Genomic DNA, 57,671 nt, shown 5'->3' on the forward strand with positions numbered 1-57,671 from the left:
TTGGGCCATTCGCGTATGGAAGGGCGTTAGTAACTAAAATATTACGCACGGATATGACTCTCTCATTCGTATTTATGCAATGGGCTGTAATTTTACATGAGATAGCCAGTACTTGCACAAGGGAATAGGTGAAATCTTTGCAAAAGTAAAAAAATCTATATTGCTGACACAATTACAGTGATAATAGGGCATATCTGTGATGCCTTTAGAGTGACAAGCCCATGTACGACGACGATTATGATGACGACCAGCCTGTGACCCGTATTCCGCAAAATCAACAGCGTAATAAACAACTCGGTCAGCACATTGTCAAAGAAGCACAACAATACCTTGAGCAGATTTCGGCAGATGAACATGCATTACTGATTCAGACTTTACGTGATTTGGCTACAACTGAACCTTACTTCGATGTATTGGCCGATGAGCTTGATCAACCTGTAGAAATGAAAGTGGCAAATGACGCCTTAAACTTGTTGTACTTTTGGCAATTGCTGCATCAACATGAAGATCAAAAACAGTTTCATTTACTCGATGCGATTAACACCGAGTTTTTTCAGACAGAAATGTTGAAAGCCTTTGATGCCTTAGAGATTGGTGAAAATAAAGCGCAACGTCGTTTGGTTCTACTTGAAGCTTTTAAACTGTATAAGCTGAATTTCCATGCCGGTTGTATCCCTGTCTTGTATGCACAGTTAGAAGGCATTTTAACTGATGTACTGATTCAAACGGGCTTTTTAAAGCAGAGCGGTACCAAGTTTGTCGATGTATATAAAATTGTACCCGGTCTAAAAGGCAGTGAAATTAAGAGTCTTTGGCATAAAGCAAAAATTGCCAATGAACTGAATCATTATTTTGCCGAATTGGCAGCCTATCAAATGGATAGCAGCTCTACTGTAGCCATGACCCGCCATAATATTTTGCATGGGACCGACGTCGCGCATTTTAATCAGGGACGGAGTTTCATCCTATTTATTTGGCTGTTTTCCGCAGTAAGCTTTATGAGCACGGTCAGCAAATAATCTTTTTATGTAGCGGTAAAGTGCGTCATTAGGGGCTTTACCGTTATTCCTTTTGCTTAATTTAGATTGATGAATATCAATACAATAAAAATAGCCTTTATATTTTTCAATGATTTAATACATTTAAACTCGGATCAATTTTAACTCCTAACCTTATGCCAAAAAGCATAAATGCAACGTCATGTAGCTCAATTGTTTCTAAATGCATATTTTTAAGGTCATCCCGTCAAAGCACGTTATAACTATTGTTAGATAATAACAGAGAAGAGGCGAGAACGATGACAACTGAAAATAAAATTGATCAATTGAAAGATAAAGCGTCAGAATTGGGTGATGATCTAAAGCTCAAAGCCAAAGAAGCTCAGCTTGAAGGTGAAAAAGCCCTCGATGGTGCAAAGCATAAAGCTGAAGAGTTAAAACTCGAAGGCGAAAAAGCCTTAAATGACGCCAAACATGAACATGCAGAACAGCATGCTGAAACCAAAGACCGTCTAGAGCAGTTAAAAGCAGAAGCGAGTCATAAATTTGATGAAGCCAAAGTCAAAGCTTCCGAACTTAAACATGAGGCTGTCGAAAAATTTGATGAACTCAAAGTGCAGGCGACAGAGAAATTTGACGAGTTAAAAAAGAAAGCCACTGACACACTGAATAAGTTTAAAAAAGATGATCAAGCTTAATTGGGGCTGATCAAAAAGGCCGTTCTATCAAGAGCGGCTTTTTTAGGATTCATTGTTTTAATCCATCTAAATTTTCAGTCTTAATATTTTTGACTTGATCATCGACTACGGTAATCACGTAGCGCATATTAGCAATTTCATAGGTGTAATCTACCGCTAGTTTTGCAGGCAGATTTTTCTCTTGCAGCGGATAAGACAGCATTTTCATCGGAGAAGCTTGCATACGCGAGCGCATGAGATCGATGCTATCACCAATCGCTACAGTTTGTCGGTCAGGTGTTTGAATGGCTTCAGTCGCAATTTCTGCATAGGCTGCTGAAGTCAGGAGCATCAAGGCACATAAAGTCGTTTTATAAATATTCTTCTTATAGATAGTCTTCGGATACATCGTCATCCCCATTTTAAAAACTAAAAAGCACAAAATGTGCCTTTAGATTGCACATCCATCGCTATGATTATTCTGTTGAAACGACTGAAATATAAACTGAAATTACGCTGAAAATGTATGGTTGATATGTAATCAATTCAAATTTAAAGGCTTTGGTTTAGCCGCAAAAATCAGTTGCAGGTGCATTTTTAAGCGTCACACGTTAGAAAAATTGTTTGAAAGCTAACTAAATTACTCAACTTTATAAGTTTATAGGGATAAGTCATTCATCTCCCTCTTACTCTGGGGCAGATGAACAGGTAAACTATCGCTATTATCTTTTGATTTTCCTGTTTGGAGACAACATAATGTCGTGGCTTTCTTCTCTAAAATCTGTGTTTTCACCCTCCCAAGAGGTGAAAGAAGAGGAAATCCAACAGGTTTTACAAAACTATGTACTTCCCAATTCAAATAATGCTTTAAAAGACCGTATTACACAGGTAAATGTGCAAGGTCAGATCTTGCAGATCACGATTAATACCTTTCCTTCAGAAGCCGATGACTTACAAAAAATCCATGATGATTTGGCCGATGCATTGGAAAAATGTGGCATCACAGAATTAAATATGCACGTGATTCAGCAAAAGACTGGACATACATCGGGTGGTTGCGGTCATCACCATGCAGAAGGCGAAAGCTGTTCTAGCCAAGAAAAAGCTGAAAGTTCAGCAGCAAAAAGCCAGTTACCTCCAGTTGTGGATGCGTCTGCGAAAACACCCGAAGCACCTGCCGAAGTTGATCCGAATAACCCACCGATTCAAAAAGCCGCTCCACAACAGCGTGATGTACCGAAACACCCACGCATTCAAAATGTCATTTTGGTGTCATCTGGTAAAGGTGGTGTGGGTAAGTCAACCACGACAGTTAACTTAGCTTTGGCATTACAGAAATTGGGGCTAAAAGTTGGCGTTTTAGATGCGGATATCTATGGTCCAAGTATTCCAACGATGCTCGGTAACGCTGGCCGTACGCCGATGATTGAAGCTGAGCAATTTGTTCCTATCGAAGCATATGGTATGGCTGTACTTTCAATTGGTCACTTAACTGGAGATAACAATACGCCAGTGGCTTGGCGTGGGCCGAAAGCGACAGGGGCGTTAATGCAGCTCTTTAACCAAACGTTGTGGCCTGATCTGGATGTATTGGTCATTGATATGCCGCCAGGCACAGGTGATATTCAGTTGACGCTTGCACAGCGTATACCAGTGACAGGTGCTGTGATTGTGACGACACCACAGAACGTTGCATTAATGGATGCGACCAAAGGCATTGAGTTGTATAATCGTGTACACATTCCCGTGATGGGCGTGGTTGAAAATATGTCGACCCATATCTGTTCGAACTGTGGACATGAAGAGCAAATCTTTGGCACAGGTGGTGGCGACCAACTTTCAGCCCAATACGACATTCCACTCTTAGGCCGTTTACCGCTGAACGTACAAATTCGTGAAAATGCCGATGCAGGGAAACCGTCTGTGATTGCTGGTGATGATGCTGCTGAAAGCTATATGGCGATTGCGCAAAAAATTGCAGACGCATTGCCTCAAGCTGAAAAAGATAAAAACCGTATTTTCTAAGGCTTAACTGAAATTTAAGTTGATCGCATTAAATCTGGCCTAGTGCCAGATTTTTTATAACGTGGTATTGGGAGTGTTTGAAAATTATGAGTACTGAACTTTAGACATTCAACGATGTCTATGAATTACACATCTAAAAAACGATTTGCACAATTTCTTATTTTTCCTGCGATTATAAGCCGTCTGCCAAGGATAAAATTCTTGAGGCATATCAAAGGATGTCGCGTTTGTACTTAGTTTTTACAAAATAGCTTTCACGATATTTCTATTATTTTGGCTAGGATCAATTCTTTGAACGGCAGTAACTGTACAAACGCATTGTGTCTTAGATTTTTTGCCAAATGTCCTCTGTTACAAGGGGCTTAGCATTGAAAAAATATAGAGGAACAAATAATTTTAAATATTATTTGAAGTCATTAAAACCCACCCATCAAATGAGGGTACGCCTTAGTCTAAGAAATTAAAAAGCCCGGTAATTACCGAGCTTTTTAATTGGTTTTTTAGGAGGAAAGAGACGGGTTTGCTTTACGTTTAGCAGTGATAATATTCACCGTAATTGCGATGATGACCATGATAATGCCTACAATATCTGTAATGGTTTCTGGAATAATCATACACAGCGCACCCACACCTAAAAAAATACGCCAGAACCAGTTGAGATAAGTCTTGAAATAACCTTCAACTGCGGAGCCTAAAGCGAGAATTCCTATCACTGAAGTGACAGTAATACTCACTATAGTTGTCCATGCAGGAAAGGCAAATTCTCGAGCATTGACTGCAACATTGGTGGTATCAATCATCAGCATGGCAGGGTTATAAACGAATAAAAATGGAACAATAAAACCAGCAAGAGATAGTTTTAAGGCCTGAAACCCAGTGCGCATTGGATCACCGCCTGCAATTCCTGCGCCCGCAAAGGCGGCAAGGGCAACTGGTGGGGTGATGTTTGCAAATAAACCAAAATAGAACACAAACATATGCGCGACTAATACAGGGATATCAAAGTTTGCGAGTGCTGGTGCTGCCATGGTGGCAGTAATGATATAGGCCGGAATAGATGGAAGCCCCATGCCTAAAATCATCGATGCAATCATGGTTAAAAATAAAGTGAGAAAGAGACTACCTGCACCTAAACTCATAATTGAAGAAGTCATTACTGAACCAAAACTTGTCAGATTTACTACGCCGATAATAATACCAACGACAGCACAAGCAGCCATCACAGATAATGATTGTTTGGCTCCATCAACGAGCGCATCTAAAATATCTTTTACACCCATTCGTGTTGATTTTCTTAAAGCTGCTACAAAGATGGTCAGGACGATGGTGTAGACAGCAGCATAGCTCACAGGAATATTTTGAAATAAGAAAAAGACCAGTGCCAAAATTGGAATAAGTAAATGTCCACGCTCTTTTAGAACTTCTTTTACTTTAGGTAAATCAGCTTTAGGTACGCCTTTCAGATCATCTTTACCCGCACGGAAATGAACTTGAGCCATGACGCCAAGGTAATACAATAAGGCAGGTAATAATGCGGCTAGTGCAATCGTGCCATAACTCACGCCAGTTGTTTCGGCCATAATGAAGGCACTCGCACCCATGACTGGCGGCAAAATTTGTCCACCGACGGATGCACTGGCTTCAACGGCACCAGCAAAATTCTTGTGATAACCAATTTTTTTCATCAATGGAATGGTAAATGAGCCTGTGCCAACAACATTGGCAACAGCAGTTCCATTAATACTGCCCATAAATCCACTTGAAATTACAGCAACTTTGGCAGGACCACCTTGTTTATGACCCGCCAATGCCATGGCAAGATCATTGAACAATTTCCCCATACCTGATTTTGCAAGAAAAGCACCAAAAAGGATAAATAAGAAAATAAAAGTGACGGATGCACCAATTGCCGAAGAATATAAGCCTTCGGTTTTTAAATACATATGTCCGAAAATGTCGCTGATGGTATAAGGGCGAGTAATTAATCGATCTGGCAACCAATCAAAGTGACTGATAAATGTATAGGTCAGGAAAATTAAACTTAAAATGGGCAGCATCCACCCCATGACCCGGCGAGTTGCTTCTATGACTAATACCACACTCATAATTGCAAACGCGATATCTAAGGTATTTGGAATACCACCTCGAGTGGTCATAATAGATTGATATTCTTTCCATAAATATAAAAAACTGAAGATGGAAAGCAAAGCCAAGAACCAATCGAGAAGTGAAATATGCTGTCGGGAGCTTGTTTGACGAGCTGGATAGAGTAAAAAAATGAGTGCTAGGCCAATAGCGACATGGGCTGCACGCTGTATTAACTCAGGTAAAGGATTAAACGTAATAAATAAATGAAATAATGAATAAAAGATCGCTACAAATGCAACAAAGTAGGTAACAGATTTGCTCATATTGATTCGAGTAACAGATTCCCGATCAAATTTTTCTAATATGGCTTGTTGTTGTTTCTCATCGAGTTGTTCTAATACAACTTTATCTTCTTTGGAATTCATAGGCATTCTCCAATCCACCAAGACTTCCATTTGGGTTGATATTGAACCGAGATGTTGACCAAACTATAGTCTGGGTAACTTTGAAAAATAGACCAAATTTTTTGGTCAGCGAGGATCGTGCCTTGCATATTTCTAGAAATCACCCAGTTGATTTCATCTATATTTTGATTGACCCGCATTCTAATCACACCATTTTTTTGAAACTCAATGGGATAATTTGAGGGTGTACCTGCACCAAATGAAATCAAATCGGTGTGGTGCAGTAAAAACTTATTCTTTTGACGCTGATATTGTTCAGACCAAGCCGTCTTTTCTACTGAATGCTTCCACTGTAAATCAAATTGATCAGTTGAAATTTTGCATATATCAGTTTCAACTCTAACCTGCGTATACAGTGTTGGATAGCTAGCATAGATTAAGAAGAACAATATAAAAAATGCAGTATAAACTGCATTTTTTTGAAGCTTATTATTTTTTAGCCACTTCATCATAGTAGAGTTTCGCGCCTGGATGTAGAGGCGCTACAAGGCCTTGTTGAGCACCTTCAAGCGTGATTTCTGTTGCTGCTTGGTGTGAAGTTGCCAATTGAGGCAAACTGTCAAAGAAAGTTTTTGTTAGTTTGTAGACATCATCATCCGATATATCTGTGCGAACAACTAATGCATTTTTAATTGCGGCAGTTTGAATGTCCGCAGTATTGCCATATGTGCCTTTTGGAATAATCATCGGTAAGAAATAACTTTGATCTTTAGCTATTTCTTTGACTTTATCTGCATTGATTGAAACTAACTGTAGATCAAAGCTTTGTTGAAGTTCCATGAGTGATGAATTTGGAATGCCACTAGTCAGGAATGCTGCATCAAGCTTGCCACCTTTTAAAGCATCAGCGGCTTCAGCATAGCCTAAATAATCAACTTTAATATCTTTATAGGTGATTCCAAAACCATTCAACAGTGTACGTGCATTTACTTCTACACCTGAATTTTGTGCACCTACAGCGATACGTTTACCTTTCAAATCTTCGATATTTTTGATCCCTGATTTTTTAGAGGTTACGATTTGTACGTAGTTGGGATAAAGCGCTGCGACTTGGCTGACATTCTCAACTTTACCATTTGCGAAACTTCCTGTTCCGTTCAGTGCTTCTGTTAAGCTGTCACTCATAACAAATGCCATTTCAACTTTATTCTGTTTCAGAAGGTTTAAGTTTTCGACGGATGCACCTGTAGTTTGAGTCTTAGAATTTACACCAAAGGTTTTGTTATAAATTTCTGCAAGACTTGTCCCAATCACATTGTAAGGTCCTGATGCCCCACCAGTTGCAATGGTTACGAACTTGGTTTGAAGTTTGTCAGATGTAGCAGTTTCTGCGCTTTTTCCTTCCGTGGTATTTTTTGAAGTAGATTGATCATTTGAGCAAGCAGTAATACATGCCAAAGTAACCGAGAGTAACGTGAGTTTTGTCCATTGGTTCATAGAAACGTCCTTTTACACATAAATTTTGAATATTGATTTGATGAGCTTTAATTTTAATTTCCACTACTCAATTGAACATAACTTAATCAATTATTTTTGAAAAGTATTTTTTTTTTGATTTTTTAGTCTCCAATAAATAATGGTTATGCGTAAGAATGGCATGGAGCTATATCGTTTATTTTAATAATATTTTGTTACGTGTAAAAACTGTAGGGTATACATGGAATCATGTGAAATTTCTATTAATAAATATAAGTTCAAGATATTTCTTTGAATTGTAAGGTGCTCTGAATGACTGTTCAGCTAAGGTTTTGTTTTTCTATTTAAGTTACTGAATTTATAATTAAATAAGGAGTTTTTTATAAGCGTTTCTATTTTTTATTTTGCTAATACGAAACAACTGAATTAATCTTCGCGGATTAAGTTTGAGGTCAAAGTATGATTTCATGGTTTTTTATTGGTCTAGTTATCAGTATTTTGTTAACGCCAGGACCAACCAATACCTTACTCGCATCTTCGGGTATTCAAGTTGGGCTACGTAAATCATTCCGACTCATTCCAGCGGAAGCCTTTGGTTATCTTATTTCGATTAGCCTATGGGGTTTTCTCATTGGTAAAATTTCCGTACATCTGCCTTTACTACCGACCATTTTAAAACTGTTTAGTGCTGGCTATATTCTATTTTTGGCTATGCGATTATGGCGTACAGCAACTGTTGCTGAAAATTTTAATCAAAAGGGCATTCGTGCACGCGAACTCTTTGTTGCGACTTTATTAAACCCCAAAGCATTATTATTTGCATCTGCGATTTTCCCTGCGTTGGCTTGGCAAAATGCGCAGTATTATGTAGCTCACATGCTGATCTTTCTGTTGTTGATTGTTCCTATTGCATTCTTTTGGACCTTTCTTGGTTCCGTTTTGGCATCGAATAAAATTAGTTGGCTCAATCAAGCCAATCTACAACGAACAGCATCGCTAGTCTTGGTCAGTTTTTCGATTCCACTGAGTTATTCTGCGATTTTAAAACTCTAAATTGATTTGAAAATGACTAAATCCGCTTAGTTCGGTAAAGCTTATTTTCATTAAGTCGGATTTCAGTTAAAGTACCACGCAATAATTGATTTAAGTTTTTGGATAGAGATAAATGGCTATTAAGTCTGATCGTTGGATTCGCGAAATGAGCGAAAAACACGGCATGATTGAACCGTATGCAGAAAACCAAGTCCGTTATGATGAAAATGGCGAAAAGCTTATTTCGTATGGCGTGTCTAGCTATGGTTATGACGTGCGTTGTGCTCGTGAATTTAAAGTCTTTACCAATGTTCATTCAGCAATTGTTGACCCTAAAAACTTTGACGATAAAAGCTTTATTGATATCGAATCAGACGTTTGTATCATTCCGCCGAACTCGTTTGCACTAGCACGGACAGTCGAATATTTCCGTATTCCACGTAATGTGTTAACCGTTTGTTTAGGTAAATCAACCTATGCGCGCTGCGGTATTATTGTCAATGTGACGCCTCTTGAACCAGAGTGGGAAGGTCACGTGACTTTAGAATTTTCGAATACAACCAACTTACCTGCACGTATTTACGCGGGTGAAGGTGTCGCACAAATGTTGTTTTTCGAATCAGACGAAGTGTGTGAAACCTCTTATAAAGACCGTGGCGGTAAATACCAAGGTCAAACTGGTGTGACATTACCGAAAGCTTAATCCTTCGGATTTAGTTAAATAAAGCGGGCGAATTAGCCCGCTTTTTTGTTGGGTCATTCATCGGAAAATAGACCATTCGGTGGGGAAGTTTTTGCAATTGAGTAATTATTCAGCATAATAAAAAGTTAAGTGACTGGTCTATCACAAGTCTCCATTTAAGGAATAAATGGACAATAACATCAAAGCCAGTTCTCAGGAATAAATATAAGAGAGATGCAGAGCATCTGATAAAAGGAAGGTCGAGATGACTCAATTCACCCAGGCTAAGTTATTCCGCCAGAGTTGCTTAGCAGCCGCAGTCAGCATTTTTGCTGCACCATCTGTTTATGCGCTTCAAGATTTATCAGATGAAGCACTTTCAGCCACAACGGGTGAAGGTGTTGCACTCACTTTAGAGAATTTCAAAATGGTCTTTCAAGGGCCAAATGACCGTTCTACGGCTTCTAGTTATGCGTCTGGTATGGTTGATCCTGGGAAAAACGATACAGGTTTTATTCGGATTATTCCTACAGGTGAAAACTATGAACAATTAGGGCAGCGTGCTTACGATAAAATCTACAAAGCAGCTTATGTTGATGCTTATCAGCAAGGCCGAGTTACGGGCTATAACGGTGTTTATGACTCAACTTTTATAAGTTCTAAAAGCACTTATGAGACCAATAATGCTACACGAGTAACCAATGAAACCATCGCAACATATTCAATAGAATATCGTGGCCGATTAGTACAGTCTTATCTTGAATCACCAACGATGAAGGCATATTACGATCAGCGTTATGCAGATTATTATAATGGTTCATCGGCTGGCTTACCTTTTGAAAACGATGGCACAACGAAAGAATCAATTACTCCAGGACTAAAAGAAAAGTCACAAACTGCTGCTTTAAAAAATACCTATGAAATGATTGAGTTACTATACGGTAACAATAGTACGGGTAATTTGCCGACCACTTCGACTTTTTATAAAAATTATGTCTCAGGAAAAATTACACGTTCAAATATTATAGATACAACAAAAAATGCTCAGTTGAATGCCAAAGCTGCAGAAACCCTCAATCAGTTGGCAACGGACTATGCCAAGCTTGAAGCTCAAAAGGCAAGCGATGCAGCATTAGCAACCGTGAAGAAAAATGCTGAAATTACAGCAAAACAAATTGCTTCGACTGCGACCGTATCGAGTCTCAGATCGAAAGCAGATGTCTTTATATATGGTTTAGCCTTATCAAACAGTAAAGATAAAAATGGCAAAAGTTCATTAGCAACACGCTATACAGACCAAGGATTTAATTGGGGTACAGCAGAAAATCCATGGCTTTTCCATGCGGGTAATCAAGATGTTGAACAATTTGCGAAAGATAATAAGGGGAATGTTGGTTACTTAGCCATTGAGGCACCATTAAAGAAAATTGCAGCAGATGATGCATCTAACAACATCAAGCTTGGTTTGTGGATGGATGTATTTTCACGGTCTTTAAATTCAAGTAATGTCGTCGATCCGATTACAGGGGCGCCCACCAGTGGCTTAGATAAAGATTATCGATTACGGACTCAAGTTGTTGCGAATGGTTTGAGTTTTAATGGTTCACAAGTTCGAATTTTTCAAACCCTAAAATCAACAAATACCAACTATAACCAAACCTTAGGTTTAGCCAGCCTAATTCGTATTAATACCAACGATCGTGCTGAATCACTCAGTATTAATGATGGTGATTTAGATGCTCGTGGTATACGTATTAGTACAGCTGCACGTTCTGAACTGGATGATGGTACTGCAGCGACACCAGCGATGGATCGATCTGCAGCTCCAATCTTTCATGAAACTGAAGGTCTATATTTATATAGCCCAAACATCAATTTAGTTTTAGGCAATATGTATCAACCCTTTATTGTGGGATCGGAAGGTCGAAATATTATTTTGGAAGTAACACGTATTCCTAACGTGCCTTCTATATACAGTAAAATTTATACCTACTATACAGATATCCCGGGTAATACCACAGGTACATCGGGTTTAACCGCTGCTGACTTTAAAGGTTCAACCTGTAACGTCTATAGTTGTGGTACGGAGTTAAAAGCAAACTCTTCAGATGCGACAGCACTATATCAAGGGCGTAATGCAACACATAGTAGTATTGCAATCGGTACAGTAGAGCGCTTGCCTGGTAATCTGCTGAATGCAAAAAGTACGGATACGGCAACAGGTGTGGTCTTTAAAGGTGTCAATGGACAAAGCACGAATTTAGGATCTGTTGCCATAGATGGCGTCTTGATTCAGCACTTAAAAATAAGAACAACAGGGCTGTAGGAGAAATTACATGTATAAAATTTTATGCGCTGTTGTTTGTGCGGCACTGACACAAACTCATGCAGGCTTAATGTCTATGGATAATAGCGAACTTACCGCTGCAACCGGTCAAGGTGGTGCTGATCTCAGTTGGACACTTTCATTAAACCATCAATATGCCAATGATATGTCAAAAAACAACATATCAATCATGGATGCGAATGGTAAAACGACTCAAGCTTTTTATGGATATCAATGTTCATCCAATGAGTTTTGTCGCTTAGCACTTGCGCCCAATAATCATGTGGATGCAAATGGTAATAAGAAATGGTTGGTGTTTAAACAGTTTCAAGGAACGTTACAGATCGATCAATTTTCACTAGATGGTGTGACGATTATCAATCGTGAAGGCAATCCACAAACGGCTATGCAGTTGACATTTTATGATGATAAGCCATTAAAAATTAGAAATTTAGGTTTTGCTACGTTGGCGGTGGAAACAGGGACCACAGGTAAGGAAGGTTATGAAAATACCAGTACTTATACGACCTATACCGAAAAGAAAGCTGATGGAACAACTTCAACTTTAGCTGTGCCTGATTTTGATCGTGGTTCAGAACAAGGATTTATGGGTGTTAATGTGCATGGCAACATGCACATGAGTGGAAAGTTAAACATCTTCAGTTTTAACTGCACTGGAAATGGTGCAGGTCGCTGTTAATCAGCTGTGACTGAATATAAGGATATTGTGATGAAAAAAATAACAACTTTAACGGCACTCGCAACCAGTATTTTACTTGCTCAACACGCCTATGCTTTTGAAGCGATGACCGATGAAAGCTTGGGTGCAGTTACTGGCCAAGATGGTATTTCGATTACCCATGAAGTTTCTAGAGTCAAAGTTGATCAGTTAAATTGGGTTGACCCAACCGACCAAAATAAGATGAAAATGGGTTTGCACAATGTGCAAATAGATGGTGTTGGGCAAAGCACCATTACATCAAAATTAGATTTTGATGTCGGGACTACGGATGCTGGTGTAGGCATGCGTATAGCTGCGAGTGTCAGCCCATTTACGGCTGTTGCACAAAATATTATGTTGCTGTGTCAAGGTGCAACGTGCCAAACGCCTACACAAAATTTAGGTTCACTTACGATTGCAACATCTTCACCTTTAAAAGTATTACTTGAAACCAGCAATGGTCTATTTAACCGTAATGATACGGCATATATGGAATTTCAATTGCAAAATGCCAGTATTAGTCATGGTATGAATGGGCATAGCGTAACCTTAAAGGACTTTAACTTTAACTTTGCTGGTTCAGGTTATATGTATGTCGCAGCTGATGAAGGCATTGTTCTCACCACAAAATCCACAGGGAGCAAAGACCATACGGTCAATTTGGGGCGGGTAAAGGACACTTCAGATGTGCATAGTTCACGTAGCGATGCCACAAACCCCGGCGTTAATATCGATCTACGCTACGCTACTGATGGTGGTGCGCAGCGCAATTTAATTCGTATGGGAGCATCGGGTGCTGTCACCAATGCACGAGTTGCCTTAAATGCCAATCAAGAGGGAATCAAAGATTTTGGTCTAGCAACGAAGGCTTCTGGATATGAGTCCGTTGGTTCAGGTGGTTTACATTTAGGTGTGCGCGCGGATTTCACTTCAAAGGATGATCCTAGCCTTGTTGCAGGTCAAGCACTGACAACCTTAGAAATTGGCCATACGGGTATTGGTAGTTATGCCATTGAGTTTTCTAATTTAACGTCTTTAGTTGCTGATAAAAATGCCTATATTGATTTTGGCGATATTTATATCAATACCATTCAAGCAAAAAGCCTTGATTTTCTGGTAAATGATAAATTAAAAGCGACATTAGGTTTAACCAATAATGTTTTAACCCAGAATCTGTCAAATCAAACGGCGGGCGGAAATTTTGCACTAGTGGCGATTCGTGGTATGGATTTTCAGTCCATCGCGCGTACCGCACGATTTATTTCTGATAACTCAATTGCCGCAATTGCAAGTAATGACAACAGTTGGGGGATTGGTATCCCGATTTATAATATGAATGCCAATGTTGCATTATCAGAGAAAAAATACAGTTATAAAAATGCGGCTGAAAAATCAGGTATTGGCTATAACCTTGTAATGAGCACAGATGGTTATGGTGTTGATAAAAATACAGGAACGCCAAGTACAACATCCATTATTTTGATTGATGGTAAAAAAGGTATTAATGGTCAAGAAGTCAATTATTATGCAGGCTTACGAAACATCAATGCACTTATTCAATCTGATGGTGTGATTGGCTATGAAAATGATGGCATCTATGTACGTGCAGATAATTTATTGATTGCAGCCAATGCCGAGTTAGCGATTGGTCAACTGCCGGGTTCAACCTATAACTGTGCGACTACAGCTTCTGCCAAATGTGGGACCACAGTACCTTTAGATAATTTCTCTAAACGTGATGATGTGTTGACGAATATTGCGTTTAAACTCGATGGTAAAGGTGAGCTATTTATAGTACCAGGTCTAAATGACAGTGCAGAAAATAATTATTTATCTTTCCGTGGAAGCTTTGAATTTAAAGCATTAACAGATGCTGAAAAGAAAGATCAAAAAGTTATGGGAAGCTATTTAAGTTTGATGAATGAAGATGTAAATGCCAGCGGTGTCGTTTCAGCTTCAAGTATCAATATTAATAAAATGCAGGGCGATCTAGGCTTTGATGCTCGAATTAAAATGAAACAAGATTCGGTAGAGTTTGATAATCAGGTAAAATTCAATCCAACCAATAATATGTCTAAAGCGTTTCGTGCAGAAGTTTCGATGTTAACAAATGGCAATATGCAAAAGATGGCGGATATTGCCCTAACAGGTGGAACAATGCGAAGTACGATGGGGATTACTCCACGCTAGTAAAATTAAATCAATAACAAATAAATAAAATAACGAACAGGGAATTTGTTATGAAAAAGAAGTTAATCAGAGGTTTGATATTCTCGACATTTGCGATGAGTAGCTTATCTCATGCAATGATGGCTTTAGATGATGAAAGCTTATCAAAAGTTGATGGTCAAGCTTTACTCTCCATGGAATATACGCAGGGGTATAATTCTGTGGATGAGAGTGGACAAGCCGTTGACCAATCCAAAGTTGGATTTTATAAACTTGGTTTGGAAGCTGAAATGGAGCTCAATGCCAATATTAAAAAGCTCCAATTGGGTTGTGGTGGTGCAAATGGCTCAGGTGCTTGTGATATTGATATTGATCATATTTCACTGAGTGGCTTGCCTGCAAATAGCAATTATACGTCGGATGAACGTGCGGCAACTTCAGCTTTGCTGACCAATCCTTTTATCGAAATTGCAATTAAAGATCCGAAATCAGCGGCAACACGTGAAGTGATGGGCTTTCGTTTGAGCGCTGAAAAAATTTCTGGATTAATGACATTAGGTACAGAAAATAGCAATACACCCAATGGTATCAATACCTTTAGTGGTTATATGAAAACAAAAGCGTCTACGGGTGTTGCAACAACTGCCGAGCGTGTGATGGACTATGCTTCTACGCAGCAATACATTGAAGGGGCTGTTAAGGGGACATTATTTGGTGCTGAAGTTGATCTACCGCTTCACTACAAATCAGATAATTATTCTTTTAATTTAAAATCAACCACGGCTCCTTTTACGATTCCAGCCACTGTTGTAAGTGGGAATCGAATGACAGATGTACAGTTAAAGGGTACAGGAACTGTTGATCGTCTAGATTTTAGTGGTCCATTAGAAGCTCAAATCTCTTTACTCGGTTTAAACATTAATTTGAATAAAGATGTGACGGGGTATCTTACTGGGCTAAAAACCGATATTACGGTAAATCAAAGTTTAGGTTTGATTCACGCACTTTATCTAAATAACCCTGCTTCGCTATCTTTACAAGCTCAAAAAATACTCTGGCCTGGTGCTGCAGTCGCAGCAGAAAGAGGGTGGTGGCTGGCGATGGAAGATGAAGTCGATTTGGGCAGTATTACACCATCAGATAAAGTGGCGATTACGGATGAAGTATTGAAACAAACGATCGCCGGAATTAACCATGACCTAAGTACCAATGTTCGTAACTGTGGAGATTTACTCTTTGGTTGTGTTGCAGGTTCTTCTTTGGATGTTAAAGAGATTAAAAACCCGTCATTAATTGATTTCCCATTAACCAATTTAAAACTGTCTGGACAGGAGTTTCGTTCTAACTGCTTCGGCGGTCTGAAATTCTGTTAAGGCTTAAAATATTTCATATAAAAAATCCCGCACTTAGCGGGATTTTTTATGTTTAGCGCAAATTATTTTGCAATTTTCGCTAAAAGGTCTTCTTTACTTAAGTTGCTTGATTCTTCATCACGGCGACCTTTGTACTCAAATGTACCAGCATCCAAACCTTTCTCGCCAATGACAATACGGTGTGGAATACCTGTTAACTCGATATCAGAGAATTTAACACCTGGACGTTCATTACGATCATCTAGAAGAACATCATAACCAGCAGCAGTTAATTCTGCATACAGTGCTTCAGCAGCTTCCATTGTACGCGGTGATTTATGCGCATTCATTGGCACAATCGCAACTTCGAAAGGAGCAATTGCAGACGGCCAAATAATACCTTTGTCATCGAAGTTTTGTTCAATCGCAGAAGCAACAACACGAGTTACACCAATACCGTAGCAACCCATAGTCACAACGAGAGGTTTGCCATCTTCACCTAAAACTTTGCAGCCAAGCGCTTCAGAGTATTTTTGACCCAACTGGAAGATATGACCAACTTCGATACCACGTTTAATCAAGATTGTACCTCGACCATCTGGAGAAGGGTCACCTTCAACAACATTACGCAGGTCATAAACTTCGGTGTATTGTGCATCACGTTCCCAGTTTACACCTACAGCATGTTTATCAACTTGGTTTGCACCACCAACAAAGTCTGAAAGTACAGACGCTGCACGGTCAACAATAACGGTAATGCCTTTTTCGGTTAAGCCTTGAGGGCCACAGAAACCAGCAATTAAGCCTAAGTCAGCTAATTGTGCTTCAGTTGCAAAAGTTAATGGAGCAGCAATTAATGGGTGTTTTTCTGCTTTAATTTCATTCAGTTCATGGTCGCCACGTAGGAATAAGGCAACCACTGGTGCAGCTTTACCTTCTTCAGCAACACCTTGAACCAATAATGCTTTGACAGATTGAGTAGGGTCTGATTTAAGGAATTCAGAAACCTCAGCAATGGTTTTCTGATTTGGTGTATCAACAATCTCAAGTGCTTTAGTCGGAGCAGCACGTTCACCTACTAATACTGCTTCCGCCATTTCTACGTTAGCAGCATAATCTGACTCTGTAGAGAATGCGATGTCATCTTCGCCGCTAGACGCAAGGACGTGGAATTCGTGTGAACCAGAACCACCAATTGAACCTGTATCCGCTTGAACTGGACGGAAATTTAAACCTAAACGAGTGAAAATTTTGCAATAAGCTGCATACATCTTGTCATAGGTTTCTTGTAAAGAGGCTTGGTCAACATGGAAAGAATAGGCATCTTTCATGATGAATTCACGTGAACGCATCACACCGAAACGAGGGCGGATTTCGTCACGGAATTTGGTTTGTACTTGGTAGAAGTTTGCAGGCAATTGCTTATAACTTTTCAACTCATTGCGAGCAAGATCTGTAATCACTTCTTCATGTGTAGGGCCAAGTACAAAGTCATTGTTATGACGGTCTTTAAAACGTAAAAGTTCTGGACCATATTGTACGAAACGACCTGATTCTTCCCATAAAGATGCGGGTTGAGTGACAGGCATCAGGACTTGAAGTGAACCAGCACGATCCATCTCTTCGCGGATAATCGCTTCAACTTTATTTAATACGCGAACGCCCATCGGCAGCCAAGTGTATAAACCTGAAGCCAATTTACGAATCATCCCGGCACGAAGCATAAGCTGATGTGAAATAACTTCAGCATCGTTTGGGGTTTCTCTTAACGTTGCAAATAAAAAGCGACTCGCGCGCATGGAAACTGTCCTAAAAAATTAAGCGTTAAAGTGGAGAGTATACAATAAAAAATGAGGTGAACATTTTCCAAAGTCACCTCATTTTAGATTTTGTCATTATGACATGATTTTTTTGGCCTGACGTGCAAGGAAGTTTCGGAAATCATCCAAATAGGTAAAAATCACCGGCACAACCACAAGTGTTAGTAGGGTAGAGGTAATCACCCCGCCAATCACGGCATGTGCCATTGGCGCGCTTTGTTCACCGCCTTCACCTAAACCAAGTGCAAGCGGAACCATACCCATCACCATTGCACTGGTGGTCATTAAAATGGGACGTAAACGGGTTTTGCCTGCTTCAATAATCGCTTCATAACGATCTACACCATGATCCATGGCTTTTTTAATAAAGTCGATGAGTAGAATTGCGTTCTTTGTCACCAAGCCCATGAGCATAATAATCCCGATAATGGAAAAGAGGTTTATGGTTGAATTAAATAAGAATAGGGCTAAGAAAACCCCAATCAATGATAAGGGTAATGAAGCCATAATGGCTGCAGGGTGAATGAAGCTATTAAATTGTGAACCCAAAACAATATAAATAAATACAATAGAGAGGGTAATCGCTGTCATTGCATAACCCGCAGACTCAGCCATATCTTTATTGGCACCTTGTGTGACAAAACTATAACCTGGTGGCAAGTCGAAGTTTTTCTCTATCTCATTGATTTCGGCACCAATATCACCCGCAGGACGTCCTGCTGTGTTGGCTTCAACCATCACTTCACGTGCCAGATCACGACGGTTAATTTGTGAAGCACCAAGTGTTTCTTCAAAGCTTGCCACACTTGCCAATGGAACTAAAATAGGTAAGCCTGCAGCATCGGTTTTTTGTGATGTGATGTACATGCTTTGAATGTCAGTTGGCAGTCGACGCTGATCTTCAGTGAGTCTTAAATTTACATCATAGGTTTCGCCTTTATCATCCTTCCACGTTGTTACATTATCACCCGCAAGAAGAGGGCGTAATACATTGGCGATTTGATTGACGGATAAACCTAAATCACTGGCTAAAACGCGATTGATATGTACACCTAAGGTCGGTTTAGGTTCTTTGAGTGAGCTTTCTAAGTCGACAATACCGTCGACTTTCGAAATTTCTTTCATGAAGCGGTCAGAAATGCGTTGTAACTCATCTAAGTCTGGTCCTTTAATCGAGATCATTACCGGCTTTTGGCCGCCCGATACTGTTTCATCAGCTGAGGCAATCGAGGTAATAGTAATACCTGCTATATGTTTTAAGCGGGTACGGAATTCATTGTTGAGATCCGTTAATGTTTGACTACGCTCCGTACGAGGTGAAACAGTGACACGAATGCTAGCATGGTTTTTACCCCGATCAGTGGCACTATTAATTGCACCATAAGTGGCTTTGACTTCTGGATGTTGGCGAATGATACGATCTACTTGCTTAAGCTTAGCCTGCGAATATTCAAGGGTTGCATCAACTGGTGTTTCAAATTTGATCCGAATTTCACCTTTGTCTGGTACGGGTACAAATTCAGTTCCGATCAGTTTGGATAAACCTAATGCACCAAATAAAGACGCGACGGCGATTAAAAGGGTAATGAGCCTAAATTTTAAAGCAAGCTTGAGTAATTTTTCATAATGATGGCTTAGGTTGTCGAGCTTGCCCGAAATCCAGTTAAAAAAACGTTTGATTTTACCCGGCTTTTTATTTGGATCTTGGCGCTCTGCCCAGTGAGCAGACAACATGGGGTCAAGGGTGAAACTCACAAACATTGAAATCAGTACAGCGGTACTGACGGTTACACCAAATTGATAGAAGAAACGCCCAATAATGCCGCCCATAAATGCCACAGGTAAAAATACCGCGACAATAGTCAATGTTGTGGCCAATACGGCTAAACCAATTTCTTTCGTGCCGTCGAGTGCAGCGGTGACGTGGTCCTTGCCCATATCGGCATGGCGGACAATATTTTCACGAACCACAATGGCATCATCAATGAGTAGACCGATACTTAGTGAGAGAGCCAGTAGGGTCATCATGTTGATGGTAAAACCAAAAATCCAAACAAAGGTGAGGGTACCTAGTAGCGAAATCGGTAGGGTTAAACCTGTAATGGCTGTCGAACGAAATGAGCCGAGAAATAACAATACAATGAGTACCGCAAGTACTGCACCTTCAATAATCGTACGTGCCACGTCTTTAATGCTGCCACGAATACCTTTTGAAGAATCAACCACAATTTCTGCGGTCGTGCCTTGCGGCAATTGCTTTTGGATTTTACTTAAGGTTTTACGGGTATTATCAACCACCTCAATCACATTAGAGTCCGAACTTCTCAGAATGTCGACAGCGACGGCTGTTTTACCATTCAGATAAGCACTCGACTCCATTTCAGCTTGGCTATCTTCTATTTCGGCAATTTGTTTGAGATAAATCGGCGCGCCATTTTTATTGGTAACCACTAAATCACCGAATGAGTTTGGGTGAATAACCCGAGATTTAATTTCGACCACCAATTCTGAGTTCTTTTGTTTTAAAGTCCCCCCCGGAACTTCAATATTTTCAGATTTTAGGGTGTTTATAACTTGGTCTATCCCAATCCCGAAACTCTGTAATTTTTGCGGATTTACTTGAATACGAATTTGACGCTGTGCATCACCCAATAAATTGACCGTACCGACACCGGGAACTGTTCTGAGTTGTGGCACAATCCGTTGATTGAGATAGGAACTCAAATCACGTAAAGACATGTCCTTCGATTCAAAAACAATCGACATAATCGCACTGGCAGTAGGGTCGTAGCGCTCTACAATCGGGTCATCAATTTCATCACGAAATTGTGCAGTTACTGGTGCAATTTTATCTCGAATATCTTGTGCAGCTACAGAGGACGAGACATCTAGATTAAATTCGACAATGACCGTGGATAAACCTTCACTGGATTGAGAAATGACTTGCTTGAGGCCTGAAATGGTATTGATCTGATCTTCAAGTTTCTTGGTGATTTCAGATTCGACAGACTCAGGAGAAGCACCTGGATAGTTGGTGTAGACAACTACAAAAGGGAAGTCGACATCAGGAAACTCTTCAACACCCATACGTTGCCAAGATGCGAGTCCTAGTACCATCAGACAGAACATCATCATGATGGTGAAAACAGGATATTTCACACTAATTCGGGTTAACCACATAACAACTGTCCTGCCTTATTCTTTTAATTTTGGCTGATACTTACATCTTGTTTGATATCTGAATCATTAAATTTAATTCGGCTGATCAGATCGCTATTTTGTAAGCCCTGAACAATCGCGGTGTTATTGCTATAACTCTGATTCAAAATTTGTACAGGCACTTTGGCAATTTTATTTTGACGAATGACCCAGACATAAGGTTGGTCTTTTAGACTTTGAATGGTATCGAGTGGAATTTTTTGGCCTGAAATATTATCCGTGCCTAAGATGTGACCTTCGACAAAAGCACCAATACTTAATGAAGTAATAGTTTCATTTGGGGCTGCAAAAAATTCAATTTGACGACTGGCTTGATCGGCAATCGGTGAAATCCGGCTGATTTGTGCTGTGAGTAAATTGCTATTACCTTGGATGCTATATTCAATCTTTTGTCCAATTTTCAGTGCAGCTTGCTGATCACTTGGTAATTTGGCTTGAATTTCTAATTGGTCTGGATTGACAATTTCAAAAAGGGTTTGTCCGGCAGCAACCGTTTGTCCCGGTTCAACATCACGTTTGGTTATCACGCCTTGGATAGGGCTATAAATGGTACCATCTTGATTGGCTTTTCGCGCAATATCGACATTAGCTTGTTGGGCACGAACATTTTCCATTTGAGCTTGGTAATCGACACGACTTTGTTCAAACTCTACTTTGGAAATAAAGCCTTGATTCAGCAAACGCTGTTTACGTTCCATCATCAGTTTGGCTTGATTGGCTTGAGCTTGCGTTGATGCAAGGTTTGCTTGAGATTGAGCAAGACGTGCGGCATTGTCTTGATTATTTAAACGCACCAACACTTGGCCTTTGCTGACACGTTGTCCGACTTCTGCATTAACATTGGTTGCAGTCGCAGTGACTTGGGCTTGAATACTGCTCTGATTGACCGCCCGAATGGTACCTGTAAAGGCTGTTTTTGAAATGGCGTTGCCTTGTTCGATCGTGACCAGATCTTGTTGAATCAATTCAATCTTATTTTCTGGTTTAACACTTTGCTGCGGATCTTCTTTTTGACATGCAGCCAAAGTCAGGCTTATGCAAAGCAGGCTAAGCTTTAAAAATGGGGATGATTGCTGTGCAGAGTGCATAATGGTCCTTATATCAGCGGTCTACAAAAGCAATTGAATAACAAGTTTATTCCATCGCTTTTAAACGCGTAATAATTCTGTCGTATTCAGCTTCTGTATTTCGATAGCGAGTTTGTAACGATTGAATGTATTCTTTTTTCGCTACCATATTTTTTTGATTATTATCCAACATTGTTTTTAATTTTGCCGGAACGGTTTCACCTTTTCGAAAATGTTCACGTTCTTGGCGAACAAATAATACACGATCATTTTGTAATTGTTTTAATTGTTCTTGTTCAAACACGATCTGTTTACGTATACCAGTCAGTGCATCACGCTTTTTAATGGCTGCAGTTCGGCTATTGGTATAGGCTTTTTTAAGTTTGATATCTGACGCTTGCTGACGTGCTTGGGCAGCACGCTGAGGAGCTTGTCTAATGTCAGCTTCAGCATTGTAGGGGCGGTTACGTTTAATCACTTGCATATTTTGATCAAGTGCTTCATAACCATAGCGGATGTGATTTGGTGTCACATTGGTACTGATGTTTGCTACGCCTTTACTGTCATAGTAGCGATACCAAGTCGCCTTTTGTGGTTGCTGTGTATTGGTTGGTGCAGCAAATAAAAGCGGGGTATAAGCTAGTAAACAAGTCGTCAGGATGACTTTTTTTGAGAAATGTTTAAGGCTAATCAAGTGAATTTTTTTTGTAAGCGGACTCAACCTTGTACTCCCCAGTTTAAAGTTGACTAAATTACTTATTTTAAAGTAATAATCTTGCTATAATATGCTTAATTAAGACAATTAAATACTATTCCAAGTTAAAAAAAAATCGTTGGTCATCGGAAAGTGTGAAGCAGTTAATAAAAACAAGAAATCTTGTGTGTTTGCGCAGAAAATGTTCATTGAAAACGCAAGTAAAGATATGTTAAAAATGTTCACAACTTGTAAATAATAATGCTGCTAACTTAATTGTTTGTACATCCTCAATGGGTAGGGTCAATAAATGGACGATAAATTCCAAAATCTAAAAGTCATGGTAATTGATGATTCAAAAACCATTCGTCGTACGGCCGAAACGCTGCTTCAGCGTGAAGGATGTGAAGTAGTCACTGCTGTAGATGGTTTTGAAGCACTTTCAAAAATTGCAGATGCGAATCCAGATATCGTATTTGTCGATATAATGATGCCACGTCTAGATGGCTATCAAACTTGTGCCCTGATTAAAAACTCTCAAAATTATCAAAATATTCCTGTGATTATGCTTTCAAGTAAAGATGGTTTATTTGATCAGGCGAAGGGTCGTGTTGTAGGTTCTGATGAATACTTGACTAAGCCATTCAGTAAAGATGAATTGCTGAATGCAATCCGTAATCACGTTACAGCTTAATTAGATTTTTTATTTTTTGGGGAAAAAGCATGGCACGTATCCTAATCGTTGATGATTCACCAACAGAAACATTCCGTTTTAAAGAAATTTTAGGTAAACACGGATTTGAAGTGATTGAAGCTTCAAATGGGGCTGATGGGGTGACAATGGCTCAAGCTGAGTTACCTGATTTGGTCTTAATGGATGTGGTAATGCCGGGTGTGAATGGTTTCCAAGCAACACGTCAAATTGCACGTGGTGCGACCACCAAACATATCCCGATTGTCATTGTAAGTACCAAAGATCAGGCAACTGACCGTGTTTGGGGTAAACGCCAAGGTGCTTCTGATTATCTGACTAAACCTGTAGACGAAAAACAATTAATTGATGTGATTAAGCAACACCTCAATGCAGGATAAAGCTCTATGGCAGCAAATGGATTTATCGAATTACTTCGAATCGCAAAACGAGGAAACAAAAACTACGTTTCCACTGAAAATGAAGTAAACCGATGGTCAGGCATTGCTTTTGAGATGATGGGGCAATATTACGTTGCTCCTTTAGGTGAAGTAGCTGAAGTGATCTACCCACCAAAATATACGCCAGTTCCCAATACCCAACCTTGGGTGATGGGATTAGCCAATATTCGGGGACGCTTACTTTCTTTGTCTGACCTAGCACAATATATAACCGGTCATCGAAGTAGTTTTTCACCCACTCAAAAAGTTTTATGTATTAGTCATAATGACCATTATGTCGGTTTGGTAGTCGATCAAGTTTTGGGTATTCAACACTTTAATAAGAAAAGTTATTTTTCTAAACATAATGAGTTGGATCGAAATTTGCAGGAATATTGTCAGGGGTATTTCCACCAGCATAACCAGCAGTGGAATGTATTTCTCTTCAGTCGTTTACTGCAAAATCCAAAATACATGAACGCATCTATAAAATTTATAAATTAATTGTCGCGCACGAACGAAAGAAGGCGTAATCGGGGAGAAGCTGAATGGGCTTTAAACTTAAAAAGAAAAATACGGGTGAAAGCACCAGTGGTCGTAAAGGCGGTAATGCTTTTCTGGCAAAACTGCAATCACAGACAGATCAATTATCTCGAGTTTTTGGTGATAGTGAAAAATCCAAACCATTTATTTATGGTGCGATTGGTTCATTAGTACTGGCAACGATTATTTTATTATACCTATTCTATAGCGTTCCTCGCGGTAACCAATTAACGCAAAGTTTGGGTGAACTCCGTCTTCTTTCGCAAACAATTTCGCGTCAAGCAACTGAGGCAACTGCATCAGGTACTGAAGATGCAATGAAAAAATTAATTGCCTCTCAAGATTCGTTCAAAGAAAACTTAGAAACTGTAAAAGACATTCATGCAAATACAGATGCGCTGAAATCTGTAGATACGCAGTGGGCTGAGGTCTCAAAAAGTATTGACTTGATTACTTCGCAACAAAAAATCATTAATAAGTTATATGACACGAACATCGCGATTGGTGAAACCATTCCGGGGATTCAGGCGGAATATAACTTGATGGTCGACCAAATGGCACGTCAAGACATGCCTTCGAACCAGGTGGTGATTGCGAAAAACCAGGTATTCATTGCTGAACGTATTTTACGTTCGATCAGCTCGGTGCTTTCCGGTTCTGATAGTTCACGTGAGTCTGCGGATGACTTTAGTGCCGATACTGAAACCTTCGGTTTGTACTTAAATGCCCAATTGGATGGTAGTACAGAGCTTGGTGTACAACGTATTGAAAGCCCTGAATTACGTGAGTCACTTGAAGGCATTAAAGCTGAATATGACGATGTATTAAAATCAGCGGCTGCGACAATTTTGAAAAACTCAACGCAAATTGTGAACGTACGTAAAGCATCTTCACAAATTTTTGCTGAGTCAGACAAATTGTTGGACAACTTAAATCAATTGTCTTCTAGCACAGGCTTGAAAACCATTTTACCTGCGGTACTGTTGATTCTTGCTTTAACAGCCTTCTTGATCTGTGTGTTCAAACTTCTTTCTTTACGTGGTCAATCGGATAAATTCCGTGTAACCCGTCTTCAAGAAGAATATGACCGTAACCAGAACGCGATTTTACGTTTACTCGATGAAATTGCCGATCTTGCAGACGGTGACTTACGTTCGTATGCGACGGTATCTGAAGACTTTACTGGTGCGATTGCCGACTCGATTAACTTCGCAATCGACCAATTACGTGACCTTGTATCGCGTATTACAGAAACTTCTCAAGAAGTTGCGCAATATACGGCGAATACGCAGGGTATTACCAACCAGCTTGCAGAAGCATCTGAACATCAGGCGCAAGAGATTGCTGGTGCATCTGCCGCGATTAACGAAATGGCAATGTCGATTGACCAAGTATCTTCGAACGCTGAAGAATCAGCTGTTGTAGCAGAACGTTCTGTACAAATTGCTGCAAACGGTGCAGATGTCGTAAACCGTTCAATTGAAGGTATGGACACGATTCGTGAACAGATTCAGGAAACTTCAAAACGTATTAAACGTTTGGGTGAGTCTTCTCAAGAGATTGGTAACATTGTCGCACTGATTAACGATATTGCCGACCAAACAAACATCTTGGCATTAAACGCAGCAATTCAGGCGTCGATGGCGGGTGAAGCAGGTCGTGGTTTCGCCGTGGTAGCGGATGAGGTACAGCGTCTTGCGGAACGTTCAGCGTCTGCAACCAAACAGATTGAAGGCTTGGTAAAAACCATTCAAACGGATACCAACGAAGCCGTAATTTCAATGGAACAAACGACTTCGGAAGTTGTACGTGGTGCGAACTTGTCTAAGGATGCCGGCGTAGCACTGGATGAAATTCAGTCTGTATCGGGTAACTTGGCGAAACTGATTGCAAACATTTCGGATGCTGCAAAACTTCAGTCTGCTTCAGCAGGTCATATTGCGACAACGATGAACGTTGTACAAGAAATTACCTCGCAAACCACCAGTGCAACATTTGATACTGCACGTTCGGTATCTGAATTGGCGAACATGGCTGAATCATTACGTGAATCTGTATCTGACTTTAAACTCCCAGAGTAAGTCAGGCGCAAACCTGGAGTACCTTAGCTGCGGCTAGGGTACTGCACCGATTACAGATAACACATCGATAAGGTGAACTTAACGTCACAGTTAAGTCTTAGGTGATGGTTACAATTAAGTTTGAGCAACCTTCTTGGTGGCAAAACATAAGAAGCCTTAGCTATGAAAGAAATATTAAAAAATTTAGTTGAAACAACTACGCTTCCTGAAGATAGTTATCTTGATCAAGATGCAGAAATTTTAGAGATTTTTGTTGAAGAAATAGAAGAAATCTTTGAAGAGCTGGCGGGTTTATTTACAACTTGGTTGGAAAATCCACAAGATAAAGACACTTTAACGACGATTCGTCGTCATTTCCATACCCTGAAAGGTTCAGGTCGTATGGTCGGGGCAAAATCGGCGGGTGAAACTGCATGGGCAGTTGAAGATACGCTGAACCGTGTCATTGCGGGTTCAGTACAGTTAACGCCCACCGTTCAAAAGTTTGCACAAACAGTTTTAAATGTTTATCAATATAAGCTCTATCCACGGTTTAAAAATGTTGCCGAATTGGATGTTGACTTACGTCCATTGGTTTTAATGGGGCAACAATTACAACAAAATATTAGCCTTGAGCCTGCACTCGAAGAATTATTAAAACTGGCAGATCAATTAAAATCTGAAGATGGTGTCACTGGTTTAGAACTGACTGATGTTGAAGCTACAGCACCTGTAGAAGTGCTTGAAAACACGATTGATGCGGTTGTTGAATCAGAACCTGCTCCTGAACAAGTGGATGCAGATGCATCACTGGTCGAAGAGACAGTGAGCATTTTTATTGAAGAAGCTGAAGAACATCTACAAACGATTGATCAGTTCCTCCAATCAGATGACAGTAAATCACAAGACTATAATGGCTTGATTCGCGCGCTACACACCTTACGTGGTAGTTCGTCAATGGCGCAAATCGAAGAGATTTTTGAAGCCAGTTCAAAAGTTGAAAACTTATTCAAAACCTTATTACAAGACGAAATCGTATCGAGCTCGAAAGAAACTGCGTTATTGATTCAATATGCTGAATTTGTTCGTGATTATTTACACGTTCTGCGTTCAGGGGATAAGGCAAATCTTGCATCTATTTATGAAACCTTCAAAGCTGCTTGGGATGATTATGGTTTTGCTAGCCAAGATCAATTGGCGCCTGAGGATAATCCGCAAGGTTTGGTTTCTAAACTAATCGAATTAAATATTGATCAGTTATTAGATGCTGAATTTGAGTTTGATAAACGTGCACTTGCTGAATTCCCAGACTATATTCAACAGCTTAGTCAGCAAGCTTTAGAGTTGATTAAACATACGGATAATCGTGCGTCTGTTGGTATTCATGATTTCACAACTCAACTGCGTGCAGCGTATCAGTCTTTAGTTGAAAAGCCTGAATTGCTCCATGCTGATTATGGCTATGAGTTATTTGCGCAAGCACATCAAGAGTTCATTCACTTATTTGACACTTTAGCTGCGGGTCAGCGTGTAGTGTTAAGTGAAGAGGTTCAGCGTTTCTTAAATGAGCTGACTGCATTTGTTCAACAAGACATTGAAGCAGTTGCAGCGACGACTACACCAGAAGCTCATGTAGTTGCTGAACCTGTTGCCACAGTAGAAGATAAAGCCGCTGTTGCAAATACAACAGCAGTAGACTTTGCACAATTAAGTCAGCGTATTCAACTTGATCATCAACAGATGCAAGCGGCTGATGCGAATAATGACTTTGATGAAGATCTTTTAGGGATCTTTATTGAAGAGGCAGAAGAATTATTGGTGGGGATTGACCAAGACCTCAGTACTTGGACACGTGATCAGACCAATACTTCAGCTTTGAATAATTTAATGCGCTATTTGCATACCCTAAAAGGTGGTGCAAATATGATTGCCGCGTCTCATGTGGGTTTAATTTCGCATGAATTAGAGTCGATTTATGAGCGCATTATTCGTCAGCAAATTTCGATTACGCCTGCGTTAATTCAAATTATTCGTTTAGTGCAGGATGATATTTCAGATCGTATTCAAACCATTCGTGACCAAGGGATCGACTACCCAGCGAATAATGTGATCGATATTCTCAAGAATATTCAGTCAATTGTGGCAGGAGAGCGTTCAGAAGCTGTTGCATTGGCTTCGGCCCCTATTTCTGCTGAAACTGAACAAACAGCAGTAGAACCAGATGTATCGGTGTCAGAGCCGATGGATGTTGCTGAAGACACTGCAGAAGCAGTGGTTGAAGCTCAAACGACTGCTCACACTGAGTCTGCTGTTGAACATCTTGAACATGCGGTTGCTGAACATGTTGAGCATCCAGATGACGATCTACGTTCTGTCATGGAAGAAACCTTCCTTGAAGAGTCTGAGGAAATTCTTGAACAAGCCGTTCAATTATTAAATCAATGGACTGAACAACGTAGTGACCGTAACGTATTGCTTCAATTACAACGTGCTGCCCACAGTATTAAGGGTGGTGCGCGTATGGTTGAAAATGAACCTGTTGCCGCAATTGCGTATCAACTTGAGACGACGTTTGAGCATTTCGCGGTTCATCATTTCAACTCAAATGCATATGACGGCTTACTCAAAACGACGTTGGCATGGTTAAAAGAAGCGATCTTCAACCACGACTATAGTAATTTTGATAGCATCAAATTGAGCCTAGAATCCATTCAGTATGTGGATGTTACGGTTCAATTACCAAACCGTGTTGCAGAATTAGAACAAGGTATTGTTAGCAAAGGCTTTGAATTTATTCAAGGTGATGGTGTTGAACCGCCATCTATGTTGGGTGAATGGTCTGAAGCCAATTCTTCTGATAACAGCAATGAGATGATTCGTATCTCGGCTGATCTCGTCGAGAAGATGATTGACTTATCAGGCGAAAACTCGATTAACCGTTCACGTATTGAGATGGACTTAGGTCAGCTAGGCAATACCTTGAATGAAATGGAGTTAGCAATTAAGCGACTTGCTGACCAGTTACGTCGAATGGATGGTGAGCTTGAGTCACAAATTATTGCCAAACATGGTTCTGAAAATTCACGCTATGCGGATTTCGACCCATTGGAGATGGACCAATATTCATCGATTAACCAATTGTCAAAATCTCTAGCCGAATCTGCGTCGGATTTGGTTGACTTCAAGAGTACTTTGGCAGAAAAAATCCGTGATGCAGAAGGTTTGTTATTACAACAATCACGTATTCAGTCAGAAATTCAAGAAAGTCTGATGCGTACCCGTTTGGTGCCATTTGATCGTTTGTTACCACGTTTACAACGTATTGTGCGTCAAACTTCTTCGACCTTGAACCGTCCTGCAGAATTGATTGTTCAAAATACAGAAGGTGAATTGGACCGTACGATCTTAGAGCGTTTGGTGACACCATTTGAACATATGCTGCGTAATGCGGTCGACCATGGTTTAGAAGATACTGCTGACCGTTTGGCTTTGAAAAAGCCAGAAATGGGTAGCATCGTCTTGAACATTAGTCGTCAGGGGACTGATGTACTGGTGTCTTTCAGTGATGATGGTAAAGGGATTGATGAAACCAAAATTAAAGACAAAGCCTTAAAACTTGGTTTAATCAAAGCGGATCAGTTCCTCGATAAACAAGAAATCTTGCAATTGATCTTCCATCCAGGTTTCTCAACGGCACAATCGGTAACGCAAATTTCGGGTCGTGGTGTTGGTCTGGATGTGGTGCAAAGTGAAATTAAAGCCTTGGGTGGTCATGTTTCCGTTGAGTCTGAGTTAGGTAAAGGGACGACCTTTACCATTCGTGTACCAACCACAGTAGCGGTCAGCGATGCCTTGATGGTGAAAGCGGGCGATCAGCAATATGCGATTTCATTAGCGCAAATTGAACGTATTGTCCGTATTGCACCTACGGCACTCGAAACTTACTTCAATAGTAAGGATGACGTGTTTAAAATTGACAACACCAATTACAAACTACGGTATTTATCAGAGTTTGTGGGTAATCAGCCAATTCCACGTTTAAATAATGTCGGCCATTCATTGCCTGTATTGCTAATAAAAGGCAACAGTGGTCAAACCATTGCTTTATTGGTCGATCAGTTGGTGGGTTCACGTTCTCAAATCGTGGTGAAACCAATTGGTCAACAATTTACCAGTGTGGCCGCGATTGCAGGTGCCACGATTCTAGGTGATGGTCATGTATGTTTGATTTTGGATGGGCAAAATATTGCACGTCAAATTCAAACTACGCAGCGTGTTAAACATTCAGCTGAACAGCGTGATTTGGGCCGTCAAGCCAATGCGCGTCGTTTAGTGATGATTGTCGATGACTCGGTAACTGTACGTAAAGTGACTTCACGCTTACTTGAACGTCAAGGTTATGACATTGTGACAGCGAAAGATGGTGTGGATGCAATTGAGCAGCTTGAAAATGTCCGTCCAGACTTGATGCTACTCGATATTGAAATGCCACGTATGGATGGTTTCGAAGTGACTAACTTAGTCCGTCACCACGACATTCACCGTGACTTGCCAATCATTATGATTACATCGCGTACAGGTGAAAAACATCGTGAGCGTGCATTTAGCTTAGGTGTGACTCACTATATGGGTAAACCATTCCAAGAAGCTGAATTGCTTGCCAATATTGAAGCGTTAATTGCAGAAAAGCAGGGGTAATCTATGAGCCAAAATACTGTTTCTCAGATTGTCAGCGATAAAATTGATCAACAGGAACTGCAACATCTCATTACGGTTTCTACCGGTTTTATCGATGCGTATATCATTGATTGTCATGGTAAAGAGCCAATGTTGTTGCCACAAAATATTGTGCTTTCAGCGCTCGATAGTGCAACCAAGGTTCCTTTTGTTGAATGGCATGAATTGAAATTGCCTGTTTTCTCGGTCAATGATCCTGCAAAAAATCAGGGCGTGGCTTTGGTGATTGAAGGCGATGATGTTGGAAAGCGTTTTGCACTGATGTGTAATGAAATGCCGAAAACCATTCGTCTGCGTATTTCTGAAGTGGTTGATGAAGAAAAAGCTGTGAAAGACGCCAATATTTTCCAATATGTACGCATGGCCGATCAGGTATTTCATATTCCAAATTTAGCTAATATTCAAAACAGTATTGGGCTTCAAGCGGCTTAATATTTGCAAAACGCGATATAAAAAAAGGAACTCAATGGAGTTCCTTTTTTTTGACTATGCAGGGAATATTTAAGCCAACAGGTTTTCTAAAATCTTTTCGTAAATTTCAGAAAGTGGTTCCAATTCTTCCACATTGACATGTTCATTGATTTGGTGAATCGTGGCATTTAAAACACCCAGTTCAAGCACCTGCGCACCTGTAGGCGCAATGAATCGACCATCAGAAGTACCACCACTGGTCGAAAGTTCAGTTTCAGTCCCAGTAACTTCTCGAATGGCATCACGTGCGGCATTCACTAACTCACCTACAGGGGTTAGGAATGGCAAACCAGATAACGTCCATGTGATGTCATATTCAACGCCATGACGATCTAGAATTTCCAAGGTACGTGCTTTGAGTTCATCTGCCGTTACTTCTGTTGAATAACGGAAGTTAAACAGTAGATTCATCGTGCCCGGAACAACGTTGGTTGCACCTGTACCGGCATTGATATTGGAAATTTGGAACGACGTTGCAGGGAAGTATTCGTTGCCATTGTCCCACACGGTATCGCAAAGCTCGGCCAGTGCTTTTGACGCAGTATGGATTGGGTTTATTGCTAAATGTGGGTAAGCAACATGCCCTTGTTTACCTTTAACCGTTAAATTGGCATTTAGCGAACCACGACGACCATTTTTAACAATATCGCCGAGTGTGTTGGTGCTAGATGGCTCGCCCACCAAACACCACGTCATTTTTTCATTACGCGCTTCTAAAGTTTCAACAACTTTAACTGTCCCGTTGATCGAAGGACCTTCTTCGTCAGAGGTAATAAGAAATGCAATAGAGCCTTTATGATTTGGATGCTTTGCAACAAAACGTTCTGAAGCGACAACCATAGCTGCCAACGCTGTTTTCATATCTGCGCTGCCACGACCATACAGTTTACCGTCGCGAATTTCAGGAATAAATGGGTCAGAACCCCATGCATCCAAGTTACCCGTAGGTACTACATCAGTATGACCTGCAAAGCAAAATACTGGTGCTTCAGTCCCTTTACGTGCCCAAAGATTATCTACATCATCAAAACGCATATTTTCAATGTTAAAGCCAATCTTGGCTAAACGATCTGCCATAATATTTTGGCAGGTATGGTCAATCGGTGTTACCGAAGGTTGGCGCAGTAATTCTAGGCTGAGATCAAGAGTTGCTGTTGAGGTCATGCTAAATACAGAAGTCAAAAATGTCGCAATATAATAGGCGAATCGACAAGCGAAGGGAAATTTAGACGTGAAAAAACCCTATTTAAAAAATAGGGCTCTTTTATAAATTCTTGGGAAAGAAATTAATTGCGGCGAATTTCTTCCGAAGTTTTCTCAGCAGTATTGGTTACAGCATCTCCAGCTTTAGATACGTCTTTACCAACACCTTTTACTGTATTACAACCTGTCAGTACGAAAGCAACCATAAGTGATGCAGCTAAAATTTTTTTCATTGAATGTAATCTCCATTATGAAAGAATAATTTTTAGAAGACTAAATTATTCTGTTGTGAGATTTAGATTAAAAAATAGCCGTATCAAACAGTAGGTGGTTTTTACGGTGGTTGAGTAAATAAATGTAAATTTCTACTAAATGGTGCATTGAGTCTTAAATTGTTTGCGGCAAAACCAAGCGTGGCTGTCTATACATATAATAGCTTTCATCACTGTCTTTTTTATATAAACCATCTGTCCACCAATGTGCGGTTGCACTCGTCGGTTGCTGCTGCACGCAGATCCATTCATGTCGTTGTAGGCGATAATAGCCTTGACTCGTAGATGGAATGACATGTCCCCATTGACCTATTCTACGCGCAGGATTGACCCAGTTTGGCAATGTGTTGGTACTCTGAATAGGTAAATATAATTGACCCTTTAAAACGCAATAGCGTTGTTGAATCTGCTGCCCAAGTGCTTCATCAAATTGGAATTGTTTTTGGGTAAAATGATTAAGCTTTCGAGCCAAAGTATCACTACGATTTAAGCCATACCAATAGGGTAATTGAAAATCGCGCTCTGCTAGATAGTATTTTAAAGCCACTTCCCAATGTTCAACTTCACCACTTTCAGTATTTTTTAAAACAAAGTCGAGTTCACCTACTGTACGAGGGCCATCAATTTTTTGAATGCTATGTCCGAGTAACTGGTAGGGATGGTATGGGTGATCGAGAAGCCAAAACCACATAAACATTTCGAAACGTAAACCAAGGCGAGTACTTTTTAATTTTTGTAAAAATTCTACTAATTCACTTGGGTGTTGTTCGAGTTGTTTTAAACGGGGAAGGTAGGCTTCAAAATATTTATGCCAAAGCTCGTTTGGATGAAAATGAAAGGGATAGCGGATTTCGAGTTCATTGGGAATTTGCTGCAGAATATTTGGGCTAGCAATACAGAAAGCCAATTGGCGAACTAAGGGCTGTTTAAATTGCAACCATGGCTCAAAATAAGACGACGTTGTCGGGGCTACAGCCATATTGAAACCTTTCGAATAATGCAGAATAACAACGGATAATTGTTAAAAACATCTTATACTACCTGAATTGAAAGTTCAGGGTAGCGGTATGAAGACGTTGTTTTGGCGAAGCTTAGTGGTTGTCTTTGTCATTTTAGGCTTTATAGGGGCTTTATTGCCGGGAATGCCCACGACAGTCTTCTTAATATTAGCGGCATGGGCAGCTTCAAAAGGCTGGCCTCAAATGGATGCGTGGTTATTGAATCATCCTAAATATGGGCCAACCTTACGCGCTTGGCGCGAAAATGGCACAGTCCCACGCAAAGCAAAATGGTTTGCATCGATCATGATGTTTGTGAGTGGTCTGATTATGCTTTTTACATCAGCACCGATTGCCGTCAAGATTTTCACTGACTTAACCATGTTGATTGTTGGCATTTGGTTATGGACACGACCAGAGCCAAATAAGATTAGAACTATTGAAACATCGCCGCAGACACAACCACAAGATAAAGATAAGCAGAAAGAGCAAAAGCATGTCTAAATATACCCAAGATCAAGCAGATATCCTGATTAACTTGAAAGATCAAACTTTAACTTTGCCGAAGCTAAATAAGTTTTACCCCATTTCATCGGGTAAAAATGGCATTGGTGAACAGGAAAATAGTGGTAAGACCCCACGAGGTTGGCATCAAGTGGCTGAAAAGTTTGGTGGACAACAACCTCAAAATGCAGTTTTTAAAGCACGTCAGTGGACCGGAGAGGTTTACGACGAGCAACTTGCTGCATCACACCCTGATCGGGATTGGATTTTATCTCGAATATTATGGCTCAGTGGTTTAGAACCCGGCTTTAATGCAGGTGAGGGCTGTGATACTTATCAACGTTATATTTATATTCATGGCACACCAGATCGCGAGCCTATGGGTATACCGATGTCACATGGTTGTATTCGCATGCGAAACAGCGATGTTGTAGAACTTTATCAATTGATTCCATTAAATGCGCTGGTTTACATCACTGAACATTGAACACGTCGTTAAAAGCACAAGCCATGAAAGCCGAAGTTCATGACATCAAACCATGGTTTGAAGAATTAAAGTGAGTTTGAAAGGCGTTTTTTGTCAAAAGTAATACACGCAAACTAACAGAAAATCGTGTTTGAATGTATTTTGTACACTGTGGTGTTTTAGAATGTAGTGTATGTGATGAATTAATCGTCGGTTCGCTGAATGATTAGTTATGAGTCCACGCGAAAAACTGTTTTTTATGTGAATGATGCAGAATATAAGTCATATTTTTAGTAATAAATTTACAGGTTTATAGCTAAAAAATGTTCAAAAATACTGATTTTTCCGCAATATAACTTATTTTTTAATCACTCAAACAGAAAAAGTGGAAAAGAGTTAGAAAAGCGTTTGACAGACCGTGAGGATTCTCTATAATGCACCTCATCAAACGATGAACATGTTTTGAAAAGGGCGCTTAGCTCAGTTGGTAGAGCGTCTGCCTTACAAGCAGAATGTCGGCGGTTCGATCCCGTCAGCGCCCACCAAACCTTTTCAGTGTTAAGATATTTAGAGTGCAGCGGTAGTTCAGTTGGTTAGAATACCGGCCTGTCACGCCGGGGGTCGCGGGTTCGAGTCCCGTCCGCTGCGCCACTTTAAATCTTAATTCGTTTGAACCACAATAGCGACATTGTGTAAGTGCAGCGGTAGTTCAGTTGGTTAGAATACCGGCCTGTCACGCCGGGGGTCGCGGGTTCGAGTCCCGTCCGCTGCGCCATTTACATGATAGACCTTTTGAGGGCGCTTAGCTCAGTTGGTAGAGCGTCTGCCTTACAAGCAGAATGTCGGCGGTTCGATCCCGTCAGCGCCCACCATATTTTTTGCGATGCAGCGGTAGTTCAGTTGGTTAGAATACCGGCCTGTCACGCCGGGGGTCGCGGGTTCGAGTCCCGTCCGCTGCGCCATTTCAAAGAATATAATTGTTGTACCCTTTAAGGGCGCTTAGCTCAGTTGGTAGAGCGTCTGCCTTACAAGCAGAATGTCGGCGGTTCGATCCCGTCAGCGCCCACCATATCTTTTAAGATATAGGTTGTGTTTCGAAAGAAACTACGTGATGCAGCGGTAGTTCAGTTGGTTAGAATACCGGCCTGTCACGCCGGGGGTCGCGGGTTCGAGTCCCGTCCGCTGCGCCATTTATCTTAAAAATCTCTGTTCAAGAGAATGCCTTTAGAAAAATCTTTGATTTTTCTCTTGGGCTCAAACAAGGCTTCGCTTTGTTACTCTTCGCTCAGGGCGCTTAGCTCAGTTGGTAGAGCGTCTGCCTTACAAGCAGAATGTCGGCGGTTCGATCCCGTCAGCGCCCACCATATTCTTCTATAGAAACTTCTTTATCCAAAAGCTTGCCTAAATTTTCTGATTTACATAGAATCCGCTCTATAATAATTTTAATATTGTATGTGATCTATGAGAAATCCATATCAGCGCAAGGCAGCGTCTAAAACTCAAACTACAAATTACAATCCTCAAGAAACCTATAAACAATTTATTGAAAATATGGTCGCTCAAGGTGGCGTGATTGCGTTATATCAAGATGGTTGGGCACTTTGTGCGACACCTACAGGTCAGCGTTCCTTCGCCATTTGGCAAAATCGTGGTTTGGCACGTTTATTAATTAAAGACAATTGGTCCAATTATGAAATTCAGGAAATTTCATTAAAAGACTTTATCGAAAAAGTCATTCCGTTTTTACGCAGCGAGAGCACTACGGTATCTTTAGATTTAACCCCAGAAGGGCAAAATATTTTGGTTGCGCCTGAAAAGATGCTATTAGATATTAAAAATTATTTATATCAAGTCTATCAACAGCGCCCAGAAATTTTTGAAAACCTTAAAATTCCTTTGCCACGTAACATTCGTTTAAATTAATTGTTTATTCACAGCATAAAAAAGCCCTTGTTTACTGATCAAACAAGGGCTTTTTTTAATATTCGTTAAGTACAAAACCGCTCAAAAAGGCAAAATATTCTCGTAGCCAAGAGTTGTAGCGGATGTACAGCGGTGTAGGCGCTGCAATGGTATACACCTGTGTATAGCCTAACTTTCGTGCAATTGCTTTTGCACGTGGAAGGTGAAAGTCACTACTGGCAATCGCAATGGGTGCATCAAGCGAAATTTGATGTTGTTTTAAAATCATTTTACTGTTGATCAGGTTGAGCTCTGTACTGGTACTTTTGCTTTCTTCATATAGACGTGCCGCTGAAATGTCATAGTGTTGAAGTAAATAGCGCTTCATGACAGAGGATTCGGTCATTTTTTCATTAAAGCCTAAACCACCCGTCATGATCATAATAGTATTGGGTTGTTGCAAGGCATACGGTGCTGCGGCATCGAGACGCGCCTTTAAGGTCGGAGAGGGTTGACCATTTTCAATACCACTACCCAAAACGATGATGGCTTGGACGGAAGTAAATGGCTTGGATTGCTGGCTATTGAAGTGTAAATACGCAAAAAACAGTAAAAGGCTCAATAGCCAAAGCCAAAACAACCACCATGTAGCACGCCAGAGCCTTTTGAGTTTAGGGTATTGATCTAAAATATTGTGGATTTGGGTTGAAAATAGTCCGGATAAAATAAAAATACACCCAATGACTAAGGGTAAAAGAATGCCTAAATGAATTTTATCTAATGTAAGTAACCAAATGGCATCTACGCAGAGCAGCAAGCTTACACAAAGCAGTAGTATTCTTTTCATTCAAAAAATTAAAGCAGTATCCGTATTTGGCCTAAGTATAGCGTGAAAAAAACCAGACACGAGGTCTGGTTTTGAGTTGGGGCTATTGATTAGTAAACATCTTATTAGTAAACATCACGGCGGTAACGTCCAGCTTGACGCAGTTCAGCCACGACATCTTCACCTAGAATATCAATCAATGCGTGGTCAACGTCCGTTGCCATACCGTTGATACTACCGCAAACGTAGATCACGGCACCTTGTTCTACCCATGATTTTAATAAGGTCGCATGGTCACGTAGCTCATGATGCACATAGCGTTTCTCCGTTTGATCACGAGAGAAGGTGAGGTCTATGCGTTGAACTAAACCGGTGTTTTGCCATGCTTCAATGACGTCTTGATAAAAGAAATCATGTGCGCGTTGGCGCTCACCAAAAATCAGCCAGTTTTGCGTATAGTCTTGACGAACTCGTGTATGTAACAGGCTGAGTAAACCAGCAATACCTGTACCGTTACCAATACAAATCACAGGACGATTATCTGCAATCAGATGGAATGATTCATTGGTACGAATACGCAGTTGTAGTGTGCTATTGATCGCAGCATGTTGTGTTAACCACCCTGAGCCTAAGCCAAGTTCACCCTCTGCATTGGATTGCTGACGCACCACTAAGCGTAATACTTGCTGACTTGGAATACTGGCAATCGAGTATTCACGAGTTGGAAGCGGTGGAAGCTGTTCGAGCAAGTGATCAAGGTTGGCAAATGGTTCGACATCCGTATTTAGGTTACGATCCCATAATGCATCTTCAATGCGTTGCTGGGTAGAATCAACCACTTGCTGACTTTGAATCTGGTACTTTTGCATGAAGTTTGCAATACGTTCAGCACTATTACCCGGCTGAATCTCTGCAATATCACCCGCTTGCCAGTTGGCTTCATGTTGCGGTTTTAACTCAATATTAAATGCAGGTGCACCTAAACTGTTCGGGTTGAGTAAATCACGTTTGGTCAATGTCCATGCATCAAAAGTTTTTTCAATTTGCATGTGCTGAAGTTCAAGTTTAGTCGCTTTGGCTAAAGCGCTATTCCATGCTTGAATGGCTTGGGTATCGCCATTATTGACTTCAATCGTGTTAAACAGGGGCTTCGCAGCATTACTCTGCATCCAACGATGAATCGCATGACCAAAGCTACAGAAAGTATCAGGATATTCTTCAGAGCCTAAAGCTAAAACGGCAAACTGAACATGACTCAAATCGAGGCTTTGTGTCATCAGTTTACGTTCAAAGCTTGAAGCGAGATCAGGCGCTTCCCCAGTGCCATAGGTACTTGCAACAAATAAAACCTGAGCGGCTTGCGTTAAGTCATCTGCTGAAAGTTGCTGAACAGCTTTCACTGTGACAGGCTGACGAGCCTCTTGTAAGCTTGTTGCTGTACGCCATGCCAATTGTTCAGACTGACCTGTTTGTGATGCATAGCAAATTAACCAAGGCTGTGCGTTTGGGTCGATGGTAACTGGTGCTAAGCTTTGACGGGCTTGCTGTGTCAGTTTTTTCTGTTTACGACGTTTGAGATAGAGCATCCATCCTGTGACAAAGAACAGCGGCATCATGAGGGATGCAATAACCACAAAGAACTGATAAATCGGTCCGAAGAAACTACCGCGATGTACAGGCAACATGCTGGTCATGATTTTTTCATTTAGCTTTTTATCTTCGTATAACTCGATATCGGTAAGAGCATCCGTTTTGTAGTTATAAGTCGCTTTGTTGCGCGCACGTTCATGTTGAGGGACGGCATCCACAAAGTTAATTTCTAATTCACCATTGGCTTTTTTCGGAATATTAAAAGTAACACTTGAGTATTCACGACCAATATTTTGATTAAAGCCATTCCAACTTTGCGTAAGGGCAATATTCACTTGTTCTGGTTTTAGACCACGTTTTTCTCCGCGACCTTCAGCACCATGTTTATTTTCTTGAGCGCCGTGTTCAGAGGGACTCGACGTTGCAGGGTTTCTTTCAGAACGTGCTTGGTGTTCACCATGAGTTTGTTCTGCCTCAGTGGCTTGTTTTTCACCACCTTGCTTTGCACCCGCCTGTTCAGCAGGTTGTCCATTCGGTTTTGGACGTTCTTGTAACTGGGGCTGTGGACGTTCAACGCCCATGACTTTAAACATGCCATTACGCCACCAGTCATAAGACCAGTACAGACCTGTACATGCCAAAATGAGATAAAAAACAATCACCCATGTGCCGACGACTGCATGTAAATCCCATAGGAAATTACGTCCTTTGAGCTTTGGTTTAACTGCAAGCCATTGTTTTACAGAATGTCTCTTTGGCCAACGCAGATATAAACCACTCAATACAAAATAAATCAGCATCAGTGTACATGCGCCGGTAATTTGTTTACCAACAGGGGCAACAGTTAAATTACGGTGTAGCTGCTGTACAAACTGGAAGAATTTTTGACCTTTGATTTCAGGTAAAACTTCGGCTGTATAGGGGTTAACCATCATGTTATAGCCACGACGAGCACCTTCTTTGACAATATTCACGGTACTTGAGGCGGTAGCATCTGAGGCAATAGAGATGCTATTAATTTTCATGTCAGGATCAGACTGACTAAAGTGCTGATAAAGCTCAGCAGGGGTTAGTTTAGGCTGCTGTTGAGCCTGAACCACATAACTGTCCTGATTGATTGCTTTAAGTATTTGCTGTTCATAGGAATAAATGGCACCTGTAACCCCCATGAGCGAGAGTATTAAGCCGGCACTAATCCCCAAGAACCAGTGAATCTGGAAAAGGGTTTTCTTAAACATGATGGATTTAATATTGATAAAAGGTTGCTGAATTGCGACGAATTATAAACGATGATGTAGTAGAGAATGTGGAAAAAGTAAGTAATATTCATTCTCATTATTGTAATTATCAATGATCATTCGAAAATTAAACACATAAAAAAACCTCCAAAAAGCGGAGGTTTTTTATACATAAATGTCTGTTTGGCTTAAATTGGTTTAGCAGGGCCTACAGTTTCATTTAAATGTTTACGAATAGTCGAAAATGGAAACTTCTTGCTATCCATACGTTTAGGCAAGATGTATGCGCCGTCTTGACCCTTTACTTTAAAGTTTAAAAGGATGAAGTCTTTAGTGTCATACCATTCATGAATGTCTTTCCAACCGACAGTCATCGTCCCCATGTTTGCGCCCATACGTTGCTGCATAGAGATCCCATGCGGCTGAACACCCATACGGATGCCTTTAATTTCTTGAACAGGGACTTCGTTCAGTTTGCGTTTCGCATACCATTCGATACCGAATTTACGCACAAGGAAGTAAATCACGACACAGACAATAGCTACCCAGCAAAATACTGTTGAATAGTTCTTAATAAAGATGAGGCCCAAGAGTGCCAGTGCAAGAATTGCACCCATAATTAGCCATGCTTTTTTGCCAATTTTGAAGTTACTGCGAGACAGAACAAGTTGAGCATAACGTTGTTCTTCTTCAGAAATTTCATAAGCCACTGGCTCTAGCGTGTAGGCGTATAAATTTTTTGCGGTCATAGTGAAAGTAACAGATTTAAAACTGTAAAAAGTTTAGCATTATTTATACCAATTCAGTGAGTATATTGTTCCAAAATCATCCAAATTATAGTGAAGCCAGTTCAGTCGATGCCTGATCATGCTCATGACTTAGATTTTGTTTCAATTGGCTAAATTGGTTCAACACGTTAAACATCAACGAAAGCTGTTGTAGCACAATCAAGGATTTTTGATCTTCCTCACTGTTTTGTGACAAACGCTGACGGATTTCGTGCAACATATTTTGCGCAGATAAGTCTGGAACTTCGTCACGTAGTAATGCACCTTGAATGTCATCTGTGGCTTTATCCAATAAGGTTAAGACCTGTTGATCTTGAATTTTTTCACGATGCGCACCCAAGGCTGCGATATAACTAATAAAGGTATGATTGAGGCACAAAAACTCAAAGGCTAAAGCTTTTTGAGTCGGATCGGTATCGGGTTCGGTAGCTAAGGTGGAAATCAGTGAAGCTACTTCTGCATCGGTATTATGGGCTGCACGACGGACCACACGATAATTCAACCCGTTATTACGACCAGATTTGTATTGTTCAACCACTTCGGCTAAATAATCACACTGCGCTTGAATAGAGCGACTGATGGTCCGAGGTAGGCGACGGAACTTCCAGTCTGGGAAAATGAAACTCACACCAAACCATGCCAAGGCACAACCAATCAGTGTATCAATCATACGCGGCATAGCTGCGGCAAAACCCATGCCATCTAAGTTAAAGTTGATCAGCGCCAAAATGGTAATAAATGCAGTGGCTTGTGCATATTGCTTACTGCGTAATTCAAAAAACAGCACGCCACTTAAAATGAGTAGCAGTAACTGACCTTCGACAGAAGGAACAAAATATAAAATCGCATAACCTAAAATAATTCCGACCAAGGTGCCAATGATACGTAAATAGAGGCGGCGCTTGGTGGCGTTAAAGTTCGGCTGGCTGACAAACAGGGCAGTCAATAAAATCCAATAGCCATAACTGATATTGGTCACTTGGACAAAAATATAACCAATAAATAAGACAGTCGATAAACGCACAGCATGACGGAACAGCACCGATTCAGGGCTCAAATGTTGTTTGAATCGAATGACGATGTCGTCCCAACCTTTTAAATCATCATCTTTTAAACGATTTTCAATCAGGGCTTGTCGGTCAATATAACGCTCGGTTTCGACATTACGTAATTGCGCATCGATGCCTTTTAGGTTTTGGTATAAAGCAAATAAAGAGTTGATCCAAACTTCATCGTATTTTTGCTCTTCGCGCAGCTTTTCGAGTGACAGTTTTAGATTATGGAATGCATGCTTAAAACGTTGATTATGATGATAGGGTTTTCGCTGTAAGATGCTGATACTCAAATCTTTACAGGCTTTTCCTTGAATCGAGAGCACGCGTTGAAAGCGAAATAAAATATCACTATGTTCAAAAATACGGGTCAATTTTTGATAATCAATATGCGCGGAATCGGCACGTTCATGAATGTCTTGCGCGACAAAATAATATTGCAGGCTACGACGCGTATCTTTTTGTCCACGGTCACCTTTTAAACGCGTTAATAAGGCTGTTTTCATATCGTTGAAAATGCCAATTAATTTGCCATTTTCGAGCGATAGCTCGATCAAACTTTGCTGATAACTTTCTGGTGTCATATCGACATCAAACAAGTTAGATTTTGCAAATAAGAAGTCACCTAGGGACGAATAGCTTTGTGCCAATTTGTCCTGAACTTGACGCACAGGAAACAGCAGAAAGCTCAAAGTTGAAAGCAATCCATACCACATCGCACCGATGACCAATAAACCTGCTTGTGTATACCAATTTTCAAAAAGTTCGACCCCTAGCATGGAATACACGGAGATCACCAAACAACCATAAGAAATGGTGGCATAGCGACGACCCAATGAACCCAAAAGAATCCAACCGATACAAGACACAATCAGCCCCAATGCAAATAAAATCGGATGCGGGAACAACAGATAAATGGATACCGCAGTAACAAAGAACCCAATATAAGTATAAATTTGATTGAGCACGCGGACTGAAAAGCGGTCATCGATATCACTTAGACCTGCGGCAACCACACCCAAGGTGAGGGGAATGGTCATTAATTGCTGATCTAAAAAATATGGGACAAAGGTTGTTCCTGCGAAGGCAATGACCATGCGCAAGTTATACATAAAGGTCGTGTTATAGGTTGCTTGTTTCAGTCGTGCGAGCCAGGCGTTCAAAATTTTTCCTTTGCTAAAGCGATGGGGCAGTAAGCAATGTGTATCGTGTGAATTTTCACATTGAAGCCAAGAAATAATACTATGTGCAGTGTAAACTTGTCTGCAAAACTTGCTTGCAATAAATGAATTATTCTTATGAAAAGCGTCGAATCACAAAAGGAATTTTCTCAACGCTGGATCGTCTTATTGGCGTTACTGACTGCTTTGGGGCCACTTTCAATCGATATGTATTTGCCTGCTTTGCCTCAAATGGCTGACGATTTTAGTGTCACGACACAACAAGTGGCCAATAGTCTTCCAGCGTATTTCTTGGGTTTGGCGATTGGGCAGTTAATTTATGGGCCAGTCAGCGACCGTATTGGGCGTAAAACACCGCTATATTTCGGTTTGGTTTTATATATTTGTGCCAGTTTTCTGTGTGTCTTTGCCAATAGTGAATGGAGCTTGATCGCTGCTCGTGTTTTGCAAGCCTTGGGGGGTTGTGTCGGTGTGGTGATTGCTCGTGCTGCAATTCGTGATCGCTTAAGTATGCAAGCTTCAGCTCAGGCCTTTGCGAGTATGATGATCGTGACAACAATTGCACCAATCATTGCACCTACTTTAGGCGCATGGGTTTTGCAGGTGTTTGAATGGCAATACATATTTGCGGTATTGGTGCTTGTCGGTATTTTTTGTCTTTTCTGCGTACATTTTTTCTTTCAAGAAACCCTACCTGTTGAGCGGCGCTTAAAATTAAGTCTGAAACAAGTCTTAGGCTTATATAGTGCGATTTTACAGGACGAAACTTTCCGTAAACCGATGCTCACAGGCTGTTTTTCTGGTGCAATTTTATTTTGTTATATCAGTGGCTCATCTGCCATTTTGATGGATGGTTATGGTCTGAGCCAACAGCAATTTGCTTACGTATTTGGTGCGAATGCTTTAGGGATTATGGTGTTTTCGACTCTCAATAAGAAACTTGCAAATCGACTGGATGTTCGCCATCGATTGCACTTGGGTAATGCACTTCAATTGTGTGGTGTGCTGATCTTATTGGTGGCGGGGCTATTTTATCTTTCATCTATCATTGTTGTAATGTTGGGCATGTTCTTATGTGTTGCTTCAATCGGCTTCACTGGGCCAAATGCCATGGCATTGGCGATGTCTGAACAAGGCTCACGAGCTGGCACAGCCAGTGCAATCATGGGAAGTATGCAATTTGCCTGTGGTCTAATGGCTGGAGTGTTTTTGAACTTTTTAGTATGGTCAGCGGTGATCAATATGGCCCTGATTATGCTTCTATTTGTGGTTGTTGCAATGATTACAATGCGTAGTTTAAAAGCTTCAGCCATGGGTTGAGCTGAATGCAGGTGATGACGTTTAGCAGGTCTTACTTAAACGTCAGTCATCAACGTACTAGTATTATTGATCAAATATCCACGTCACTCATTATAAATGTTCATCATCATAACGATGAATGATTGTGCTATTTTCCCATTGTGAGGTCAGTTTCTATTTTCTCGAAACTTATATCTAAACAATCATCCACTTGAAAATAAAAAGTGAAACGGTGGATCGCTGTTATCCCACTCTAATAAAATAGAGCAACTGATAAATAAGTATTATTTGCATTAAACACAGTACTTTATGTTGAATCACTATATATCAAATGCCTCTATTGGCAATATGTCGGATTTTATCATTTTTATAACATACCTATAAAGTATGGATTTTTACCTTTAAGGTATGAATAATGAGCTTTTTTGCCATCTGAATCGGCTAAGTCTGAATTTTAACTAAATATTTCAGTCTATTTTCAGTAATGGATTCAGGTTTCTTGCTTTTTGCTTTCAAGTATTTCGTTATTGGGGGCTACAAGTTAAGGTTTTAATGCGACTAAAGCACGGATATGCAGCATGAAATTTGTCCGCTCAAATAGCTGAATAACAAAGCACCCGGATTTAGGGTATACAACAATGACAGGACAATAGAGAGCTTAGGATGAAAACTCAAACTGTATTCCACCCAATGAAAACCCTTGTTGTTGCCATGAGTTTGGCAACGGTCTCAATGGCTCATGCAGGCAGCAATACTTCTGAAATTGAACAATTACGTGCAGAAGTTGCAGAACTGAAAAGTTTGATTAAAGCGCAGCAGCAAGTTCAACAACAGCAACAAACAGAGATTCAGCAAGTTAAAGCGCGTCCTGTTGCACCACCACCGCAACCAGCTACTCCAGCTGCAAGCTTAAAATCTAAAACAGGTGCAGATGTAAGTCTTTACGGTTTTGTTCGTGGTGATGCGAACTATATTATTGAAGGTGCGGATAACGACTTTAATAACGTACATACGTCTAAAGAAGAAGCACGAGATAAACTTCGCGCAACTGCAAAAACCACACGTTTTGGTTTAGATTTTACAGCACCTGTCGGCGGTGATGATAAAGTGGGCGGTAAAATCGAGGTCGATTTCAATGGAAGTGGCGAAACTATTCGTCTACGCCATGGTTACTTAACCTTTAACAACTGGTTATTTGGTCAAACGACATCTAACTTCTTGTCTAACCATGCACCAGAAATGATTGATTTCAATACAAACTTGGGTGGTGGTACTACACGTATTCCTCAAGTTCGTTATAACTACAAGTTAGCTCCAGATACTCAATTATTTGTTTCTGCGGAAGAAGGGGATAGTAAAGGGACTGTTGCTGCAGATCCGACGTATCGCCTTCCAAACTTAACTGCCAAAGTGACTCAAGGTTTTGCTGCAGGGAAAGGTACCGCTTCAGCTCGTGCATTGGTTGAAAACTACAAATCTAAAACTGCGGATGATACAGAAACAGCTTGGGGTGTAGCAGCGGGTGCATCTTATGCAGTGACTGATCAATTGAAATTGAATGGTGATGTTTCGTATACAGAAGGCAACAGCAACTATTTATATGGTTCTAACTCGGCTTACTCTGTGGTAGATGGCAACATTGAGCAAAACAAATTCACTGCTGTACAAGTGGGTGCAACTTATAAGTTTAATGAAAAACTACGTTCGACTTTAGCTTACGGTGCGCTATTTGCGGATGATGGCAGCGCGTATGCGAAAGATGCATCTAACTCAAATGCAAACGAAGAAGCACAGCAAGCTTGGATTAACTTTATTTACGCACCTGTAAAACCAGTTGAACTTGGCTTGGAATATGTGAACGGTAAACGCAAAAACTTTGCGGGTGAATCTTATAACGATGACCGCGTGGGCTTAATGGCTAAATATAGCTTCTAAGCTAAATCATCGAAAAGAATCGATCAAAAAAGCCTGACTCAGTTCAGGCTTTTTTTTTGAAACAGGAGATTTTTCAACGCAAATTAACCCATAGCACTAAGCAGATGGAATCACTAAATCGCCTGAGTCATGATGTCGTACTGGTTAAAGCATTCATTTAACCACGTCCTACATGGCATCATGTTCAAATCTTTAATATTTTATATAGATAAAAAATGCGAATACATTTTAGTAAAAACAAACAGATATAACTTTAAATTATAGCAAATAAAACTTTTTGTAATTAAAATTAATGAAATTTCTCTGTTCTCCACGCATAATGTGCGACTTTTCTAATCAGCATTTGATTTTATGTATTTCATCTATGATGTGAATATTGTAGTAAGTGTTGGTTTAGTAAGCATGAACTGCTTTTATGGATTTGTTTTGTCGAATTGAGTTTTCACTTCTTTTAACTCAGGCATACATATTTGAATCAGATGATGAATATTTATGATTGGCAATGAATAGCTGGTAGCCTGATTTATTGGTTAAATTTACAAATTGGAATTGTATTTTAATTAATAAACGCTACTAATTTCTATTAATTGGACTAATAAATATTCTAACCATTTTGGACAAATTATTATGGAATTTAGCTTTAACGCATTTTATACCTTAATTGCGGCGGTGATCGTTCTTTTATTAGGACGTTTTCTGGTAAATAAAATCAGTTTTTTGAGGCGTTACAATATTCCTGAGCCCGTAGCTGGTGGTTTGGTTGCTGCAATAATTTCATTGGTTGTACATAGCATTTGGGGTTATAGCATTACTACGAGTAGTGAATTACAAACCAGTTTTATGCTGATTTTCTTCGCATCCATTGGTTTAAGCGCAAACTTTGCCAAATTGAAAGAAGGCGGAATTGGTCTTGTTATTTTTCTGGTAGCCGTTGCTTCTTTCATTGTTGTGCAGGATGTCGTTGGTATCAGTCTTGCCACTTTATTGGGTATTGATCCACTGATTGGTTTGATTGCAGGTTCAATTACGTTGACAGGTGGTCATGGTACAGCTGGTGCATGGGGTGAAATTCTTGAAGTTGAACACGGTATACAAGGTGCATTAGCTTTAGGTATGGCAAGTGCAACTTTTGGTTTAATCATTGGTGGTATTATTGGTGGACCATTAGCTAAGTTGCTAATTAATCGTTATCGCCTAGCAACTCCGCGCACGAATGAGCAAATTGAGCGTAGTGATAACACACCACTAGCTGATATTAATTCAACAGAATATGTACCTTTTGAATATCCACATCGTGTTCGTTTAATTACCGCAGATAATGCAATTACGACTTTGGGCCTATTTGCTGGCTGTTTAGCATTTGCTGATTTTATGACGGCTTTCAGTAAAGGTACGATGTTTGAATTACCGACATTTGTATGGGCTTTAGCTGGTGGTGTCATTTTACGTAATGTATTAGAAGGTATTTTCCGCGTACAAATATTTGATCGTGCAATTGATGTATTTGGTAATGCTTCATTATCACTGTACTTAGCAATGGCACTATTATCGTTGAAACTATGGCAGCTATCAGATCTTGCAGGACCATTAGTTGTGATTTTGGGAGCCCAAACATTAACAATGGCACTATATGCTGCGTTTATCACTTTCCGTGTAATGGGCAAAAATTATGATGCTGCGGTTTTAGCGGCGGGTCATTGTGGTTTTGGTATGGGGGCAACACCTACAGCAGTCGCAAATATGCAAGCCATTACCAATATGTATGGTCCATCTCATAAGGCTTTCTTAATCGTTCCTTTATGTGGCGCATTTTTTGTTGATTTGATTAACGCAACAGTTATTCAATTAATTCTTAAATTCTTTGCTTAATTTAGAAAGGCTCTTCAAAAAAGAGCCTTTTATACTTTTGACCATTTAAAACTAGGGTTGAATATGAATGAACAATTAAACGAAACCCTGATGAGCTGGGTCAAAGTTTTTAATGATCCGCTTTGGGATTTCTTAGTCGTACTTTTAGTGGCGGTTGGTATTTTTTATACCTTAATCACTGGTGCAGTTCAGATTCGTCTATTTTTTCATAGTATTAAAGTGATGAAATCTAGCCGTAAAGAAGGCGATGATGAGCATGGGATTACACCATTCCAAGCCTTTGTGACTGGACTGGCAAGTCGTGTCGGTGTGGGTAATGTCGCAGGTGTTGCAATTGCGATTGCAATTGGTGGGCCGGGTGCAGTGTTCTGGATGTGGTTTACCGCATTTTTAGGCATGAGTTCTGCATTTGTGGAGTCTTCACTTGCACAGCTCTTTAAAGTGCGTGATACGCAAAATCAGCAATTCCGTGGTGGTCCAGCGTATTACATCACGCAAGGCTTGAAGCAAAAGTGGTTGGGCGTGGTTTTTGCCATCGCGCTGATTTCAACCTACGGTTTTGTCTTTAATGCGGTGCAAGCCAATGCGATTACAGGTGCGACCTCACATGCGTGGGGCTGGGATAAAGCCAATATCATTTTAGACTTAGGTGGTTTTGGTTTCGAAATCTCTTGGGTAGGTTTGTTCTTGGTGTTCATTACCGCGCTGATTATTTTTGGTGGTATTAAGCGTATTGCAAAAGTGGCAGAACGTTTTGTTCCATTTATGGCATTACTTTATTTGGCAGTCGCGCTCTATATCGCTTTTGCTAACTTTGCAATCTTGCCTGATATCTTCCAGTTAATATTCAGCAAAGCATTTGAGTTTGATGCTGCGGCTGGTGGTTTCTTCGGTGCTATGGTTTCTATGGCGATGATGCAAGGCATTAAGCGTGGATTATTCTCAAACGAAGCGGGTATGGGTTCTGCTCCGAATGCTGCGGCAGCATCAGATGTTAAACACCCGGTCAATCAAGGCCTAGTTCAGATGCTCGGTGTCTTTGTCGATACATTTGTGGTGTGTACCTGTACGGCGATCATTATTTTGGCATCTGGCTTGTATGAAAATGCAGGCTTTGAGGGTGTTGCTTTGACGCAAATGGCGCTTGAAAGCCAGATTGGCGCATGGGGAGATGACTTCCTTGCCATAATCTTGTTCTTATTCGCTTATTCTTCAGTAATCGGTAACTATGCTTATGCTGAAGGTAATGTGCAGTTTATCAATAACAATCCTAAGGTCATGTTTATATTCCGCGTAGTCGTCCTCATGATGGTGTACTTTGGCTCAATCATGAGTGTGCCACTGATTTGGAACTTAGCGGATCTCTTCATGGGCGTAATGGCGAGTATTAACCTCTTTGCGATTTTATTGCTGACGCCATTCTTATTGATGCTGATGAAAGACTACACCTCACAGTTAAAACGGGGTGTAAAAGAGCCAGTATTTAAAATGGATGAACATCCAAAATATAAGGATCGCGTTAATTCCGATATTTGGTAAAGTCAAAAATTAACTTAAAAAAAGCTCCGTTATCGGGGCTTTTTTTGCTAGACAATGTTTTGGATCTTGATGTGGAAATTCTGCTAGACACTGAAATTTTGACAGCCAATGACTTTCTAGGTTGCATGTCAATATAATGTGCATCGGTCAGAGGCATTAACGAATAATAACAGTGACGTGAATGTGGACTGATTAGACTACTTTTTCTCTTCAAATATCGAGTTGCATTTGGAATATCTCTCAATGAAAAGCATAACTGTTTTGATGACTGCATTCGCAATCAGCCTTGTAGGTTGTCAAAGTGTGGGCTCAAAAAAGGTCAGCGCTGAAACAACATCACAAATTCGAACTTATACAGCAGCACCTGCTCAAGTGGCGAATAACCGCATTGATTTTAAAAAAGTGAAAAAGCAGGAAAAGCGTCCGATTGTTGCTTTGGTTTTAGGGAGTGGTGGGGCACGTGGTTATGCACACATTGGCGCCATTCAAATACTTGAACAGCAGGGAATACACCCAGATTTTATTGTTGGAACCAGTGCGGGTAGCATTGTGGGTTCAATCTATGCATCAGGTAAAAGTGCCAATGAGTTAAGAGATATCGCCTTAAATATGAAAGCCAATGATGTTCGAGAAATACGCTTGGACAAAAAAGGCTTTTTTGATGGTAAAAAAGTTGAAGATTATATCAATGAGCAAGTTGATGACGTGCCTTTAGAATTGCTAAAAACCCCAATGTATGTGGTGGCAACCGAGTTAAAAGATGGCAAAAAAGTCGTGTTCAATTATGGTAATACGGGACAGGCCGTTCGTGCTTCGGTGTCAATTCCGAGTATGTTTATTCCAACGATTATTGAAGACACAGAATATGTCGATGGTGGCTTGGTTAGCCCAGTTCCTGTGGACGTTGCACGCGATTTAGGGGCAGATATTATTATTGCGGTGGATATTTTGGCACGACCGATTCATACCGAAACGTCGAATGTTTGGGGCTTGTTTAACCAAAATATCAATATTATGCAAAATCGTTTAGCTCAAGAAGAGCTCAAGCGAGCAGACATTGTGATTCAACCTGATTTACGTGAAAAAGCACATATATTTGATGTGAAAGGGCGTGAAGCGACGATGCTTGCAGGTGAAGAGGCGACCTTAGAAAAACTTGGAGAGATTTCTCGGGTCTATGCTGAACATCAATACAGCAAGGGACATCATATTCCTTATTTAGCGGCCAAAGACTAGGTTGGTACAATCCATAAATTGACATGCATCCTGTTCACGTAAGAGGGTGCATTTTTTTTCAGCAAAGCATTTTAATTTTTGCTCTCAGCTTTTCCCATGCTTAATAGTGTCTAGTAATCATTAATATATTGGATATTGATTGGTTTTAGGTCTTAATCAAAAGATTTGTCAAATATAAAAATCGTAATACTAAGAAAATATACAGTTAATTGTTTGAAAATAATTAAGAAATTTATATTAATTTGTTTTACGTAGCTTTTAAGAGTATATATCTATATTAGCGTTTTTATTCATGTGCTTACGTTTACCAATACTGTTGAAGTGTTTAGAATATCATCAGGTTATTAATACTTAAAACCAATAAATTTTTTAAAGGTGGCTGTAGATGAAAACGCTTGATGTAGGACAAAAAGTAAAGCTTGCGATGATGGAAGATAACGTATTTATTGTCACTCATGTACATGTAGATAATTCTTACACGCTAGAAAGTACCAATGATGGTGGACAAAAAACCAGCTATGACAACGTATCTTTCGAGATGTTAAAAGTCTTAGAAGATTAAGTTTAATGCCGTGCTATGTTGAATCGATGAACAACGCGTTTTAATGTATATGTTTTAAATATAAAACACAGCATAGCTTGGATTAAAAAAAACTGATAGATAGCGCGATAAATACTTGTTTATCGGGTGTATATCGTTATCGATATATATTTTACTGAATGATGGTATGATCACTATAAATAATAATGATGGTTTTTTTGCCGATTTGAACATTTAATTTTGATTAAAATCTATATAATAATCACATTAATCATTGTTATATCACGAGTCTAGAGAAACAAGATGTCCCCATTAGATCAAATTGCGAATGCACTAGACGACCAGTCAGAATTATCGATGTCAGTTTTAATGACTCCTGACATGGCGAATTTTTCGGGTAATGTGCATGGTGGAACGATTCTAAAATTGTTAGACCAAGTCGCGTATGCTTGTGCAAGTCGCTATTCTGGTAGCTACGTGGTGACACTATCAGTCGATAAAGTAAATTTTAAAGAACCAATTCACGTGGGTGAGTTAGTGACTTTCCTTGCAAGTGTGAACCATGTTGGTCGTACTTCAATGGAAATTGGTATTCGTGTTGAAGCGCAGAACATTCAAAAACGTACAGTACGTCATACCAATAGTTGCTATTTCACAATGGTCGCTGTTGATGATCAAGGTAAGCCGAAACAAATTCCAGCATTGAATCTAGATAATGACTGGAAACGTTGTCGTTTCGAAGCTGCGGAACAACGTAAAGTGGCACGTTTACAGGAAAATCATCATCCTTCTTGCAGTATTTATAAAAAGTCGACACAAAGCTAATCACTTTGGTGGCTGAATATTTGAAAAGATCGCTTAGGCGATCTTTTTTGTATTCTGAAATTCGTCTGGAGAGTGCAGTTGAGATTTGAGTTCCGAGTGTGCGACTAAAGTTTATTCTTCGAAGCTCAGTTAAAGATAGTCATTCAGTCCAATAATGTTTAATATAAAACGATACGTAGCGTTTCGTTTTTAAATTATGAGTGAAACTGAAAAAACTTCTCGGCGTAAGCAATGTATCTTACAGGCAGTCACAGATGCTTTAGCGGAAAGTGATTATCGAAGCATGACCATTGAAGATATTGCGGCTCGTGCAGGCGTGGGAAAATCGACGATTTACCGTTGGTGGAAGCATAAGTCCGATCTGGTTTTCGATGCTTTTAAAGCGCACACCGCGTCGGTGTTTGAACTCGATTTATCACAAAGTTTAGAGTTCAATCTAAATCAACAATTACTCAAACTATCACGGGCTTTAAATCAGCACGTGGGTCGAGCATTGCTGGTTGTATTGGCGGAGCATCGTGAAGCAGCGGGTGAGTTTTTTAAACAGTATTTATTACCTCGACGAGAAGCCACACGTGAGCTGATCCAATTGGCCATTCGACGAGGCGAAATTCGCGCGGATTATCCTTTCGAACTCATGTTGGACATGTTGTATGGCCCGATTCATTATCAGATCATTTTCTTTAATACCCAGCCAGATGAAGACTATATCAAGCGACTGGTACAGTTGGCGCTAAACCCGATTTTTACGCAGTCCCAAGCCACGCGTAGCAGCGAGACAATGACCTCATGATTACTCAACATCAGGCATCGTTATGGAACAAGTCTTTCGTTTTTTGTCTGTGTAATAACTTGTTTTTATTTAGCTATTACTTTGCGCTGCTGACCATATTGCCCATTTATATTATGAAAGAATTGGGTGGTTCGATTCAGCAAGCGGGTATGGCTTTAACGCTGTTTTTGGTGTCATCCATTGCGATTCGTCCCTTTTCCGGCATGATCATTGAACGTTTTGGTAAAGCCAATTCTGTACGTATTTCAGGCTTTATCTTTGTCGTTTTTGCGCTGAGTTATTTGTGGATTGACAGCATGTGGTCGTTGTTGGTCATTCGTTTTTTACATGGTTTTTGGTTCAGTATATTAACCACGGTCAATGTTCCCATCGTAAATGATTACATCCCAGATCATCGAAAGGGCGAAGGCATGGGCTACTTTGTCATGTCGACCAACTTAGGCGTGGTGATCGGGCCATTTTTAGCGCTGAGTATGATTCAATTCAGCAGTTTTAGTACCTTATTTGCAGTATTAGCCTTATTGGTTGCAGTGGGCTATATTTTTACGTGGTTAGTTCAAATACAAGAACACGTACAGCATAAATCAAGTGATCAAGCGAGCCAATCCGCAGCCATCCAATGGCGTGATGTGATAGAAACACGGGTACTTGCCATCAGTTTTGTGGCATTGCTGACCGCATTTGCATATTCGAGTGTGATGAGTTTTATCACCGCTTATGCAGAGTTGAAGCATTTACTCGCTTATACCAGTATCTTTTTTATTGTCTTTGCTGTGTCGATGTTGCTCGTCCGTCCTTGGGTTGGCAAAGTCTATGATCGTAAAGGCCCGAGTGCAGTCATCTATCCATCCTTTATTTGCTTTGCCATTGGTTTGGTGGTTGTGAGTTTTCTCACGAATCAATGGGTGCTTTGGATATCGGCAGTTTTTATGGGCATCGGCTACGGTTCAGTGTTCCCATGCCTGCAAACGGTCGCGATTCAAACGGTAGAAAAAGCCCGAATAGGGCATGCAATATCCACCTTTTTTGCCTTGTTTGATATTGGCCTTGCTGTCGGTTCGGTCATTATGGGTGTGCTGATTGCATACTTTGGATTTCAGGCAACCTATTTATTTTGTGCGGTGATGGTGCTGTTCACTTTGTGGATGTATCGTCTATTCGTGGCAAACCAATTTAAACGCAGTGCTTTAGGAGCTGAATAATGGAATTACGACATCTACGATATTTTGTTGCGGTTGCCGAAGAGCTAAATTTTACCAAGGCTGCGCAGCGAATGTGTACTGTGCAACCTTCTTTAAGTCAGCAAATTAAAGACCTAGAACAGGAAGTTGGGGTGCAATTATTGATGCGAACCAACCGAAAAGTTGAGCTGACTGCAGAAGGTCAGGCCTTTTTAAAAGAAGCGCGTTTGAGTTTAGAGCATGCTGAAAAAGCCATGATAGATGCGCGTCAAATCGCGCAGCTCAGTAAAGAACAACTGAATATCGGCTTTGTTCCTGTGGCTGAAATGAAGGTCTTTCCTTATATCATGCCAAATATTCGAGCTCAGTTTCCTGAGTTAAAAATTCATTTTCATAGTTTAATGGATGTCGATCAGATCAGTGCAGTGCGTAAGGGAGAGATTGATATTGCCTTTACCCGTTATGTCGAAGAAAGCCCTGATATAGAATTTGTTCAGATTTTTACTGAGCCTTTGGCGCTGATTGTACCGAAAAATTCGCCTGTTGCAGAACAGCGGCATATCAGCATTAAAAACATGAATAATCAGGATTTTATTATTAGCGATGAACACTCATCACCTGAGCTATACCGAATTATTCAAGATTTCTTTAAGCAAAATAAACTGAATGTGAACTTGGTACAGCATTCGACGAATATTTTGTTAAATGTCAATTTGGTCGGTATGGGCGTGGGATGGAGTTTGGTGCCGTCTTATGTCATTCCATTGCTCGGTGATAAAATATTGGTTAAAAGTACCGTTGAACCTTTGCCGACCATTGGTTTGTATGCAAGCTATCGAAAAGATCGTAAAAATGATGCAATCGAATTGATTTTAAAAGTCTTAAAAGAGCAGTTCTATATGGGCTTTTTCTAGGCCTTTAAATATTGCCCTAAGATTTAAACAAAAAATCCCGAATTAAGCGCTTCGGGATTTTTTTATTTATCGTATTTTTAATCAAGGACTCAACGATACATAGCCTTTGTCACTTTGATTTATTTAAACCACTTTTGTAAATAAGGTTTCATCACGCGGTAGGCAATCAAACAGATAAAAATAATCAGATAGAGTGGCCAAATCGTAATGAGAACAACCAACAGGCTCAACACAAATTGCCACCCTTTTTGTATCCCGTACCATGCTCTTTGCCAGAAACTATCGCCATTTAATTGCGCTATAGCATCAAGGTTAATATCGATATGTTCACGGACAGTGGCAGGTTGAGTAAAGCCAATCACAATCGTGCTATAGCGGACACGATCTTGAACTTCTAAGCGAGTCAGGCGTGAGATTTCATTGACTTGCGCAGCTGCAACATGGTCGGGCACGACCTGTGTTTGTGACATTTTTTCTTCGAGTAGTTTTAGCTCATAGCGTTTTGCCGAATATTGCTGACGGTTCAAAAAATGCATAAGGGGCAACAGTTGATTAACGAAATGTGCAGCTTTTTCACTTGGCACACGAATGATCATTTCCGCTTGCGGATTTATTTTTTCAAAGATTTTAATTTTGCCGTCAGCAACCGGGTAGGATTGACTCTCTTGCACCACAAAGTCGATATTTTTCTGTTCAATAAAGCCACCTAAACTTAGCGTGAGTTTTTCAATTTCTAAGGCCGTTTTAACCACATCTTTCGACTCAAAACTGACATTGGCTTCTCGTACCATTTTACGTGAGGCTTCGGCTGGGTTGACCTGCTCATTTAAAATAGTTTCAGGTTTTTGTGTTGTTGCAGGCGTGGTAGACGGCTCATTGGATGTGCTTTCCGCTGCTTGATCTTGCTGTGTACTGACTTGAGCAGGTTGTGCATCTGCGCTGGCTTCAGTTGCCATTTCTTCGGTTTTCTTGGAACAGCCTGAAATTAAAATCACCGTAAACATGGCAATTAAATATTTATTTTTCATCGATGTAGAGCTCAATTGTTTGATTATCAGAAAGTCGGAGTAAATACTTTTTGCTTTAAATATAAATTCAAATTTAGCGTAATTATTAGTCGGGCGTATTGTATCGGAAAGTGTTTAAAGCACGGATGAACGCAACATAATTCTACATAAAGCCGCGTATAGTAATAGACAGAACAACAAGGATGAAAATAAGGATATCTACAATGAACCCAGCAATGAAACTATACAGCAATCCACGCTCACGCAGTAATACTATTCTGCCTTTATTGAAAGAATTAGACATCGAGTCAGAAGTTGAGATTATTGAAGTGCCATATGAAGAGATGCACCAAGCGGCATATCTCAAGATTAATCCCATGGGCAAAGTTCCTTGTTTGGTCGATGGTATTGTCGTGATTAGTGAGACCGCAGCCATCTTTAGTTATTTAGCCGATAAATTCAGTGACAAAGGTTTGGCACCCGCCTTGGATGATCCCAAACGTGGTGAATATTTGAAATGGATGTTTTTCTGTCATGGTCCGCTGACTGAATATATGGACATGAAAAATGTCGGCATTAGCACAGAGTTGATGGATGAGAAACGTGGCAGTTTGAGTTTTGGTAATGAAAAAATACTTTTAGATTTTATTAAAACAGGGCTTGCGCAGGCCCAGCCATATCTGTTGGGGGATAAAATTAGCGCAGCAGATTTGTATTTAGCTTATTGGATGGTGTATGCCATTTCATTCAAAATATTGCCATATTTAGAGGAATTTAAACCTTTTATTCAGCAGATTCAGCAACGTGAATCGGTAAAAGA

The 57,671-nt window shown here is 40.3% G+C and carries 46 protein-coding genes and 8 tRNA genes (2 of these 54 only partly in view); 37 read left to right on the plus strand and 17 right to left on the minus strand.

Features of this window, described 5'->3' with window-relative positions; all coding sequences use genetic code 11:
- Positions 1 to 49: the 5' portion of a methionine--tRNA ligase gene (metG, locus tag LXF01_RS03965; protein WP_233945033.1), read on the minus strand. 2,009 nt of this gene lie to the left of the window's left edge; the window shows 49 of its 2,058 coding nt (coding positions 1-49); its start codon is at positions 47 to 49; the stop codon falls past the left edge of the window.
- 172 nt (positions 50 to 221) lie between these two features.
- Between metG and LXF01_RS03970 the strand changes: the two genes are divergently transcribed.
- The gene (locus LXF01_RS03970; RefSeq protein WP_180130032.1) at positions 222 to 1,019 is read left to right on the plus strand and encodes a hypothetical protein; all 798 of its coding nucleotides are present in this window, start codon (positions 222 to 224) and stop codon (positions 1,017 to 1,019) included.
- A 278-nt stretch (positions 1,020 to 1,297) separates the two neighbouring features.
- The gene (locus LXF01_RS03975) at positions 1,298 to 1,696 is read left to right on the plus strand and encodes a hypothetical protein (RefSeq protein WP_180101821.1); all 399 of its coding nucleotides are present in this window, start codon (positions 1,298 to 1,300) and stop codon (positions 1,694 to 1,696) included.
- Positions 1,697 to 1,745: 49 nt separating this feature from the next.
- Here LXF01_RS03975 and LXF01_RS03980 read toward each other — a convergent pair whose 3' ends face one another.
- The gene (locus LXF01_RS03980; RefSeq protein ID WP_180101820.1) at positions 1,746 to 2,084 is read right to left on the minus strand and encodes a hypothetical protein; all 339 of its coding nucleotides are present in this window, start codon (positions 2,082 to 2,084) and stop codon (positions 1,746 to 1,748) included.
- A gap of 347 nt (positions 2,085 to 2,431) precedes the next feature.
- Here LXF01_RS03980 and apbC point away from each other — a divergent pair, with 347 nt between their 5' ends.
- Complete coding sequence (gene apbC / locus LXF01_RS03985; protein ID WP_233945034.1) at positions 2,432 to 3,700, plus strand: iron-sulfur cluster carrier protein ApbC; 1,269 nt, start codon at positions 2,432 to 2,434, stop codon at positions 3,698 to 3,700.
- Between the two features lie 500 nt (positions 3,701 to 4,200).
- On the opposite strand, the gene LXF01_RS03990 is transcribed toward apbC, so the two are convergent.
- The 3 genes from LXF01_RS03990 to LXF01_RS04000 are packed head-to-tail and all read right to left on the minus strand — an operon-like array spanning position 4,201 to position 7,689.
- Positions 4,201 to 6,213 (minus strand): TRAP transporter permease, encoded by a 2,013-nt coding sequence (locus LXF01_RS03990; RefSeq protein ID WP_233945035.1) that lies wholly within the window; start codon positions 6,211 to 6,213, stop codon positions 4,201 to 4,203.
- Positions 6,210 to 6,704: a DUF1850 domain-containing protein gene (locus LXF01_RS03995; RefSeq protein ID WP_233945036.1), complete on the minus strand. Its 495-nt coding sequence runs from the start codon at positions 6,702 to 6,704 to the stop codon at positions 6,210 to 6,212. The genes LXF01_RS03990 and LXF01_RS03995 overlap by 4 nt, the downstream gene beginning before the upstream one ends.
- Positions 6,682 to 7,689: a TAXI family TRAP transporter solute-binding subunit gene (locus LXF01_RS04000; RefSeq protein ID WP_233945037.1), complete on the minus strand. Its 1,008-nt coding sequence runs from the start codon at positions 7,687 to 7,689 to the stop codon at positions 6,682 to 6,684. Before LXF01_RS04000 ends, LXF01_RS03995 begins: the two co-directional genes overlap by 23 nt.
- 438 nt (positions 7,690 to 8,127) lie before the next feature.
- Here LXF01_RS04000 and LXF01_RS04005 point away from each other — a divergent pair, with 438 nt between their 5' ends.
- The 6 genes from LXF01_RS04005 to LXF01_RS04030 all read left to right on the plus strand — a co-directional run bounded on the left by LXF01_RS04005 (position 8,128) and on the right by LXF01_RS04030 (position 15,971).
- Positions 8,128 to 8,721 carry a LysE family translocator gene (locus LXF01_RS04005; RefSeq protein WP_078192265.1) on the plus strand — a complete coding sequence of 198 codons (594 nt, stop codon included), beginning with the start codon at positions 8,128 to 8,130 and terminating at the stop codon, positions 8,719 to 8,721.
- Positions 8,722 to 8,833: 112 nt separating this feature from the next.
- The gene (gene dcd / locus LXF01_RS04010; protein ID WP_005008040.1) at positions 8,834 to 9,403 is read left to right on the plus strand and encodes a dCTP deaminase; all 570 of its coding nucleotides are present in this window, start codon (positions 8,834 to 8,836) and stop codon (positions 9,401 to 9,403) included.
- 244 nt (positions 9,404 to 9,647) lie between these two features.
- Entirely contained in the window at positions 9,648 to 11,708 is a 2,061-nt protein-coding gene (locus LXF01_RS04015; RefSeq protein WP_233945038.1) for a hypothetical protein, read from the plus strand.
- A gap of 10 nt (positions 11,709 to 11,718) precedes the next feature.
- A complete protein-coding gene (locus LXF01_RS04020) occupies positions 11,719 to 12,408 on the plus strand; it encodes a hypothetical protein (protein WP_233945039.1) in 690 nt (229 codons plus the stop codon).
- 30 nt (positions 12,409 to 12,438) lie between these two features.
- Positions 12,439 to 14,619, plus strand: coding sequence for a DUF6160 family protein (locus LXF01_RS04025; protein WP_233945040.1), 2,181 nt, complete (start codon positions 12,439 to 12,441; stop codon positions 14,617 to 14,619).
- A 50-nt stretch (positions 14,620 to 14,669) separates the two neighbouring features.
- Complete coding sequence (locus LXF01_RS04030; protein WP_233945041.1) at positions 14,670 to 15,971, plus strand: hypothetical protein; 1,302 nt, start codon at positions 14,670 to 14,672, stop codon at positions 15,969 to 15,971.
- Between the two features lie 62 nt (positions 15,972 to 16,033).
- Here LXF01_RS04030 and LXF01_RS04035 read toward each other — a convergent pair whose 3' ends face one another.
- The 4 genes from LXF01_RS04035 to LXF01_RS04050 form a co-directional block, all read right to left on the minus strand.
- Complete coding sequence (locus tag LXF01_RS04035; RefSeq protein WP_233945042.1) at positions 16,034 to 17,749, minus strand: proline--tRNA ligase; 1,716 nt, start codon at positions 17,747 to 17,749, stop codon at positions 16,034 to 16,036.
- Between the two features lie 96 nt (positions 17,750 to 17,845).
- Entirely contained in the window at positions 17,846 to 20,950 is a 3,105-nt protein-coding gene (locus LXF01_RS04040) for an efflux RND transporter permease subunit (protein ID WP_233945043.1), read from the minus strand.
- 23 nt (positions 20,951 to 20,973) lie between these two features.
- Positions 20,974 to 22,077, minus strand: a complete 1,104-nt coding sequence (locus LXF01_RS04045; RefSeq protein ID WP_233945044.1) for an efflux RND transporter periplasmic adaptor subunit — start codon at positions 22,075 to 22,077, stop codon at positions 20,974 to 20,976.
- Positions 22,078 to 22,123: 46 nt separating this feature from the next.
- Positions 22,124 to 22,717 (minus strand): hypothetical protein, encoded by a 594-nt coding sequence (locus LXF01_RS04050; protein ID WP_233945418.1) that lies wholly within the window; start codon positions 22,715 to 22,717, stop codon positions 22,124 to 22,126.
- Between the two features lie 343 nt (positions 22,718 to 23,060).
- On the opposite strand from LXF01_RS04050, the gene pilG reads away from it, so the two are divergent.
- The 6 genes from pilG (at position 23,061) to LXF01_RS04080 (ending at position 31,653) form a co-directional block, all read left to right on the plus strand.
- Positions 23,061 to 23,444: a twitching motility response regulator PilG gene (gene pilG / locus LXF01_RS04055; RefSeq protein WP_078191060.1), complete on the plus strand. Its 384-nt coding sequence runs from the start codon at positions 23,061 to 23,063 to the stop codon at positions 23,442 to 23,444.
- Between the two features lie 29 nt (positions 23,445 to 23,473).
- On the plus strand, positions 23,474 to 23,842 hold the full coding sequence (locus tag LXF01_RS04060) for a response regulator (protein WP_078191059.1): 369 nt from the start codon (positions 23,474 to 23,476) through the stop codon (positions 23,840 to 23,842).
- A 6-nt stretch (positions 23,843 to 23,848) separates the two neighbouring features.
- Complete coding sequence (locus LXF01_RS04065) at positions 23,849 to 24,385, plus strand: chemotaxis protein CheW (RefSeq protein WP_078191058.1); 537 nt, start codon at positions 23,849 to 23,851, stop codon at positions 24,383 to 24,385.
- A gap of 44 nt (positions 24,386 to 24,429) precedes the next feature.
- Positions 24,430 to 26,505: a methyl-accepting chemotaxis protein gene (locus LXF01_RS04070; protein ID WP_078192256.1), complete on the plus strand. Its 2,076-nt coding sequence runs from the start codon at positions 24,430 to 24,432 to the stop codon at positions 26,503 to 26,505.
- Positions 26,506 to 26,667: 162 nt separating this feature from the next.
- Positions 26,668 to 31,182, plus strand: a complete 4,515-nt coding sequence (locus LXF01_RS04075) for an Hpt domain-containing protein (RefSeq protein ID WP_233945045.1) — start codon at positions 26,668 to 26,670, stop codon at positions 31,180 to 31,182.
- Positions 31,183 to 31,185: 3 nt separating this feature from the next.
- Entirely contained in the window at positions 31,186 to 31,653 is a 468-nt protein-coding gene (locus tag LXF01_RS04080) for a hypothetical protein (RefSeq protein WP_233945046.1), read from the plus strand.
- Positions 31,654 to 31,722: 69 nt separating this feature from the next.
- On the opposite strand, the gene dapE is transcribed toward LXF01_RS04080, so the two are convergent.
- The 3 genes from dapE to LXF01_RS04095 all read right to left on the minus strand — a co-directional run bounded on the left by dapE (position 31,723) and on the right by LXF01_RS04095 (position 34,146).
- Positions 31,723 to 32,856: a succinyl-diaminopimelate desuccinylase gene (gene dapE / locus LXF01_RS04085; protein ID WP_233945047.1), complete on the minus strand. Its 1,134-nt coding sequence runs from the start codon at positions 32,854 to 32,856 to the stop codon at positions 31,723 to 31,725.
- 122 nt (positions 32,857 to 32,978) lie between these two features.
- Positions 32,979 to 33,128: an entericidin A/B family lipoprotein gene (locus LXF01_RS04090; RefSeq protein ID WP_078191053.1), complete on the minus strand. Its 150-nt coding sequence runs from the start codon at positions 33,126 to 33,128 to the stop codon at positions 32,979 to 32,981.
- 154 nt (positions 33,129 to 33,282) lie between these two features.
- Positions 33,283 to 34,146: a DUF1853 family protein gene (locus LXF01_RS04095; RefSeq protein WP_233945048.1), complete on the minus strand. Its 864-nt coding sequence runs from the start codon at positions 34,144 to 34,146 to the stop codon at positions 33,283 to 33,285.
- Between the two features lie 88 nt (positions 34,147 to 34,234).
- On the opposite strand from LXF01_RS04095, the gene LXF01_RS04100 reads away from it, so the two are divergent.
- The 11 genes from LXF01_RS04100 to LXF01_RS04150 all read left to right on the plus strand — a co-directional run bounded on the left by LXF01_RS04100 (position 34,235) and on the right by LXF01_RS04150 (position 37,058).
- On the plus strand, positions 34,235 to 34,669 hold the full coding sequence (locus tag LXF01_RS04100; protein ID WP_233945049.1) for a YbaN family protein: 435 nt from the start codon (positions 34,235 to 34,237) through the stop codon (positions 34,667 to 34,669).
- Positions 34,662 to 35,156, plus strand: coding sequence for a cell wall-recycling L,D-carboxypeptidase ElsL (gene elsL, locus LXF01_RS04105; RefSeq protein WP_180101807.1), 495 nt, complete (start codon positions 34,662 to 34,664; stop codon positions 35,154 to 35,156). The genes LXF01_RS04100 and elsL overlap by 8 nt, the downstream gene beginning before the upstream one ends.
- 448 nt (positions 35,157 to 35,604) lie before the next feature.
- Positions 35,605 to 35,680: transfer RNA gene (locus LXF01_RS04110), tRNA-Val, on the plus strand.
- 29 nt (positions 35,681 to 35,709) lie between these two features.
- Positions 35,710 to 35,786, plus strand: a tRNA-Asp gene (locus tag LXF01_RS04115).
- 47 nt (positions 35,787 to 35,833) lie between these two features.
- Positions 35,834 to 35,910 (plus strand) — tRNA-Asp (locus tag LXF01_RS04120).
- 21 nt (positions 35,911 to 35,931) lie between these two features.
- Positions 35,932 to 36,007: transfer RNA gene (locus LXF01_RS04125), tRNA-Val, on the plus strand.
- 13 nt (positions 36,008 to 36,020) lie between these two features.
- Positions 36,021 to 36,097 (plus strand) — tRNA-Asp (locus LXF01_RS04130).
- A 31-nt stretch (positions 36,098 to 36,128) separates the two neighbouring features.
- Positions 36,129 to 36,204: transfer RNA gene (locus tag LXF01_RS04135), tRNA-Val, on the plus strand.
- A 44-nt stretch (positions 36,205 to 36,248) separates the two neighbouring features.
- Positions 36,249 to 36,325 (plus strand) — tRNA-Asp (locus tag LXF01_RS04140).
- Positions 36,326 to 36,423: 98 nt separating this feature from the next.
- Positions 36,424 to 36,499, plus strand: a tRNA-Val gene (locus tag LXF01_RS04145).
- A 97-nt stretch (positions 36,500 to 36,596) separates the two neighbouring features.
- Positions 36,597 to 37,058, plus strand: a complete 462-nt coding sequence (locus tag LXF01_RS04150; RefSeq protein ID WP_180023173.1) for a DUF2750 domain-containing protein — start codon at positions 36,597 to 36,599, stop codon at positions 37,056 to 37,058.
- Between the two features lie 55 nt (positions 37,059 to 37,113).
- On the opposite strand, the gene LXF01_RS04155 is transcribed toward LXF01_RS04150, so the two are convergent.
- The 4 genes from LXF01_RS04155 to yccS form a co-directional block, all read right to left on the minus strand.
- The gene (locus LXF01_RS04155) at positions 37,114 to 37,884 is read right to left on the minus strand and encodes a YdcF family protein (RefSeq protein WP_233945050.1); all 771 of its coding nucleotides are present in this window, start codon (positions 37,882 to 37,884) and stop codon (positions 37,114 to 37,116) included.
- Positions 37,885 to 37,988: 104 nt separating this feature from the next.
- Positions 37,989 to 40,691: a PepSY domain-containing protein gene (locus LXF01_RS04160; RefSeq protein WP_233945051.1), complete on the minus strand. Its 2,703-nt coding sequence runs from the start codon at positions 40,689 to 40,691 to the stop codon at positions 37,989 to 37,991.
- Positions 40,692 to 40,879: 188 nt separating this feature from the next.
- A complete protein-coding gene (locus LXF01_RS04165; RefSeq protein ID WP_180004995.1) occupies positions 40,880 to 41,440 on the minus strand; it encodes a YcxB family protein in 561 nt (186 codons plus the stop codon).
- 85 nt (positions 41,441 to 41,525) lie between these two features.
- The gene (gene yccS / locus LXF01_RS04170) at positions 41,526 to 43,694 is read right to left on the minus strand and encodes a YccS family putative transporter (protein ID WP_233945052.1); all 2,169 of its coding nucleotides are present in this window, start codon (positions 43,692 to 43,694) and stop codon (positions 41,526 to 41,528) included.
- A 135-nt stretch (positions 43,695 to 43,829) separates the two neighbouring features.
- On the opposite strand from yccS, the gene LXF01_RS04175 reads away from it, so the two are divergent.
- From LXF01_RS04175 to LXF01_RS04220, 10 genes are all read left to right on the plus strand, one after another.
- Positions 43,830 to 45,032, plus strand: a complete 1,203-nt coding sequence (locus tag LXF01_RS04175; RefSeq protein ID WP_233945053.1) for a multidrug effflux MFS transporter — start codon at positions 43,830 to 43,832, stop codon at positions 45,030 to 45,032.
- A 642-nt stretch (positions 45,033 to 45,674) separates the two neighbouring features.
- Positions 45,675 to 46,946, plus strand: a complete 1,272-nt coding sequence (locus tag LXF01_RS04180) for a DcaP family trimeric outer membrane transporter (protein WP_180126243.1) — start codon at positions 45,675 to 45,677, stop codon at positions 46,944 to 46,946.
- A gap of 627 nt (positions 46,947 to 47,573) precedes the next feature.
- Positions 47,574 to 48,815, plus strand: coding sequence for a sodium/glutamate symporter (gltS, locus tag LXF01_RS04185; RefSeq protein WP_180034498.1), 1,242 nt, complete (start codon positions 47,574 to 47,576; stop codon positions 48,813 to 48,815).
- 63 nt (positions 48,816 to 48,878) lie between these two features.
- Positions 48,879 to 50,354 (plus strand): alanine/glycine:cation symporter family protein, encoded by a 1,476-nt coding sequence (locus LXF01_RS04190; RefSeq protein WP_180156256.1) that lies wholly within the window; start codon positions 48,879 to 48,881, stop codon positions 50,352 to 50,354.
- A gap of 243 nt (positions 50,355 to 50,597) precedes the next feature.
- Entirely contained in the window at positions 50,598 to 51,590 is a 993-nt protein-coding gene (locus tag LXF01_RS04195) for a patatin-like phospholipase family protein (protein ID WP_180009823.1), read from the plus strand.
- 385 nt (positions 51,591 to 51,975) lie between these two features.
- The gene (locus LXF01_RS04200) at positions 51,976 to 52,152 is read left to right on the plus strand and encodes a hypothetical protein (protein WP_171263721.1); all 177 of its coding nucleotides are present in this window, start codon (positions 51,976 to 51,978) and stop codon (positions 52,150 to 52,152) included.
- Between the two features lie 282 nt (positions 52,153 to 52,434).
- A complete protein-coding gene (locus LXF01_RS04205) occupies positions 52,435 to 52,956 on the plus strand; it encodes an acyl-CoA thioesterase (protein WP_078192241.1) in 522 nt (173 codons plus the stop codon).
- Between the two features lie 196 nt (positions 52,957 to 53,152).
- Entirely contained in the window at positions 53,153 to 53,749 is a 597-nt protein-coding gene (locus LXF01_RS04210) for a TetR/AcrR family transcriptional regulator (protein WP_233945054.1), read from the plus strand.
- A complete protein-coding gene (locus LXF01_RS04215) occupies positions 53,746 to 54,951 on the plus strand; it encodes an MFS transporter (RefSeq protein WP_233945055.1) in 1,206 nt (401 codons plus the stop codon). The genes LXF01_RS04210 and LXF01_RS04215 overlap by 4 nt, the downstream gene beginning before the upstream one ends.
- A complete protein-coding gene (locus LXF01_RS04220; protein ID WP_180034494.1) occupies positions 54,951 to 55,844 on the plus strand; it encodes a LysR substrate-binding domain-containing protein in 894 nt (297 codons plus the stop codon). The genes LXF01_RS04215 and LXF01_RS04220 overlap by 1 nt, the downstream gene beginning before the upstream one ends.
- Before the next feature lie 119 nt (positions 55,845 to 55,963).
- On the opposite strand, the gene LXF01_RS04225 is transcribed toward LXF01_RS04220, so the two are convergent.
- Positions 55,964 to 56,872 carry a DUF4349 domain-containing protein gene (locus tag LXF01_RS04225; RefSeq protein ID WP_233945056.1) on the minus strand — a complete coding sequence of 303 codons (909 nt, stop codon included), beginning with the start codon at positions 56,870 to 56,872 and terminating at the stop codon, positions 55,964 to 55,966.
- 215 nt (positions 56,873 to 57,087) lie between these two features.
- Here LXF01_RS04225 and LXF01_RS04230 point away from each other — a divergent pair, with 215 nt between their 5' ends.
- Positions 57,088 to 57,671, plus strand: partial view of a glutathione S-transferase family protein gene (locus tag LXF01_RS04230; RefSeq protein WP_180055598.1) — the 5' portion only. 25 nt of this gene lie beyond the right edge of the window; only the first 584 of its 609 coding nucleotides appear in the window; the start codon lies at positions 57,088 to 57,090; its stop codon lies off the right edge, out of view.

This window comes from Acinetobacter sp. SH20PTE14, assembly GCF_021391555.1.
GTDB classification, from domain to species: Bacteria; Pseudomonadota; Gammaproteobacteria; order Pseudomonadales; family Moraxellaceae; genus Acinetobacter; species Acinetobacter amyesii.

Excerpts from the sequence above, each read along its gene's own strand:
- LXF01_RS04195 (WP_180009823.1), top strand. The coding sequence starts at position 50,598 with ATGAAAAGCATAACTGTTTTGATGACTGCATTCGCAATCAGCCTTGTA.
- LXF01_RS04190 (WP_180156256.1), top strand. The coding sequence starts at position 48,879 with ATGAATGAACAATTAAACGAAACCCTGATGAGCTGGGTCAAAGTTTTT.
- apbC (WP_233945034.1), top strand. The coding sequence starts at position 2,432 with ATGTCGTGGCTTTCTTCTCTAAAATCTGTGTTTTCACCCTCCCAAGAG.
- LXF01_RS04065 (WP_078191058.1), top strand. The coding sequence starts at position 23,849 with ATGGCAGCAAATGGATTTATCGAATTACTTCGAATCGCAAAACGAGGA.
- LXF01_RS04220 (WP_180034494.1), top strand. The coding sequence starts at position 54,951 with ATGGAATTACGACATCTACGATATTTTGTTGCGGTTGCCGAAGAGCTA.
- LXF01_RS04150 (WP_180023173.1), top strand. The coding sequence starts at position 36,597 with ATGAGAAATCCATATCAGCGCAAGGCAGCGTCTAAAACTCAAACTACA.
- LXF01_RS04040 (WP_233945043.1), bottom strand. The coding sequence starts at position 20,950 with ATGTGGTTAACCCGAATTAGTGTGAAATATCCTGTTTTCACCATCATG.
- LXF01_RS03975 (WP_180101821.1), top strand. The coding sequence starts at position 1,298 with ATGACAACTGAAAATAAAATTGATCAATTGAAAGATAAAGCGTCAGAA.
- LXF01_RS03995 (WP_233945036.1), bottom strand. The coding sequence starts at position 6,704 with ATGATGAAGTGGCTAAAAAATAATAAGCTTCAAAAAAATGCAGTTTAT.
- pilG (WP_078191060.1), top strand. The coding sequence starts at position 23,061 with ATGGACGATAAATTCCAAAATCTAAAAGTCATGGTAATTGATGATTCA.
- LXF01_RS04020 (WP_233945039.1), top strand. The coding sequence starts at position 11,719 with ATGTATAAAATTTTATGCGCTGTTGTTTGTGCGGCACTGACACAAACT.
- LXF01_RS03990 (WP_233945035.1), bottom strand. The coding sequence starts at position 6,213 with ATGAATTCCAAAGAAGATAAAGTTGTATTAGAACAACTCGATGAGAAA.
- LXF01_RS04225 (WP_233945056.1), bottom strand. The coding sequence starts at position 56,872 with ATGAAAAATAAATATTTAATTGCCATGTTTACGGTGATTTTAATTTCA.
- dapE (WP_233945047.1), bottom strand. The coding sequence starts at position 32,856 with ATGACCTCAACAGCAACTCTTGATCTCAGCCTAGAATTACTGCGCCAA.
- LXF01_RS04025 (WP_233945040.1), top strand. The coding sequence starts at position 12,439 with ATGAAAAAAATAACAACTTTAACGGCACTCGCAACCAGTATTTTACTT.
- LXF01_RS04090 (WP_078191053.1), bottom strand. The coding sequence starts at position 33,128 with ATGAAAAAAATTTTAGCTGCATCACTTATGGTTGCTTTCGTACTGACA.
- LXF01_RS04160 (WP_233945051.1), bottom strand. The coding sequence starts at position 40,691 with ATGTTTAAGAAAACCCTTTTCCAGATTCACTGGTTCTTGGGGATTAGT.
- LXF01_RS04200 (WP_171263721.1), top strand. The coding sequence starts at position 51,976 with ATGAAAACGCTTGATGTAGGACAAAAAGTAAAGCTTGCGATGATGGAA.
- LXF01_RS04215 (WP_233945055.1), top strand. The coding sequence starts at position 53,746 with ATGATTACTCAACATCAGGCATCGTTATGGAACAAGTCTTTCGTTTTT.
- LXF01_RS04060 (WP_078191059.1), top strand. The coding sequence starts at position 23,474 with ATGGCACGTATCCTAATCGTTGATGATTCACCAACAGAAACATTCCGT.
- LXF01_RS03980 (WP_180101820.1), bottom strand. The coding sequence starts at position 2,084 with ATGTATCCGAAGACTATCTATAAGAAGAATATTTATAAAACGACTTTA.
- LXF01_RS04045 (WP_233945044.1), bottom strand. The coding sequence starts at position 22,077 with ATGCACTCTGCACAGCAATCATCCCCATTTTTAAAGCTTAGCCTGCTT.
- LXF01_RS04000 (WP_233945037.1), bottom strand. The coding sequence starts at position 7,689 with ATGAACCAATGGACAAAACTCACGTTACTCTCGGTTACTTTGGCATGT.
- LXF01_RS04180 (WP_180126243.1), top strand. The coding sequence starts at position 45,675 with ATGAAAACTCAAACTGTATTCCACCCAATGAAAACCCTTGTTGTTGCC.
- LXF01_RS04100 (WP_233945049.1), top strand. The coding sequence starts at position 34,235 with ATGAAGACGTTGTTTTGGCGAAGCTTAGTGGTTGTCTTTGTCATTTTA.
- LXF01_RS04210 (WP_233945054.1), top strand. The coding sequence starts at position 53,153 with ATGAGTGAAACTGAAAAAACTTCTCGGCGTAAGCAATGTATCTTACAG.
- elsL (WP_180101807.1), top strand. The coding sequence starts at position 34,662 with ATGTCTAAATATACCCAAGATCAAGCAGATATCCTGATTAACTTGAAA.
- LXF01_RS04155 (WP_233945050.1), bottom strand. The coding sequence starts at position 37,884 with ATGAAAAGAATACTACTGCTTTGTGTAAGCTTGCTGCTCTGCGTAGAT.
- LXF01_RS04005 (WP_078192265.1), top strand. The coding sequence starts at position 8,128 with ATGATTTCATGGTTTTTTATTGGTCTAGTTATCAGTATTTTGTTAACG.
- LXF01_RS04075 (WP_233945045.1), top strand. The coding sequence starts at position 26,668 with ATGAAAGAAATATTAAAAAATTTAGTTGAAACAACTACGCTTCCTGAA.
- LXF01_RS04015 (WP_233945038.1), top strand. The coding sequence starts at position 9,648 with ATGACTCAATTCACCCAGGCTAAGTTATTCCGCCAGAGTTGCTTAGCA.
- gltS (WP_180034498.1), top strand. The coding sequence starts at position 47,574 with ATGGAATTTAGCTTTAACGCATTTTATACCTTAATTGCGGCGGTGATC.
- LXF01_RS04175 (WP_233945053.1), top strand. The coding sequence starts at position 43,830 with ATGAAAAGCGTCGAATCACAAAAGGAATTTTCTCAACGCTGGATCGTC.
- LXF01_RS04080 (WP_233945046.1), top strand. The coding sequence starts at position 31,186 with ATGAGCCAAAATACTGTTTCTCAGATTGTCAGCGATAAAATTGATCAA.
- LXF01_RS04070 (WP_078192256.1), top strand. The coding sequence starts at position 24,430 with ATGGGCTTTAAACTTAAAAAGAAAAATACGGGTGAAAGCACCAGTGGT.
- dcd (WP_005008040.1), top strand. The coding sequence starts at position 8,834 with ATGGCTATTAAGTCTGATCGTTGGATTCGCGAAATGAGCGAAAAACAC.
- LXF01_RS04165 (WP_180004995.1), bottom strand. The coding sequence starts at position 41,440 with ATGACCGCAAAAAATTTATACGCCTACACGCTAGAGCCAGTGGCTTAT.
- LXF01_RS04205 (WP_078192241.1), top strand. The coding sequence starts at position 52,435 with ATGTCCCCATTAGATCAAATTGCGAATGCACTAGACGACCAGTCAGAA.
- LXF01_RS04095 (WP_233945048.1), bottom strand. The coding sequence starts at position 34,146 with ATGGCTGTAGCCCCGACAACGTCGTCTTATTTTGAGCCATGGTTGCAA.
- LXF01_RS03970 (WP_180130032.1), top strand. The coding sequence starts at position 222 with ATGTACGACGACGATTATGATGACGACCAGCCTGTGACCCGTATTCCG.
- LXF01_RS04030 (WP_233945041.1), top strand. The coding sequence starts at position 14,670 with ATGAAAAAGAAGTTAATCAGAGGTTTGATATTCTCGACATTTGCGATG.
- LXF01_RS04035 (WP_233945042.1), bottom strand. The coding sequence starts at position 17,749 with ATGCGCGCGAGTCGCTTTTTATTTGCAACGTTAAGAGAAACCCCAAAC.